The sequence below is a fragment of the Streptomyces radicis genome (assembly GCF_003626575.1).
Taxonomy (GTDB): domain Bacteria; phylum Actinomycetota; class Actinomycetes; order Streptomycetales; family Streptomycetaceae; genus Streptomyces; species Streptomyces radicis.
Genome location: NZ_RBDY01000018.1, coordinates 55,456 through 113,126 on the forward strand (window position 1 = coordinate 55,456; position 57,671 = coordinate 113,126).

Sequence of the window (57,671 nt, forward strand, 5' to 3'; positions counted from 1 at the left end):
AGCGCGAGGTAGCGGCGGCTCGACTCGGCGAGCCGGGTGGCGCCGAGCGCCTGCCCCACGATGGTGTAGCCGTCGAGCGGCGGCAGCGGGACGAGCATGGCGAGGGCCTGGAGGCTCCCGAGGAACAGCAGCCCGGCGAGTGCCTCCCTGGTGGCGCCGGGTGGCGCCGCCAACCACCAGACGGTGAACGGCAGAAGGAACAGCAGATTGGTCACCGCGCCCGCCGCCGCGACCACGATCCGGTGCCGACGGGTGGACAGCCAGGGGTAGTGGTCCACGGTGCAGTACATGATGACCACGGGCAGCCGCCAGCGCAGCCCGATCTCGCCCACCCGGCCGCCGTAGTGCCGCGCGGCCACGCCGTGCGCCAGCTCGTGCAGCGCCGTCGAGAACCACAGCAGCGTGGCCACGCCCGCGAGCAGCACCGGGTTGCCGAATACCCGTTCAACGCCGTTGAGCAGCTCGCCGAGCCGTGCGAGCTGCGCGGCCTCGGCGGCGACGACCAGCGCGAGCAGCAGCGCGGGCCAGGGGCCGCGCAGCAGGAAGCCCGTCGCCCGGTGCAGGCGGGTCGCGGTGGCGTGCGCGTCGGCGACCAGGCGGACGCTGCCCCGCGGGAGGCCGTTGCGCGGGCGCTCGGCCCGCGCCCGCCCCGGGTCGGCGCCGGGGCCCTGGTCCGATGCCGACAGGCCATGGCCGTCCGACGCCAACAGGCCACGGCCGCCCAGGAGTTGGAGGAGATGCCGCCAGTGGGCCTCGCCGAGGCGCTTGCCGAACGCGGCCGCGTAGGCGTCGCCGATCTCGGCCAGCGTGCGCGCGCCGTCGAGGCGTGCCATCAGGAAGCCCTCGCGCGGCCCGACCTCGAACGACCGCCCGCCGACCGGGTCCTTGACCAGGTGCACGGTCTTCGGGCCGCGCAGCAGCGGCTCGCTGAGCAGCACGTCGGGGCGCAGCCTCGGCCGCAGGCCCGCCAGGGTCTCCATCGCGCTCACCCCCGCGCCGCCGAGGACGACCTGAGGGCGCGCCCCCACACATGGGCGAGATACGCCTCGTCCTGGATGGTGGCGTGCAGCCGGTTGTTGGTCATGTGCATATAGGGCGAGAGCAGCCGGACCAGCGCCTCGTGCCTGTCGGTGACGCGCTCGTCGCGCTCGCCGTCCCACGAGCGGAGGACCAGGTCCCCCCGGTCGGCCAACGCGACGACGCGGTCGCGCAGTTGACCGCAGTGCTCCGCCCAGCGGGCCAGGAAGGCGGGCAGCCGCGCCCCGTTCGCCCCGCCGCCGGGCGCGGCCGCGTCGCGGACCAGGGCGTGCCAGCGGGCCAGGTCGCCCGCGACCTCGTCGGCCTTCCGCTCGTACTCGGTCGAGCCGATGAACCCGGTGCCGGGGAACGCCTTGTGCCAGAACGCGTAGTAGCTGTCGAAGTAGTCGGCGAGCGCCTCGTCGTCCGGGACGAAGGCGGCGGCCATCACCACCATCAACTGCGCGCACGTGCCGAGCAGTACGGTCCGCAGATGGAGATTCTTGGTGGCCAGCGCGTCGATGACCAGATCGCTCGAGTGCCGGAAGTGCCACTCGGCCAGCGCGATCCCGGCCGCGCCGCCGTACTTGCCGTACTCGGGCTCGTAACGCGTCCAGTGCCGCGAGTTGTTGGGCATGAGCCGCATGCGGCCCCCGGCGTCCAGATGGGCGGCGCGCTCGGCCCCGGGGAACTCGATGTCGAACAGCTGGTTGTAGAAGTCGTTGAGGAAGCCCGAGTCCACCTCGTAGAGCGCGGGCCGCGCGGCCAGGAAGGCGTCGATCGCGGCCTCGGCGCGGCGCCGCACCTCGGGCTCGGCCTCGGGCGTGGCCGCCTTGAGCCGCAGCCGCACATGGGGGCCTTCGAGCCAGTAGTTGATGAAGAAGTGGTTCGCCAGCAGGCCATCGGCCGACAGCTCGGCGATCAGCGGGCGCACGCAGTGCAGCAGCAGCGGACGGGGGTTGGCGGCGTAGTGGATGTGGACGGCCTGCCACCGGCCCGTGGGCGTCTCGGTCACGGGGTGTCTCCTTCGGCCTGGGGTCTCGCCGGGGTCGCCGTCTCCACGGCCAGCTCGGTCACATGCCCGCCATCGTCGGCCGCGGTGCCCGGGTCGTGCTCGTCGGGCAGCGCCTCGCGCAGCACCACGCGCGCCCCCGCGTCCTTGAGCAGCCCCTCGAACGCGGCCAGCGACAGCGGGCTGTCGAAGTCCACATGGTGCGGCTTGGCGCCGGTCGCCCCGCGCTGCCCGCTGTCCGCGACGGTCGCGAACACCCGGTCGGGCACGCCCTGTTCGCGCCGCCAGCGGTGCCAGCCGAGGAACCACTCGGCCTCGCCGACGCCCCGTCCGCGCAGCGGCAGCGCGGTCGCGGGGGCGCTCCACGAGCGCCGGGCGAGCACGAGCCTGCCGTGGGTGACCCGGGGGCGGCGGGTCACGCCGCGGTGCGGCTCGCCCTCGGGCACCCCGCCCCACACGTCGAGCGGCGCCATGGAGGTGGGGGAGAGCAGCAGCAGGGTGCGCGGCACCTCGGGCAGCGCGAGCGGCACCAGATAGCCCAGGTAGACGGGGATGACCTCCACGCCGAGCCGGGGCGCGCGCAGCGCGAGCCGGTCGGCGGCCTGGTCGTGCTCGATCACCAGCTCGTCAAGGCGGATCCGCCGCTCGGGGGGAGCGCCGCTGGTCTCGCCGGGGCAGACGATCTCCCAATCGGTCAGCCGCGCGTGCAGGTTGAGGTTGCTGGTCACCGGGCCACCGGTGACCTCGGCGAACACCGCGCCCTCGGGCCGCAGTCGGGCGGCCCGCTCCCGCAACGCGCCCGGCAGGCCGGGGTCGAGGCAGTGGGTGAAGCGGCTGAACGGGAACGACAGGCCGCCGTAGGAGCGGTTGAGGACGACCAGCGGCCCGCCGCCGCGCCGCTCGGCCAGCTGCACATGGTGGGCGTGCGGCCTCGGCCCCTGCTCGAGACCGGCGAGCTCGGCGGCGGTCTCCGCCAACAGTGCGTCGTCCAGGGCGAGTTCGCCCGGGTCCCCGCCGGTGGGGGCGGCGCGAGCGGCCCAGCGCGCCCGCATCCCCGCGATGAACGCCGAACGCGCCGCGTCAAGGGCCTTGAGCTGCGGCAGGCCGAGCCAGTTCTCCTCGGGCACGTACTCGCCCGCCGCGTCGAACGTCTTCCGGCGCGCGGCGAAGGACAGGTACTGGTCGAAGAAGTCCTCGTGGAAGTCGTCGATGAGCCGCAGCAGGTCGTCGCAGCGCCCGCCGATGCCGTGCCGGGCCAGGAAGAACCCCTTGAACGTGAGCCGTTGGGGCAGCGTCAGGTCGAACGCGGGCAGGACCCGCTCGATCGCGCGCAGCGGCCCGGCGAGCACCTCGTCCCAGCGCTCCCGGTCGGCGGTCACCGCGGGCGCGACCACGTCCTCGTAGAGCACGGTGCGCGGCACCCGTGGCCGTTCCTCGCCCAAGTCCCGCTGGATCGCGGCCAGTCGGTCGCGCAGCTCGGCCAGCAGCGCCCGCCGCTCCTCGGGCTCCGCGGCCGGGTAACGCGCCAGGCACGCCAGCGGTCCTTCGAGCGCGGCGGCCGTGCGGTCCGCCCAGTCCCGGCCGAGCGCGCGCAGCGAACGCCCCAGCGCGCGCAGCGGATCGGTGTCGTGGACCCCGACCGTCAGCGTGGGCACCCGAACCATCCCGACGTGCAGCAGCGCCGCCAGATACTCCTCGACCTCGGCCTCCGGCGCGTCCAGGGCCCGGGCCAGCCAGGCCGCCAACTCCCCGTAGCGCGCCTCGGGTCGGGTGTCGAAGAAGTCGAGCATCCGGTCGAGCGCGCCGCTGCGCCGCAGGAAGAACAGCCGGTCCCGCACGGCGTCGAACGTGACGGCCGTGTCGTCGTCGCCCGCCGTCACCCACCGCCGGACATAGCGCACCCGGTCCTCGTCCCTGCCCCACCCCGAGGCCGGGGCGACCGGCAGGTCGGCGCGGCGCGCCGGGTCGGCCACGATCGCCTCGGCGATCCGGCCCAGCGCCAGGACGTTGAGCCGGGGATGGCTCACCCAGGGCCCCGAGGAGCGCAGCTCGCCCGGCCCCTGGCCCGCGCCCCGCGCGAACGTGCCGGGCGCGACCCCGGTGAACGAGCTGAACGGGCTGGTCTTGCAGGCCGTCCGGTACACATACGCGAGCAGTGACCGCTCGATCTTGCGGGCGCGCTTGTCGCCCCCGCCGGGCGGCGCGGCCAGCCAGCCGTCGAGCTGGGCGTCGAGCGCGGGCGAGGCCAGCAGGAGCCCGTCCCGCAGCCGCCGCCCCGCGGCCAGCCTGCGCAGCTCGCCCCTGGCGCGTTCCCCCTGCGCGGCCAGCAACGCCTCGCCCGCCGCCTCGCGTTCGGCCAGCCGCCCGCGCCCTTCGAGCCAGGCGTCAAGCGCCTCGCCCGCCGCCCGGTCGAGGCGGTGGACCAGCGCGGACGCGGCGGCCGGGTCGGCGGGCAGCCGGTTGTTGAACACCGCACGGCGCAGCCGCAGCAGCGCGCGCCGGGCGCGTTCGTCGTCCAGGCCGCCGACCAGGCCGTGCAGCAGGTCCCCGACCCGCCCACCGGCGGCGGCGAGGCGCTCCCCCTCGTCGAGCACCTCGTCCGCCCAACGGCGCGCGCCCGGCGCGCGCAACCGGCGCACGGCATCCACCGGCAGCCCGGCGATCCGCGCGACAAAGCGCGGCCCCAGCTCCCAGCCCTCGGCCCCGCCGCCCCCGTTCACCGGACGATCTCGAAACGGAAGTCGGCGGGCGCGGGACGTTCGTTTCCGATCATCATGATCAGCAGCGGGGCCTCGTCGGTCTCCAGGAGCCCCAACTCCTCGCGGTAGGCGACGTTGTCGAACCCCAGCGCCACCCCGCAGCCGAGGCCCAGCGCCGCCGACGCGGTGTAGGTGGCCTGCGCGACCGCGCCGATCAGCGCGTTGACCAGCCGGTACCCGCGGTCGCCCACCGCGTCGAGCACGGCGTGCGTGCGGACCGTGGGCACCAGGACGGCGCCCGCCTGCTCCAGGTTGTAGTTGGCCAGGAAATAGCTCCTCTGGAGGAAAGGGCCCGGCGGCCCCTCGCCGATCCGCCGCAGCGCCCCCCGCTCCGGCACATGGGCGTAGGCGCCGGGCGCGACGCCCTCGACATGGTTGACGAAGGCGTAGAGCTTCACCAGCCCGTCGGCGCCCGCCCGTTCGCCGTCCCCGCCGAGACGCGACCCCGCGGCGGCCGAGGCCAGCGCGGCGGCCAGCTGCGCGCCGGTCACGGGGCGCCCCGCGGCGAACCTGCCGAAGCTGCTGCGCCTGCGCCGCAACGCGCCCCGCACCCCCGCGTCGAGCGGCGCGGGCGGCGGCAGCGCCACGGTCGCCCCCTCGGGCGGCGGCAGCGCGGCGGCCCGGGCCAGCGCGCCCCGGGCCGGGCGGCGCCCCGCGTGCGCCGACGTGGCCTCCTGCATCGCGCGCAACGCCTCGAACGACAGCACGCGCCGGGAGCGTTCGGCGTCCCTGCGGCGCACCGCGGCGCGTCGGGGCGCGGGACCCGGCTCGCGCGCCCCCGTCCAGGGCAGCGGCACCACCGCGAACACGCCCTCATCGGCGGCGTTCACGCCCAGCAGCCGCGCCAGCCGCTCCTCGTCGAACCAGAGCGCGGGCTCCACCTCCACGCCCCTGGCGCGCAACCACATGCGCCAGGTGCCGAGCAGCGCCCCCAGGTCCATCGAGACGGCGTGGAAGGAGAAGCTGTTGTACTTGAACGCGTTCTGCCAGTACTTGATCCCCAGCACCAGGTACTGGTCGGTCACCGGGCCGGGCGCGTCCTCGCCCAGCGCGGCCCGCACCTCGCCCGTGACATCGCCCGTCAGCAGCCGCCGCATCGCGTGGTGGCGCGGGGCGTAGTGGTGCACCCCCGGCGGCGCGGGGTCGCTCGGCCCCGACACCCAGTAGATCGCGACCGGGTAGAGCCCGCCGCCCGACGCGGTGCCCCGCGACCAGTTGGCGAGGGGGTAGAACGGCAGCGCGTCCAGGTCCGTGTTGGCCTGCACCCCCAGGCGGCGGCCGGTCAACCCGTAGGAGTCCCGCAGCAGTTCGCCCAGCAGCGCGCGGTCGAACGCCACGCGCTCCCCAGGGCCGCCACCCGGCCCGCCCGCAAGCCCCCGCGCCACCGTGGCGCCCCGCGGCCAAGGCCCGCCGTCGGGGAGCGGCAGCGCGTCCGCGCCCGGGTAGTGCTTGGTCTTGCGCGGCCCGTCGGCCCAGTCGGGCACGAAGTCCACCGGCTCCATCGGGGTCCGGCCGCGGTGCAGGATCGCGGTGGCGTAGTCATGGGCGTACCCCATGGGAACCTCCCTCGGTCGGTCTCGGTCGGCGGTCGTCATGAAACGGTCGGGCCATGAAACGGTCGGGCCATAAAACGGTCGGGCCATAAAACGGTCGGGCCATGAAACGGTCGGTCATGGGAACGGGTGGGGCGCGGCGTTGAAGTCGTCGGGGGTCAGGTCGCGGGTGGCGAGCCCCGCCTCGCGCAGCGCGGTGCGCAGTCGCGGCATGCCGAGCGCCCGCTGCCGCGCCCAGCCGAAGTCGATGGGCAGCAGCCCCGGCACGATCACGCTCACTGTGCGCAGCCCCAACTCCCGCTGTCCCGGCGCCGTCTGGTCCACCACGATCACCTCGAAGCCCGCCCCGGTCACCGCGGCCACGCACGCCGCCACGTCGTCGCGCAGGTCGTCGGAGACCGGCGGCACCGACCCGTCGCCGAACCGTTCCCGCAGCGCGTGCCTGGGCCGTTCGGGCTCGCCAGGCGCGCCGAGCAGGAACGCCGCGTGCTCGCCCATCTCCGGCACGCCGTACACGAGCGGGTGGTCGTGCAGGGCCGTGACCAGGTCGAAGTCGGCCGCCATCGCCCGCAGCCGCGCCTCGTCCGCCGCGGTGCGGCCCGGCAGGTTGACGGCGTCGGTCGCGATCTCGCACAGCGCGGCGGCCAGCGCCGCCTCGGGGTCGAGCCCCGCCCCCGCGCCGAAGCACATGCGGCCGAGACCGCCGTCCTCGCGCACCGCGACCCCGGTGACCACCGGCACGGGAAACGTGATCCTGGTGTCGAAGAAGCGGGCCCGGTACCCGTACATCGCCAGCCGGTCCACCATGTGCCGGGTCGCGGCCCGCTCGCTGCTCGCCGGGTCGAGCTCGGGCAGCGCCGCCCGCCCGTACCAGGCCAGCAGGAACGCGTCGCGCTCGATCACCTCCATCAGCCCGAAGTAGACGGCCTCCTCGAGACAGCCGCCCGACGCGCAGCCGTTGGAGCTCTCCTGCACGAAGCGGTCGGCGAGCCCCGGCGCGTGGTAGTACGTCAGCACCTCGGGCACCAGCACGGGCCGCCCCGCGCCCAGCGCGTACCCCCACACCCACGGCAGCGTCCGCCCCGGCGTGAACGGCGCGATGTCGGGGCGCGCGCGGTGGAACTCCTCCCCGTACAGGCCGCACTCGCGCGGGTCGAGGGCCGCGACGCCCCGGGCGCGCAGCCCGTCCAGGCTGTCGCGCACCGCGGACGCGCGCGCCCTGGGGCGCATGCCCACGTAGCGTTCGAGCCCTTCGAGGATCCCGACCCTGACGCTGTCGCGGAACGTGTCGGTGTGCCCGCCCCAGAACGTCTCCCGCAGATAGTCGCCCGAGCGCAGCGAGAAGCAGCCGATCGCGGCCGAGGTGGACGTCGACGACACGTCGTGGACCACGGAGGGGCCGAGCGCCCCGCACACGGGGTTGGCGTAGGCGTCGGTCGGCAGGTCGTAGGAGTCGAGGTGCCGCACCCTGAACGCCCCCCGGCCGTGCTTGGGCGCGGGGCGCAGCGTCAGCGTCGCCGCCTCGGCCGTGTCGGGCTCGGGCCGCCCGCACGAGGGGCACTCGGGGTCGGGGAGCAGCGGATAGCGGCGCACCGCGAGCGACTCCAGGTCCACCAGGTGCACCGAGGGCCGCCCCCCGGGCTCGGCGAGCGCGGCCGCGGTCACGGCGGCCAGCGCGTGCGCCGCGAACGGCGTGGCATACGGGGTGCGGCCCACCGCCGCGGTGTCCCCGCCCAGCTCGACGGCGTCGCGCAGCGCGGGGGAGCGCACCGACTGCCAGCGGCGTTCGAGGCAGCGGGCGCAGGGCGCGGCGCCCTGCGGCCCGGGCAGCGGCCCCACCACGGCGTGCCGCCCGTGGATCCGCACCGGCACGGCCTCGCCCGCGGCGCGCGACGTGTCGGCGAACGCGTCGGCCACGCCCAGCGGTTCGACGGACACCGAGGGGCGCTCGCCCGGCGCGGGGGAGAGCGCGGCGAGCGTCGCGTCGATCAGCTCGGCCAGCTCGTGGCACGCGTCGTCGAGCGGCTCAGTGGTCGCCATCGCCGCCCCGCGTCACCAGGATCCGCGCGGTGTGCAGCCCACCGGCCCGCAGGTCGGCCGGGGTGTCGGCGAGGCGCAGCACGTCGCGCCCCGCCACGCGCAGCCGTTCGAGCACCGAGGCGAACGCCACAGGCGCGCCCCACTCCCACGCCTCGTCGGCGGGCGCGCCCTTGGCCGTGACCGCGATCGCGCCGGGCGCCAGGTCGGCGAGCAGCGGGTCCCCCGGGTCGGGCTCCTCGCCCGTCGCGGCGGCCAGTTGCACCGCGCCGAGCAGGTCGCGCAGCGCGGCCACCGCCGCGGCCCGGCCATCGAGCTCGGCCCCGACCGCCCAGCGCCCGGCCGCGGCGCCCCCGGTCCCGCGCGCCAGCACGACGTGCACGCCCGTGCGTTCGGCCTCGCCCAGGTCGAGCAGCTCGACCGCGACGCCGAGCGTCCCGGCCGAGCGGTGCAGGAAGAGGAATTCGGCGGCGCCGCGTTCGGCGGGGGCGCGTTCGGCATCGGAACGTCGATCACCGGCGCGTTCAGGGGGCGCGGGCAGCAGGGACACGCGCCCGGCGCCCCGCACGGCGCGCAGCAGCGCCTCGTGCGCCAGCGCGGAGAGCAACGCGTGCCCCGCCGCCTCACCCGGCGTCGCCCCCGCCCCCACGCCCGCGGCGCCGCCGAGCACGAGCCGGTCCCGGTTGTGCGGGCCGAACGGGCGCAGCGCCGCCGTCGGCACGGCGACGCGCTCCTTGGTGAGCAGCGACGTGACCGCCGTCCAGGCCGCGATGTCATCGCCGGTGAACGCGCCCCCGCCCGTGGTCAGCCGCTCGGGCGTCACGGTCGGCAGCTCGCCCGGCCCTCCCGGCAGCGTTCCGGCGGGGACCGCGTGCTCGGTCCACACCCCGGCCGCCGCCCGCAGCCCCCGCTGCCTGGCCCCGGCCAGGTGGTGCACGTCGAACGCCGCGATCAGGCGCGGCCTTCCGGCCACCGGAACGGTCTCGAGCCGCGTCACCTTGAGCGGCGTCTGCGGCAGCGCCTCGTCGTCCCAGCGCGTGAACACGCCGGTGTGCGGGCGGACGAGGGCCGCGGAGACCCGGTTGAGGTCGGCCACCAGATCCTCGGCGTCCCTGGCCGACTCCACCGTCACCGCGCGCGCCACCGCCAGCTCGCCCGGCGCCTCGTCGGGCGCCCCCGGCGCGCCCGCGCACAACCGGCAGCGCGGATGCGGGTGCAGCGGCTCGGCCACCACGTCGAGCGAGTCGAGGTCCTGGATCAACACCTGCCCCGCGGTCTCGGGCGGCAGCGCACCGGTCGCGGTGCGGAAGATCTCGAAGCCGAGCAGGTTCCCGACCATCGCCGCCACGGGACCGGCCAGCGCCCCGCCCGGCGGGCCCGCCGCCGCGCTCGCGCCACCCGCCACCTCGCTCCACAGCTCGGCCGCCGCCGCGGCGTCCACGTTGCCGCCGAGCCGCAGCAGCGCGCACGACCAGCAGCCGCCGCCGTCCGCGTCCTCGTCACCCGAACGCGGGCCCACGACCGCGCGCTCCCCGAACGTCCAGGCGGGAATGACCAGTTGGCCCGGCGTCCGACCCGCGGCCAGCAGCCGGTGCGTCCGCGGGGCCGCGTCGCGGCCCGTCACCACGACCACGTCGTGCTCGGGGAACGCCGCACGCCCCGCGGGCAGCCGCGTCAGCTCGACCGGCGCCCCATCGGCGGCGAGCGCCGCGGCCTCCGCATCGGCCTCGGGCACGGAAGCCTCGGACGCGACCGCGCCGCAGCCGTTGCGGACCAGGCTCAGCACGCACCAGCGCGCCGTCTCCCCCGCGCCGAGCACCGCGACCCGGGTCCCCCTGAACCGCGCGAACCGCCCCTCGGCGCCGTCCACATAGTGGTCCACATAGGCGATCTGCGCGGCGAACCGCGCGCTGACCGCGTCGGGCAGCGCCGCGCCCCCGCTCCCCGGGTCGCGCACGTCGCGTGCGAAGCCCCGCTCCAACAGGGAGTCCACGAGCGTGGCCACCATCGCCTTCTGCGCGTCGCCGACCCCGGCGCACAGCTCGTCGAGCCGCGCGCTCCCGTCGAGGCGCGGCACCAGCACGGACGCGAACCGGTACGCGGTCTTCCCGGTGAGATGGAATCCCCCGTCCGCGTTGTGGAAGAGCACGCCCCCCGGGGTCCGCGTGAACAGCACGTCCCGGCGGATGCGGGGCCTGGTCCCGGCCAGGCGGTCGAACGCGTCGGCCATCCCTGTCACACCTTCTCTCTCGCTCTGACGCGGCCCCGATCGGCGTGGCCCGCGTACAGCCGCAGCAGCTCGTGGACGCGATAGGGCCCCGGCGGCCCGTCCTCCAACAGCCCTGCGTCGGCCAGCCGTTCGAGCACGGCCGCGGCCTCGGCGACCGGCTCGGCGAAGCCGGGCAGCCCCGCGCAGTCGGCGGCGCCGACCACGGGCGAGGGCAGCCGCCCCACCGTGAGGAACGCCTCGGCCAGCCCGGGGTCGAGGCGGTCGAGGGCCGCGGCGAGCACCCTGCCGACCGACATGCCCGGATCGTCGGTCAGCGCCAGATGGGCCAGTGGGTCATCGGCCAGCCAACGCGCCCCGTCGGCCAGCGGCAGCGCGGGCCGCGTCATCAGCCGCGCCGCGGCGATCAGCAGCGCCAGGGGATGGTGCCCGCACCGGTCGGCCAACTCCCGCGCGGCCACCGGCTCCCCGGCCACCCGGTCGCCGCCGAGCACCGCCGCGAGCAGCGCGTGCGACTCCTCGGCCGCGAACGTCTCGAGGCGATGCACCCGCCCGCCGTGCGTCGCGATCAGCCCGGCCAGCTTCCTGCGGCTGGTGATCAGCACCGCGCACCCGGCCGCCGCGGCCAGCGCGGGCCGCGCCTGCTCCGCGTCCGCCACGTCGTCGAGCAGCAGCAGCGCCCACCCCGCGCCCGGCGCGGGCAGCCCGGCCGCGAGCTCGGCGGTCACCTCGGCCGCCGGACGTGGCGCGCCCGCCGCGTCGGTCATGCGCACCAGCAGCCGCCCCCCGGGGAAGCGGTCCCGCGCCACGTGCGCCACATGCTGCACAAGGGCGGTCTTCCCGATCCCCGGTGCCCCGCAGACCAGTTCGAGCACGGGCGCCTCGGCGGGCGCGCCGAGCCGGTCCACGAGCACCGCGACCTCGCGCGCCCGCCCGGTGAACCACGGAACGGGCGGCAGCGCGGGCGGCGCCGACGCCGCCGCGGCCCCGGCCACCGGGCCGAGGGCTTCGCCGCGCAGGATCGCCAGCTCCAGATCCCGCAACGCGGCCGAAGGACCGATGCCCAGCTCCCGCGCCAGATGCTCCTTGAACCTCCGGCACTCCGCCAGCGCCTCCGTCTGCCGCCCCGACCGGTACAGCGCCTCGATCAGCTGCTCCCTGAAGCGGCCGTGGTCGGGATGCGCCCTGGTGTGCCCCCACAGCTCGACCAGCGCCGCGCCGTGGCGGCCGAGCGCGAGCAGCAGGTCGCACACCCGCGTCTGCGCCGCGAGCCGCTCCTCCACCAGGCGCGGCACCTCGTCCCTGTGCAGCGCCCCGGAGCGCACATTGGGCAGGGGAGCGCCCTGCCACAGGGACAACGCGGCGCGCAGCAGGGCGAGTTCGGTCTCGGGGTCCTCGGCGGCGCGGGCCCCCACGACGGTCTCGCGGAAGTCCACCAGGTCCAACGAGCCCGCGTTCGCCGTGATCCGGTAGCCGCCCGGCACCGCCTCGATGGCCGCGTCGAGCACGCCATGCCTGGTGAACAGGCGGCGCAGCCGCAGCACGCACGTCTGCAACGCCGCCCGCGCGGTGGCCGGTTGGGTGTCGCCCCACACCATCCGCTGGAGGTAGTCGGACGAGACCACGGTGTTGGAGTGCAGCAGGAGGGCGGCCAGGAGGTTGGCGGGCTTGGAGGGCTGGAGGACGACCGTTTCCTGACCCTCGCTCATCGCGAGTGGCCCGAGCACGTGGAACCGCATCGAGAGGCCCCCTGTGAAGTTCCGGTCTTCGGCGGGCCAGACGCTACTCGTGTAGCGGTGCACTCCGGGAGGGCCCCGGGCGTCAGCTTGCTGCACCCCCACGCGTCAGCTTGCTGCCGAATCGGACGCGCGGGCGTCATCGCTACCCCGGGACCCCGGGTCCCCGGCCCGTGCCGCGAGTACCTGACCCCGTCACAGGGGGTCAGCGGGGGTCAGAGGGGAAGGTCGTCGGGCAGGAGACGGAATGCCTTGTGGCGGCCCAGGGGGCGCACCGCGCGGAAATCGCGACGGTCCAGGGTGAGGATCGCGTCGGTGTCGTAGTCCGCGGCCAGGGCGACGTTGACGGCGTCGGCCAGGTCGAGGTCGAGAGCCGCGTAGCGGCCCCGGAGCGCCTGCGCGGCGGCCAGGTGCTGCTCGGACACTTCGGGTAGAGCGATGCGGCCCCGAGCCAGCCAGCGCCTGAGGTCGTCCACGGCGCTCACCGCCGCCGCCCGGCCCAGCTCCCTGGTGGCGACATGGTCCAACTCGGCGAGGAGCAGAGGCGACATCACGAGCAGACCGGCGGCCATGATCGCCTCGTTGGCCGCCTGGTGCTCCGGGTGTGTGGAGTCGAGCGCCGCGAGCAGGCCCGAGGTGTCGGCGATCACGATGATCACGCGTTGGTCCCGGGCTTCGTCTCCCGGTGGACGGCATCGGCGACGGCCTCTCGCACGTCACCCCGCTCCAGAGTCCGCCCGTGCCCCTCGAAGGTCCGGGAGAAGAGGGGCTCGTCCCAGACGCGATGCGCCATGGCGGCCAGATGAATGCCCTGGCGGATGATCTCGGCCTCGCTCACGCCCCGGCGGCGGGCCGCCTCCTTGATGATCGCCAGGTCTTCGGGATCGGCATAGACGTTGGTACGCTTCAGAGACATGTACCTATCGTAGTACATATCCGCCGCGGGGCCTCCCGCCTCCGTGGTGGTGGCCCGCCGTGACGAGCCGACGGCCCGCCGCTGGGTGCGGCGGGCCGTCGTGGGTGGGGGGCGCGTGGGTGCGCGGGTTCTGTCGTCCCCCCGGTCGGGGGAGCTCTACAGCTCCTTGATCCTGATGTCGCGGAACGTGATCACATCGGATGTCCCATGGGTCTGGAGCCCGATGTAGCCCGTCTCGTGCTGCCGCCCGTCGGTGCCCGGGTCGTCGGCGCGCGGCGGCGAGAACAGCTGCCCCGGCGTGTTGTCGAACTCGTTGATGAGCAGCCCGTTACGGGTGATGGTGTAGTGGCCGTCGACCACGCGGATCTCGTAGTCGTTCCAGACGCCCTTGGGGGTCGGCATGGACTCGCCGCGGTTGACCAGGTCGAATCCGTAGATGGAGCCGGTCTTGTACTGGTCGCCGCCGCGGTTGTCGGAGATCTGGACCTCGTGCCCGTACTTGATGGCCACCCACTCGGGCCGTGACTCCTCCGGGTGGTTGTGCACGCGGGGGAAGCCGACGAAGACGCCGCTGTTGGCGGTGCCGCCCGAGGTGTCGTCGCGCCACTTCAGCCGGAGCACGAAGTCGCCGTACTGGGCCTCGGGGAACCACAGCATCCCCATGCCCTCGACCTCGGTGCTGCTGGTGATCGAGCCGTCCTCGTTGAGGTTGAACGCCCCGCCTCCGACATGGCCCCAGCGGTCGAGGGACTGCGCGGTCCCGTCGAAGATCCGCTCGTAGCCCTCGCGGTTGCCCGGGGCGCCGACGCCCGAGACCTCGGCGGCCTCGAGGATCTCGGCCTTGTTCCCGCGGTCGATGACGCCCTGGAACACCAGGACGTCGGTCACCTCGTCCACATGGGACAGGAAGGAGCCGTTGGACGACCAGGCGCGTTCGTCCTCGATCACCTCGTTGACCGTGCAGCCTTCGGGGTCGGTGCGGTTGGGCACCTGGGTGACCGTGTCGCCGAGGACCACGAGCGGGCGGTCGTCGGACTCGGGGCAGTCGGCGGGCGGCGGGTCGCCCGGGTCCTCGCCGCCGTCCTCGACGACGGTGAAGCTGGTGCTGCCCGCCTCCGATGAGTTGCCCGCGTTGTCCGTGGCCCGGTAGCTCACCGTGTGGTCACCGACGCTGTGCACCATGACGGGCTCGGTATACGGCGTGAACTCCCCGCCGTTGACCGCGTATTCGATGCCCGCCACGCCCGACTCGGCGTCGGTGGCCTCCAGGGTGACGGTCGCCATGGTGACATAGTCGCCCTCGGCGTTCTGCTCGCCGTCCACGGTGGCCGTGACCTCGGGTGGCGTGGTGTCGTCGCCCGACGGCTCGACGACGTTGACCGTGGTCGACTGGTCGTCCGAGACATTGCCCGCCACATCGGTGGCCCGGTAGGCCACGGTGTGCTCGCCCACGGTGTTGAGCACCACGGGGGCCTCGTACGGGGCGAACTCCCCGCCGTCCAGGGCGTATTCGATGCTGTCGACGCCCGAGCCCTCGTCGGTCGCCGTCAGCTCGACGGTCGCGCTGCCGACGTAGTCGCCCGCCTCGTTCTGCTGGCCTTCGACCGTGGCGGTCACCTCGGGCGGGGTGGTGTCCTCGCCACCGCCGCCGTCCTCGGTGACCACCAGCTCGCCCTGCATCTGGCCATGTCCGGGGATGGCGCAGAAGAAGCGGTAGGTGCCGGGGGTGAGGTCCACAGTGACCTCCCAGCGACCGCCGTTGACGTCGTTGGGAGTGGCCATGAGATTGACATTGACGTCGTTGTTGTAGTCGGGGTTCGACGTGTCGAACGTCAGGGTGTGCGGCATCGACGTGGTGTTGCCGGTGGCCGCGCTGTTCTCGAACACGATCGTGGTCTCGCCCGCGACCGCCGTGGTGGGGGCGGTCTTGTAGCGGGTGATGTCGTTGTCCGCCGTCCAGGTCAACGTCTGGGCCTGGGCGACCTCAGCGCCGCCGCCGCCCTGGGGCTGCTTGGCCTGCGCGGCCGGGACGGCCGACATGGTGAGTGCCGCCAGGCACAGGGTCATCAGCAGGATCAGCAGCCGACGGGGGCCGCCCACGAGGGCGCCGCCGTGTCTGTTCGCCGATTTCACGCTCTTTCGACCTTTCTGCGTTACCGCGGTGGTGCCGCCGTGCCGGTCACCGCCGTGCCAGGTCCGCGGGTGCGGGGGTGGCGGGGCCGCCCTGGTAGGTGATCCGCCACAGGGCGGACTCGGAGTCGGCGTTGAAGAAGCCGCGGCCGTAGTCCAGGACATACAGGGAGCCATCGGGCGCGAACTTCCAGTCCATGAGGTTGCGGATGCCGCCGTCGCCGACCGGGATGATCGCGTCGAGGCTCTCCGCGTGCACCGGGAGGCCGCCGTTGCCCGCGTTGCTCGGGTCCATCACCACGGCGTGCCGCGGCTGGTCGGCGTCGTAGAAGTCGCCGACGAACCACTTGCCGTCCCAGTACGCGGGCCACGCGACGTCGCTCGCGGTGCCCTCGTCGTAGCGGTAGAGCGGGCCGCTCATCGTGGCCTGGCCGCCGCCGGTGAGCCAGGGCAGCAGCAACTCCTGCTCGTCCAGCTCATAGCTGGGGATGCCATCGGCGTTCCTCGGGTAGTCGGGGCCGCCGCCCTGCGGGGAGTACCAGATGTTGTTCCCCGTGATGGGCGGCAGCTCGACGAGGCCGTCGTTGTGGGGGGACTCGTTGCGCGGCGCGTCGCAGTCGTACCAGTCGAGCGGCTGCGTCGGGTCGGGCAGGTTGCGGTCGCGGTACGGCTGGCGGTTGCCCATGCAGTAGGGCCAACCCCGGTTCCCCGCCTCGGTGATGACGGCGAACGTGTCGTACTTCGCCGGGCCCCACGTGCTGCTCGGCTCGCCCGCGTCGGGGCCGACCCAGCCGGCGTACAGCCAGTCCGTCTCCGGATCGACCGCGATGCGCGCGGGGTTGCGCACGCCCATCACATAGATCTCGGGGCGGGTCTTGCCGCCGCCCTCCTCCTCGCCGGTGAAGAGGTTGCCCTCGGGGACGGTGTAGGTCCCGTCGTCCTCGGGGTGGATCCGCAGGATCTTGCCGTTGAGGTTGTTGGTGTTGCCCGCGGTCCGCCGTGCGTCGGCGAACGAGACGCCCTGGTGGTTCGGCTCGGGGTTGTTGCCCGAGTAACCGTCGCTGAACTGCGAGGAGTTGGTGTCACCCGTGGCGATGTACAGATTGCCTTCCGAGTCGAAGTCCATCCCGCCGCCCGCGTGGCAGCAGCTGTGGATCTGGACGGGCCACGCCAGCAGCACCGCCTCGGAGGCCAGGTCGAGTTGGCCCGACTCGGGGTCGAACGTGAAGCGGGAGACCCGGCGTTCGGCCATGTGGGCCTCGCGGTCGATCTCCGAGTGCGGGGTCCAGTGCAGATAGATCCAGTTGTTGTCCTCGAAGTCGGGGTCGAGGACGATGCCCACCAGGCCCTCCTCGATCTTCACCAGCTCGCCGCCGCCGCCCTTGTTCCCGAACACCTCGAGGGACGCCGCGAGGGTGACCTCTTCGGTGGCCGGGTCGTAGACATGGACGGTGCCGGGGCCGAGGCCGATGTCCGGGTCGTTCCAGTCGGTGACCACGGGGGCGTTGCTCCACTGCCCGCCGCGGCCGATGTAGAACACCCGGCCGTCGTCGGCGATGTCGAGCCCGTGCGGCTCGCCGATCTGGTCGAGCGCCTCGGGCTGGTTGGGCGGGGTCAGACGCTCCGCGGCGTAGTTGTCGGTGATGGTCGCCTGGCAGTCGGCGCGAGCCAGGCGACTTGTCCACAGCAACGCGCCGCGGAGGTGCTTGCGGAAGTTGGCCTCGCCGAAGCTGGCCTCGGTGCCTCCCATGCCGGTGTAGAACGACCGGCCTCCGTCGTAGTCCCGGCACCAGGAGATCGGGTGGTCCCAGCCCTCGGCGTCCTCGCCCGGCTCATAGGTGCGCTCCCGCACCCTGGCCACGGTGTGGACCTCGCCCGTGGGGTTGCTCTCCCAGTCGAACCAGACGTCGTTGCGGGCCCATTCGAGCGGCAGGCCCCTGGTGGCGGGGTTGACCCGGTCGCCGACCTCGACGACGGCCCGCTGCGGGTCGGCGGGGCTGCCCGCGTCGGGGCGCGAGCCGATCAGCCCGGTGAACCACTCGGACTCCGGCTGGGCGCGGGCCGCGTCGTGCACGCCGACGAAGCCGCCCCCCGAGCGCACATAGTTCTGGAGGGCCGACTCCTGGGCCGCGTCCAGCACGGCCCCTTCGGCGGACAGGAAGACGACGGCGTTGAACGCGGTGAGTTCGGTGGGGGTGAAGACCGAAGGGTCGTCGGTCGACTCGACGGCGAAGCGCTCGGCGGCGGGTCCCTCCGCGCCGAGGGCCTCGACGGCCTCGACTCCGGCCCGCGTCCGGTCCTCGGGTGCGTCGGCGCCGTGGAAGACGAGGACGCGTGGGTCCTGCGCGCCGGGCAGCCGGCTGGCCTGCCCGGCGGCGGCCCGGTCGTTCTCCGCGGCGGCCGGGGCGGTGCCCAGCAAGGTGATCAACATGGTCACAGCAAGCGCCCATACCTGTGGCTTGCGGCCCATAGCTCGCGCGCCCCTCTCAGGTGACAGCAGCAACGCCCTAGGAAGCTAGACCTCTTTTGCTGGGTCGCCAATGGCTATGACCGAAAACAGGGAAACTTTGTCCTGAGGGTGGGCAAACTCTTGTCGTGGTCATACCATGAGGCGCCGTCAGAGTCGTTGTGACCATGAGGAAGGCCAGCACATGCGACGACCAGCCTTCTCCCGACGAGCATTCGCCGGCGGCGCGGCCGCGGCGGCCCTCGCGCCCGCCGGCCTGACGGCCGCTCAGGCGCGGGCGGCGACCCAGGACCTGGCCCACCGACCGGCGGCCAGGGGCGAGGTCCGTCGTTTCATCCTCTACGCCGAGCAGCTGCCCGACGGGCAGCTGGGCTACGGCTTCGAGCCGGGCGAGGCCACCATCCCGGGGCCCCTGCTGGAGATGTACGAGGGCGACACGCTCCAGATCGACCTCGTCAACAACCTGGATGTCGACGTCAGCCTGCATGTCCACGGCGTGGACTACGCGATCGACAGCGACGGCACGCGCCTCACCAACAGCGTGGTGGCGCCCGGCGAGAGCCGCCTCTACACGTGGAACTCCCACGAGCTGGGCACCCGCGACGACGGCACCCTGATCCCGGGCAGCGCGGGCTACTGGAACTACCACGACCACGTGGTGGGCACCGACCACGGCACCGGCGGGCTCCAACGCGGCCTGTACGGCGGCCTGATCGTCCGGCGCAGGGGCGACATCCTGCCGGACAAGCAGTTCACGGTCGTCTTCAACGACATGACGACCAACAACCTTCAGCAGGGACCGAACTTCGCGGCGAAGATCGGTGAACGCGCCGAGTTCATCGTGATCACGCACGGCGAGTTCTACCACACGTTCCATCTGCACGGTCACCGCTGGGCGGACAACCGCACCGGCTTCCTCGCCGACGCGAACGACCCCACGCGCGTCATCGACAACAAGATCTGCGGCCCGGGCGACTCGTTCGGCTTCCAGGTCTACGCGGGCGAGCACGTGGGCCCGGGCCACTGGATGTACCACTGCCACGTCCAGAGCCACTCCGACCACGGCATGGTCGGCATCTTCACCGTCAGCAACGAGGACGGCTCCATACCCGGACCGCCCCCCGACCACCACTGAGACGCCACCCGGCCGGTCGGGGACGGCAACGGCGCCGCCCCCGCCCGGCCGTCAACCCGCCGCGACGCCTCGCGGTGACGGCTGGTTCACAGCTGGGCGGCGCGGTCGAGCAGGGGGCGGCCCCACCGCTCGGTCAGCGCCCGTTCGAGCACCGCGCCCACCCGGTACAGGCGGTCGTCGGCCATCGGCGGCGCGAAGATCTGCATCCCCACCGGCAGGTCGTCCTCGGGCGCGAGGCCGCACGGCAGCGACATCACGGCGTTCCCGGCGAGGTTGGCCGGGATGGTGCACAGATCCGCCAGATACATCGCCACCGGGTCGTCCACCCGCTCGCCCAGGGGGAACGCCGTGGTCGGCGTCGTCGGCGACACCAGCACGTCCACCCGCGCGAACGCGGCGTCGAAGTCCCGCGCGATCAGCGTCCGCACCTTCTGCGCCGAGCCGTAGTACGCGTCGTAGTACCCGGAGGACAGCGCATAGGTGCCCAGCATGATGCGGCGCTTGACCTCGGCGCCGAACCCCGCCTCCCGCGTCAGCGCCATCACCTCGTCCGCCGAGCGCGCCCCGTCGTCGCCCACCCGCAGCCCGTACCGCATGGCGTCGAAGCGCGCGAGGTTGGACGACGCCTCGCTCGGCGCGATCAGGTAGTACGCCGCGAGCGCGTCGTCGAACGACGGGCAGGACACCTCGACCACCTCGGCGCCGAGCGCGGTGAGCAGCTCGACGGCCTCGCCGAACCGCCGCTCCACGCCCGCCTGATACCCCTCGCCCGCCAGCTCCTTGACCACCCCGACCCGCACCCCGCGGATCTCCTCCGCCCCCGCCGCCGCCACCACGGGCGGCACGGGCGCGTCGATCGACGTCGAGTCCAGCGGGTCGTGCCCCGCGATCGCCTCGTGCAGCAGCGCCGCGTCGAGCACCGTGCGGGCACAAGGGCCGCCCTGGTCGAGCGACGACGAGTACGCCACGAGGCCGTAACGCGACACCGCGCCATACGTCGGCTTCACGCCCACCGTGCCGGTCAGCGCGGCGGGCAGCCTGATCGAGCCACCCGTGTCGGTGCCGATCGCCAGCGGCGCCTGGAACGCGGCGAGCGCCGCCGCCGATCCACCGCCCGAGCCGCCGGGGATCCTGGACAGGTCCCAGGGGTTGCCCGTGGGGCCGTACGCGCTGTTCTCGGTGGACGAGCCCATGGCGAACTCGTCCATGTTCGTCTTGCCGAGGATCACCACCCCGGCCTCCCGCAGCCGCCGCGTCAGCGTCGCGTCATACGGCGGGACCCAGCCGTCCAGGACCTTGGAGCCACACGTCGTGGGCATGTCCCGGGTCGCGAAGACGTCCTTGAGCGCCAACGGGACGCCCGCGAGCGGCCCGAGCCGCTCACCGCCCGCCCGGCGCGCGTCCACGGCGCGCGCCTGGGCGAGGGCGCCCTCGGCGTTCACGTGCAGAAACGCGTGGACCTTCCCGTCCACCGCCTCGATCCGCGCCAGATGAGCCCGCGTCACCTCGACGGCTGAGACATCCCCGGCCCGGACGGCGGCGGCGATCCGCGCCGCGCTCCACCGGACGATCTCGGCTGCGTTCCCGTTCATGACGCTCTCGGCCACCCCTCTGGTCGCACCGGCCCCAGCCGGTGCGACACATCCTAAGGGTGCTCGGGCGGCGGGAAGACGCCGTGGCCGCGGCGCTCGCCGGTGAACGGCGTCGGCTTCCGATCCAGGGTGAGGGGGCGTCCGTTTCCCGGGATTCCCCCTGACCTGCGGAAACGCCAGGACGTCCCTTGACGGGCCAGGGGCGCGGACCTACGGTCCCCTCACTTCCACCCTCCACCACCAGGGAAGTGACGCATGCGCAGAAGTCCCCGAACGCTCGCCGTGCTCGCCGCCGCGGGCGCCCTCTCCCTGCTCGCCGCGGGCCCGGCGTCCGCCGAGGTCGAGCCCGGCGGATGGACCTCCACCTCGCCGGGGTTCAACGTCCAGGAGCGCGGCTGCGGCCAGGTCGACGGGCTGACGTTCCGCCTCACGTGCTCCACCGCGAGCGGCGACCAGCGCGCCGAACGCCGCTACGACACCTACACCGGCGGCAGCCGCCAGTTCGAGGGCTCGTTCCGCGTCGACAGCATGAGCGGCACGCGGATCAGCCTCAAGCAGACGTTCCACGAGTCCGGCTCGGGGCCGTACTTCATGCTCGCCGTCGAGCGCGGCGGCAGGCTCTACGCGGTGCACGGCGGCCAGACGCTCTCGAACGCGGGCACCGTCGGCGCCACCGTGCGCGTCAACACCGTGCACGACGTGGGCAGCGAGCACCGCACGTATATCAACGGCTCCCGCGTCCACACCTACGCGAGCCCGGGCGGCAGCTTCTACGACAAGTTCGGCGCCTACCGCACGAACAGCGGCGCGGGACCTGCCACGGTCACCTGGAGCGGCGTCCACTTCTGGCGGAGGTGAGCGCCGCGACGCGCCGCGCCCTCCCGCTCGCGCTCCTCGCGCTCGCCCTGCTGGTGGCGGCCTGCTCGGGGCCGCCACCAGCGGGGGAGCGCGGTCCCACGCTCACGGCCACCCTCACCACGCCCACCGACATCGACCTCAGCTGGGAGGCAGGCGCCGAAGTGGCGGGCTGGGTCCTGGAGTTCGCCACGGAGGAGGGCGGCCCCTACACCCCGCTCCAGTACCTCCCGCCCGAGGTGACGACCTACCGCCACCCTGACCTGATGCCGGGGACGCCGTTCCACTACCGGCTGGTGACCTTCCGTGGACCGGCCTCGGAGTCGGTCGACGTGGCCTTGCCCGATGGCGAGTTGACGGAGGAGGACGAGAACGCCGACCACACGTGGCTCGAGCCCGTCACCCGGGAGGGCGCCACGGTCCACGGCGCGCCCCTGAGCAGCCCCGACGCCGCCCGCCCCACCGACCTGGCCGCCGAGATCAAGCACGCCAACGGCATCCACTTCACGTGGACCGACCGCGCGGTGGACGAGGAGGGCTTCCTGCTCGAGTCCCGCGTCGAGGGCGGCGCCCCGTTCTACGGCCCGATCGCCCTGATCGACCCCGACGTCAACTCCTATGGCCTGATCACCCTCCCCGAGGAGAAGACGGCCTCCTACCGCGTCCGCGCGTTCACCCACGGCCCGGCGTCCAACACGGTGCGGGTCACCACCGGCGGTGGCTGAACGAGCGGCGGCCACCGGCCGGACGCCCTACTCACGCAGCAGAGCGACAAGGCTCCGCCCATACGCCCGCCCCGTCGCCGCCTCGATCCGCGTGCCACCGGGCACGCCCCGCACTGTCACCCCCGCGTCAACATCTACGGGCCGCAGCCGCCGTCCCCGGAGGACGACGGCCACCCGGTCGCGTTCCGTCGTCGGGTCGGCCAGCGCCAGCGACACCGTGCCGTCGTCGGCCTCGCGCAGCAGGACGGACGCCGGGCCCTCGACGCTCAGGCGGCCCGCGCGGTGGGTGCCGGGGGCGAACGCGTTGGCGGCGAGCAGCCGCAGGCCCGTGTGCTCGACGGCCTGGAGGCGCGTCGTGTTGGACAGGACGGCCAGCGGGCCATGGGCGTACGCGCGCAGCCGCCGCTCGCTCGCGCCGGGGACCAGCGCCCAGGCCATCGCGCGGGGGCGGTCGCCCGGGGGCTGCTCGAAGGTCAGGGAGAACACCCGGCGGGTGACGGGGGTGTCGGGGTTGGCCGCGCGGAGGGCGCGCAGGCTGCGGGTGACCGTGTCGAGGGTGACGGCGGGCCGCCGTTCGCCGCCGATGAAGACATAGCCGACCGCCGTCGCGCGGGTGGCGTTCGCCCAGCGCAGCCAGGCGAGAGGCGCGGCGCGGTCGCCCGTGCCTGACCAGCGGTCGCCGTTCGCCAGGCGCCCGCTCAGCACGATCTCGTCGGCGGGCTCGGACACGCGGGCGTCGACCGTGGTGGTCACCGCGCGCCCCGCCGGGTCGCCCACCCCGGCGGCCATGACCACGATCTCGTCGTCGAACATGAACCACGACTTGGTGGCCTCCGCGTTGCGGTGCACCACGAAGTCCGGGGGGAGCAGGCCCTGTTGGGCGGCGGCGTACGCGGCGTCCTGCGACTGCGCGAGCCCGGCCACGCCATAGGCGCCGAGGCGGGCGCCGCCGGAGAACGGGTGGGTGCCGCGCGGGAAGTAGACATAGGTGTTCTGCGCCTCGGACGAGGACGTGAAGCCCGCCTCGGGGTTGTCGTACCAGAACCCCCCGTACAGCTCGGGCACCGTGCGCCGTTCCTCGACAGGAGCGGTCACCCCGGCGAGGCGCGTGGGGGAGACGGTCGCGTAGAACGCCGTGCCATGGCCCGACGTCTGGTCCTGGCCCGAGAGATAGAGGTGGTGCGCGCCCTCGCCCTGGAACCAGGGCATCAGGTTCTCGCCGTTCATGTACTCGTACTTGCTGATCCGTGACGAGCTGCGGGCCAGGGCGAACGCGTAGCCGGGGCGCCGGTGGACGGTCTTGTCCATGGCGTTGAACGCCGCGTGCCGCGCGGGCGGGTTGAGGTCGGCGGCGGGGATCGACGCGTCGGCGAGGATGTCGGCGTAGCGGCCGACGCTGACCGGGGAGAGGAACGCCGTGGGGTCGAGGGGCGCGCGCGAGGTCTCCCGCACATGCTTCACATAGCCCTTGAGCGCGTCCGCTTCGGCGCCCGTCGCGTGGGCGGAGAGGTCGACCACGGCCTCGACGACGGTCGCCACGGCCGCGTAGCCCGTCGTGGTCCGCGACACGGCGCGGCCCCTGACCAGCTCCATCATCCAGCCCTCGTGGATGACCGGCGCGAACCCGTCGGCGAGCCAGCCGGTGACGGTGGAAACGAGCCCGTTCAACCCGTCCTCAGGGCCATGGCCCGTGCCCTGGAGGATCTTGATCGTCTGAACGACCCGCGTCAGCAGGGACGTTCCATAGGAGCCGGTGTAGGCGACGGACGCGTGCTGGATGAACGAGCCGTCGGCGTAGAAGCCGTCGGTGACGCCATGCCTGAGGTCATAGGGGTCGATGGTGGCGTAGACGGTGAGGTGGTCGGCGACGGCCTTGGTGACGCGGGCCGCGTCGTCGAGGACGGCGCCCTGGAGGACGCGGTTGGTGGTGATGTCGGCGAGGTTGGCGCCGGTGTGGAAGCGCGAGTCCAGGTCGACGTCGCCGTCCTCGCCGTTGCGCAGGTAGGCGTCCATGGTGGCGACCAACGCCGGTGTCAGGTCGGGGCGTTGGGCGGCGAGGTCGTCGGCGAGCAGGACCAGGGCGCGGCTGAGGTGGGTGGAGATGCCGATCTCCCAGTTGTGCCAGTTGCCGTAGTAGCCGGTCGACTGGTCGCCGTAGTGGGTGGCGTGGAGCCAGGCGAGGGCGTCGATGACGCGGCTCCGCACGGCCGTGTTGCCCGGCAGGTCGGAGGCCGGGCCGCCGGGGACGCGGGTGGCGAGGGCGATCTCGGCGAGGTACCGGAACGACGTGGTGAGGTGCGCGTCGTTCTCGCCCAGGGGAACGCCGAGGAACAGCTCGCCTGGGCCCGCCGCGTCCAGGGCGGCGAGCCGGTCGCGCGCGGTGGTGTCGATCGCGGCGAGCTTGGCGGCGGTCTCGGGGCGGGCGTTGGACTCGGGCGTTCCGGCGAGCAGGGCCACGGTGTTGGCGAGGATCCGCTCGTGGTCCGCGCCTCTCGGGGCGGCCTGGGCGGGGGAGTTGAGCGCCCCCGCCAGGAGAGGCGCGGCGGGGACGGCCGACAGCAGGGCACGGCGTGAGAGGCGCAACGGGACGCTCCTGGGTTCGACCGGAAGGCGATGGCCGCATCCAACCAACCGCGCGTCGCCGTGTCACCACCCGTGCGGGGAAGGAGCGTTGCCTCTCTCATCGCACCTGGCGCGCCATGGCACGGGCAGTGCTCCGATGGCGGGCCCACTCACGGGACGCCCGCACCATCCGAGCCGTCCAGGGGTCCGGCTCATCTCCGCCGATCTCCTCCCAGAGATTCGCATGGGCCTGGGCGAAGGCATTGACTGCCACACCGGGGGCCGCGTGCCACGCGGGAATCCGACGGGCCCAGTGTTCGGCCGATGCGGCGGTGTGACCGCCCGCCGCCATGAGCCATATCACCCAGTAGGCCGCGTCCAGCCATGGCGCTCCGCGAGTGGCCCACGCCCAGTCGACAAGGGATGCCCGCCCGTCGATGAGCACGTTGGCATTGTTCATGTCGGTGTGCAGCAGTGAGTTTCCGGCGAACTGCTCGGCATCTCCGGTGTTGTTCACGTACTTCGCCAGACGCTGCTCGGCCCTTCGCAATTCGACGTCGGGACAGGGAATCCGACCCAATCGACACAGCGCGTCAGCAACGAGTGGCAGGTCCGGTGAGTCCGCCGAGTAGTCCGCGTGGTGTCCTTCCAACGCCTCAAAACTCAGTAGGTGCCATCCGTCTGTTTCGACTTCCCAGAGCAGCGCCGGGGCGACTTTCCGGATATGGGGGTTGACATCTGCCTCGCGGCGTTGCGTCCATGCCCATGTGTGATCCGAGCGGAGTCCCTTGATGAAGCAGACCCCCGATTCGGAATGGACACGCGCCCCGACCTGGCTGTTCCGTCCCTCGGTTGCGGACTCGGTCTTGAGAACGGGTCCGGTGCGTTCTTCAACGGCACTGATAACCACAGACGGAAGTTGTTCGAACGCCATACGAGTGGTCGACATGCCCCGCAGTCTCCCACACGGCACCGCGCGGACTTCGATGCACGCGAATGCGACGTCCAGGATGGTGCGGGGCTCGGCAGGCGCGTGCCATTACCCGCTGCGGCGGGCTCAAGTCCTCATAGCTCGGCGGGCGTGCCGTGTCCCTCGTCCACGGCTGTGCCTCCTCTTCTGCGGCGGAGTGGAATCCCATGCCCACCCGACAATGTCGACTTCCGTGACCCGTCGAAGAGTTATCTCTTCTCCCGTGCAGAAGATGATACGAACGCTTTTCGGGTGCGACTTCGTGCGCCATCGGACCCTGTATGACTTCTGTTTGATCTCGATCAGGTCCCCGGCGCGCACCAATTCGGCGGACGTGCGCATCAAGAAACCCTCTTCTGCGCCAGATAGATTTGGGCGTGGCATCCCTTGCAGTACGTTCCGCCGTCGCTGCGCGTCTCCAGCTCCCGATGCCTACAGCTCTCGGTCACGGTCGGTACCCCCTGCCGGGGGTCGACTGTGTCCGCTCGCACGAATCAAGCGCTTCGACCAGCCTGCGGGCATCGCCGAGTGTCAACGGACTGATGACGATGCTTCGTTGCACACTCACGGTGCCGACCTGGACGAGTGCGCCGATCCCCAGAAGCGCGAACAAGTCGCGCAGCGCGTTCCTGATCTCCGTCTCGTCCCCCTGCCGTCCCTGCCCCCGCTGCCCCCCGGCAGGCTGGGGCGGGGCGCTCACCGCACCAGTCCCTTCCCTGCGTTCGGGCCGTCGATGAGCACGTGGGCCACGTTGCCCCGAGTCGATGGAAGAGCCACGTACGAGTCTCCGGGGGGCGTCACGGGGGTACGAACCATGGGGAACCTCTTGCGTCTCGTCGCTCTTTCGAGCGGCAACTACTGTCTGTATGACAAGGGTTGCCCGGCGCGCGTACGCTGAACAGGCACAACGCCATGACTGCGCCGCTGTCATGACGGTGAGTCATGCCAGCGGCACAGTCATATCGGAGGGAGTTGACGTGACCGTTGAAGCGGAGGAGTTCCCCGATCCCGCGTCCTCGTTGCTGGCGTTCTTCGGATCAGAGCTACGCAGGGTTCGCCAGGATGCGGGGCTGTCCCAGGAGGAGGGAGCCAGGAAGGCGCACACCACGCAGTCGATGCTCAGCAAGGTGGAGGCGGCCAAGCGCGTGCCGTCCGAGGATCTTGCGCGTGACCTCGACGCGGCGTTCGGCACGGGCGGGCACTTCAGCCGCTTGTACCCGCTGGTGATCCGGTATGCCTACCCCTCGTGGTTCCTGCCGTACGTCGAGTTGGAGCAAGAGGCAACGTCGATGCGCGTGTTCGAGAGTCAGATCATTCCGGGGCTTCTCCAGACGGAGGACTACGCGCGGGCCATGCTCAGCGCGGTACGCCCTGACAACCTTGATGACCTGGTTGCCGCACGCATGACGCGTCAGGAGGTCTTCGAGAAGGAGACTCCGCCGCGTACATGGTTCGTCCTGGATGAGTTCGTCCTACTGCGTTCGATCGGCGGCCCTGACGTGTTCCGCACCCAACTCGAGCGCCTGTTGACAGCCGGGCAAGACCCTCGAACGGTGATCCAGGTGGTCCCCCGCACGGTCGTCGCCCATGCCGGGCTGGCCGGGCCGTTCACACTCCTGGGGTTCGACGAAGGAGCTGACGTGCTCTACGTGGACGGCTTCTCACAGGGCCGTATGGCTCTCGACACGACCGAAGTAGCCGCCGGTGGCCATGCCTATGATCTTCTTAGGGCTGCCGCCCTGTCGCACGACGCGACCGCCGAACTGATCGGCAGGCACCTGGAGGAACGAGACCGATGAACCGCGCCGAAACGCTGACCGTCACCGCGTGGCGGACGAGCAGCTACAGCACAAACGGCGGCAATTGTGTGGAGATCGGAGAAGGGATCACACATGCCGTTCCCGTGCGGGACTCCAAGAACCCCATGGGCCCGGCCCTGGTCTTCTCAGGCGATCAGTGGGACGGATTCATGATCGCGCTCAAGGGTGGGGCACTCTTCACCCAGGGCCGTGGCCCTCTCACCTAAAGCGTCGGCCGATCTGATCGGCGCCCACATGAAGGAGCTGGACCGTTGACCAACGCTGACGCGCTGCCGGTGACGTGGCGCAAGAGCAGTTACAGCACCAACGGCGGAGACTGCCTGGAGGTTGGGGAAGGAATCGCGCGCGTCGTTCCCGTGCGGGACAGCAAGGCGCCGAGCGGCCCCGCGGTGACGTTCTCGGCCGATAGCTGGGACGGCTTCGTCGAAACCCTCAAGCGTGGCGAACTACGCCGCTGACGCGGCCGAACCGCTGCCCCTGTTCACCACCGAGTCGAAGCCTCGTCGTCCCCACGGCGGGGCTTTCGTATGGCCCGTGTGCGGGTGGGGCGTTGACGGGCGGCCCGTTGAACCGACGACGAGTCGTTGGTTCAACGGGCCTCGGGTCAGGTGGTCGTGCGGCGGCCGCGCCGCGTGGCCCTGGCCGAACCGGCCTGCGTCGTCGCCCCGTTGACGGGCCGGTCGCCCGCCGCCGGATCGGAGGCGGCGGCCGGGGCGCCGTCGATCCGGAACTGCGACCCGGGCTGGATGACGATGTCACCGTCGGCGGAGTCGGTGATGGTGACATCGGTGAGAGTGGCGTTGCCTCGGGCGCCGCTCATGGCGAGGATGCCCGCGCCGTTGGTGGAGCGGTCGATGGTGACGTTCTCGATCGTGACATCGGGAACGTTGCCGCCGCCGGTCTTGAACTGGATGCCGTCGTAGGTGGAGTCGTGGATCGCGGTGTCGCGGATGGTGACGCCGGGGATGTCCTGGCCCGCGGCGAAGAGCGTGATCGCGCCGAACTCCTGGTCCTCGTTCCAGAACGCCCCGCCGGTGCGGTGGAGTTCGTTGCCCGCGATCAGGGTCTGTCCGGAGAAGGGCAGGGGGTCGTGGTCGGTGGCCAGCATGATGCCGGGGTAGTTGGCGGTGTCGGAGATGACGTTGTTCTCGATGGTGTTGCCATAACCCCCGTAGATCGCCACGCCGTTGGCCCGCCAGGGGAGTTGAATGGTGTTGTTGCGGAAGGTGTTGTCGTGGCCGATGTCGGTGGCCGGGTCACGCACATAGCGGTTGGCCCACACCGCCAGGGCGTCGTCCCCCGTGGTGCGGAAGGAGGAGTTGACCACCGTGGAGTCGCTGGTGCCGTTGGTGAGGTTGATGCCGTCGGCATAGGTGTTGCGGATCCGCATGCCGGAGAACTCCACCCCGTCGCCCGGGCCCCACAGCTCGGGGATGTTGCTGTGGTCACGGCCGACCCAGACCCCGACGTTGGCGTGCTCGATCCACACATTGCTGATCTTCGTGTCCTGCCCGAAGCGCCCGTTGAGGCCCACCCCGCCCTCGGCGCCGCCCTCGCCGCCGCGGATCGTGCCCGAGCCGAAGATCGCCAGGTCGGAGATCCGGGTGTTGTCGTCGATGTCGAACCCGAAGTTCCCCTCGTGCGGGTGGTTGATCCCGCCCGCCTCGTGCGGCGGGGTGAGGGTGTACAGCTGCGAGTGCCACATGCCCGCGCCGCGGATCGTGACATCCCTGATGCCCACCTGGTTGAACGGGCCCCGGTCCAACGGGTCGTCCGTGAGGATCTTCTGCTCCTGCCGCCACCGGCCAGGGCCGATCCACACGCAGTCGATGACGCCGTTCTGGTCGTCCGTCACCGCGGCCTGGATCGCCGCGGTGTCGTCGTTCCCGTCATCGGGCACCGCGCCGTACTCGGTGATCGAGACGCACTCCGCGGGCTTGGCGCTCGGCGGGGCGACCTGCTCCAGGTCCACCAGGTCGATGATGTGGAACGAGGCATTGTCACCGGCGTCGCGCTGGAGGCGGAACGTCGTCCCCGCCGGATAGGACTCGTCGAGCAGCGCGTGGGACTCGTCGAACAGCCGCCGCGCGTCCGCCTGCGGCGTGTTGGTCAGTCCTTCGGGATCGTCCGTGTTGCCGTAGAGCCAGCTGTGCTTGGACGACAGCTCCAGCTTGCGGACGAACTCACCGTCCGCGTACAGGCTGATCGTCGCCTCCTGCCCGCCCCCGCCGGGGGCGTCGGGGATCGAATTGCGCACCACGATCGCGTTCGCTTGAGCCGTCGAGGTGAACTGGACATATTCCCCCACCGCGTCGAGCCGTACCGACTCACGCCCCGAGGACTCCGACGCGAAGTTGGTGTGCCCGAACGTCCGTTCAGGGTCGGCCTGGAGCAACTCCCCGGTGTACTCGCCCGCCTCCGCCTCGTATTCCACATACGGAAGCGCGGCCCCGCGACCGACCACGATCGCCTCGGTGAGGACGTTGTTGGACTCGTCGGTCTCGTCGACCACATCGGTGGCGTCCGCCGTCGCGGTCAGGGTCGCTCCGCCGTCGGTGGCGGTCCAGGTGCCGCCGAGGGCGACGGCGACGGTCCCGCCCGCGTCGACGCGCGGTGTGGTGCCGTTGAGCGTGGTGCCGCCCACGGTCAGCCGCGTCACGGTGCCGGCGGCGACATCGGTGGTGCCGCGGTTGTGCACCTCGGCGGTGAACGAGACCGGTGAACCCGCCGCGGGATTGGCCGGGTTGGCGGCGATGCCGAGCACCGTCAGGTCGGGCCCCGGGCTCCGGCCGACCACCAGGTCCTCGTCGGCGGCGAGGGTGTTGTTCGTCTCGACCTGTTCGACGACGTCGTCGTCCGGGTCCACGGTGGCCGAGACGCCGTGGCTGCCCTCGGCGCGCTGCCCGACGGCGACCGGGACGGTCGCCGACTCGCCAGGGCCGAGCGGCCCGACGGGCGCGCTGCCCGCGACCGCGCCGCCGATCCTGACCTCCACCGTGGTGGCAGCGGCGGCGGCGCTCCCGGCGTTCTCCACCGTGGCGTGCACGATGATCTCGTCGCTCGCCAGCGGGGATTCCGGCGTCCACGACAGGTCGGTGACCGTCAGGTCCGGGTTGGGCGCCGGGGTGCCGAACACCTGGAGCTCGCCGACCTGGCCGCCGGGCGCGCCGGTGTTGCCGTGGAAGCGCAGCTGGACGTCGGCGACGCGCCCGGCGACCGGGATCGTGACGGAGTTCTGGTTGCCCGAGGGGCTGAAGGAGTAGTCGGCCCTGGCCTCGAGCGACGTGAACTGCGACGCGTCACGCGCGCGGCCCAGGATCTCGATGCTCTGGGTCCTCGGGCCCCAGATCGGGTCGGGGTCGAGCCCCACCACGACCGAGTCGAGGTCGGCGTCGGTGCCCAGCTCCACCGTGAGGGTCGACGGGTGGCCCGCCGACTCCCAATAGCTGGTGAGGCTGCCGTCGTTGGCGTGGGTGGCGACATAGCCCTGGGTCGTCGACGAGGCCGATATCGGCTTGCCGAGCGCCAGGTTGACGTCCTGGGCCGCCGAGGCGGCGGTGGGCAGCAGGCCGAAGGCCAGCATGGCGGTCATGACCATGCCACTGACCAGCCGTCGGCTGTGGTGTGTGCGTCTCATGGTGTCCTCTGTCCCGAACGCAGGTCGGATGGGGGCCACTGCCGCGAACTTGCAAGAGACATCAAGATTTTTGAGTTGTTTACGTCAATCTCTTGCGAGGCGCAGTAAGGGAACTTAAAGCATGTGACCCGCTTGTCAACGCCTCGTGCACACCCGTCACCCACCACGACGGCACCCCCGGGGCGCGCGCCCCGGGGATGGGAGCCGCGGGGTCAGTCGATGCGGGGGACGTAGGGGAACGTGGGGGAGGGGTGGGCGGAGGTGGATCCCTTGTCGAGGCCGATGCCGAGCGGCGTGTTGGCGGCGAGCGAGAACATCACGTCGGGCGCGTTGTCCGTGAGCGCGCGGCCGTTCCAGCACGCGAAGCCGTAGATCGCCGCGCTGCCGACGGCGTAGGGCAGCACGTTGGGGAAGATCCTGGCGGCGAACGCCTTGCCGTAGGCGGCCGGGTCGTCGGCCGTGCCATAGGCGGCGACGACCCCGGCGACCATGTTCGCCACTGTCTCCCCGTGGACCTTGATGTCGTCGGCGGGAAGTGTCGCGTTGAGCCGGTTGCCCAACTCCCCGTTCTCCTGGGCGAAGAGCGGGTGCACCATCGGGTGCCCATAGCGATTGACGATGCGCCAGCCGCCCGCGTCGGTGGCCAGGCTCGTCAGGCCCCACACGTCGATGCGCCGGTCCGCGCCAGCGACCGGCAGCAGCGCCTCGTCGGGGATCTCGAGCACGATCGTGTATACCTCGTTGTCCACGAAGAGATTGGTCGCCGACGAAGGGCTCCACCCCGACAGGTCGACGCGGGTGCCATGGGCGAACGCCGCCCCCACGGCCTTGAGCACCGTCGGCTCGATCCAGAACGGGTCGTGCGCGCGGCCCGTCCACATCCGCAGGCCGTCGTCCGCCGTCACGGAGTCCCCCGTGAAGCCCCCCGCGATCACCGTCCCCGACGCCCGCGCGTCCCGCGCCTGCGCCCCCGTCAGCATGCGCATCTCGAACTCCTGGCGCCCCCGCGCGTCACGGTCGCCGAAGGTGAAGCGGTAGGTCAGGTCCTCGGTCGCGTCGTGGTCGCAGTCGATCTTGATCTCGTACATCGCCTCGGGGTGGAAGCCCCGCGGCGCGTCCTGCCCCGCGGCCGAAGGGCAGACGTCGAGGACGAACGCCGTGCCCGTCTCGCCGCGGAAGACATACAGGTCGGTGATGTCCAGGCGGGCGTCGTCGAGGGCCTGGGGGGAGTCGAGGTGGTGGGACATGGGGGCGGCCTTTCCTTGCGGCTGCGTCGGACGGGGGTGCGGCGCGATCGCCGCGCCGCGAGTGTCGGTCCGCGCCACCGCCGCCGCCCCCGGGGCCACGCCGTTCGCGCCGCCCGTCACCCCGCCCGTCACCCCTACGGGCGCACCGCCGCGCGCCCGCCCTGGCCACCGCCCCACCCGCCCCGCCGACGCGGCGGCGGTATGGCTCGGGCCCCCACTGCTCGGGACGAAACAGTGGCGGTCCGCCCTATCGGGGCCGCCCGCCGTCGTTCCTACTGTGCGGCCATGCAGAGCAACCCGAACGGCACCGAGCCCGCCGCGTTCCTCACCGGGCGCACCGCCCTGGTCACCGGCGCGGCCAGCGGGATCGGCCGGTCCTGCGCGCGCGCCCTGGCCGCGGCCGGAGCCCATGTCCTGGTGGTCGACCTGGCAGGGGACGGCGCCCGCGCCACGGCCGACGAGATCGGCGGAACGGCCGTCGTCGCCGACCTCGCCGACCCCGCCGCGGTCGACGCGCTCCCCGCCGACGCGGACATCGTGGTCAACAACGCGGGCCTCCAACACGTCGCGCCTCTCCATGAGTTCCCGCCCGACCGCTTCACCCTCATCCAGCGCGTCATGGTCGAGGCGCCCTTCCGGATCCTGCGCCGCACCCTGCCCCATATGTACGCGCGCGGATGGGGACGCGTTGTCAACGTCTCCTCGGTCCACGGCCTGCGCGCCAGCTCGTTCAAGGTCGCCTATGTCACCGCCAAGCACGCCATCGAGGGCCTGAGCAAGGTCACCGCCCTCGAGGGCGCCCCGCACGGGGTGACGAGCAACTGCGTCAACCCCGGCTATGTCCGCACCCCCCTGGTCGAGAACCAGATCGCCGCCCAGGCCGCCGCCCATGGCATGCCTGAGGAGGACGTGGTGCGCCGCGTGATGCTCGAACGGGCCGCGATCAAGCGCCTGATCGAGCCCGAGGAGGTCGCCAGGACCGTCCTGTGGCTGTGCGGCCCCGACACGGCCTACCTCACCGGCGCCTCCCTCCCCCTGGACGGCGGCTGGACCGCCAACTGACGCCCGCGCCACCCCCGTTCGGGCACCGGACCACCGCCCGTGCCGCACCCATGGGCAGGGGCCGCGTCGCCTGCCAGGATGGCCGGACATGGGACCACAGGCGGCGTCGGCCGTTTCGCGGGTGCGCGTGCTCCTCGACCTCCTCGCCGGGGGCGCGCCCGCCGAGGAGTTCGGGGCGGTCGCCGCCGAGGCACGGCGGGCCGGGGTGGCGCCCGACGAGCTGGCCGAGATCGAACGGGCCACCGCCGTCGCCCTGCGGGTGCGCGGCGCCCTGCGGCAGCACCGGCGGCGGGAGGCCGAGCTGACCGCGCTGTTCGACACCGTCGGCGACCTGGCCGCGCTGCGGGACCTGGACGCGGTGCTCACCTCCATCGTCCGCAGGGCCCGCGTGCTGCTCGGCACCGACACCGCGTATCTCACGCTCCCCGACGAGGAGGCGGGCGACACCTACATGCGGGTCACCGACGGCTCGGTCTCCCCGCTCTTCCAGCACCTCCGCCTCGAACTCGGCGAAGGACTCGGGGGGTTGGTCGCCCAGACCGCGACGCCCTACGCCACCCCCTCGTATCCGACGGACGAGCGGTTCCGGCACACCTCCACGATCGACGCGGGCGTCCTCGACGAGGGCCTGGTGGCGATCCTGGGCGTGCCGCTGGTCCTCGGGTCGAGCGGCGACCCCGACCGCAAGGTGATCGGCGTGCTCTTCGCCGCCGACCGCTCCCCGCGGACGTTCGCGCCCGACGAGGTCGCGCTGCTGTGCTCGCTGGCCGCGCACGCCGCCATCGCCATCGACACCGCGCGGGCGCTGGCCGACACGCGCGCCACGCTGGCCGAGCTCGCCGAGGCGAACGCCGTGATCCGCGCCCACTCCGCCGCCATGCAGCGGGCCGCCGAGGCACACGACCAGCTGACCGACCTGGTGCTGCGCGGCGGGGAGCTCTCGCAGGTGGCGTCGGCCGTCGCCGGGCTGCTCGGCGGCGCCATCACCCTGCACGACGCGGGCGGCCGCCCGCTCGCCGCGGTGGGCCCTGGGGGCGGCGCGTTCACCGGGCGGCATGACCCGGACGAGCTGGCCGAGGCCGTCGCCGACTCCCACGCCACCGCCCGCGCGGTGCCACGCCGCGACCGCTGGGTGTGCGCCGCCAGGGCGGGCCAGGAGCTGCTCGGGGGCCTCGTGCTGCACGGCCGCCCCGAACTGGCCGACGCCGACCGCCGGTTGTTCGAACGCGCCGGGGTCGTCACCGCGCTGCTGCTGCTTCTGCGGCGCTCGGTTGCCGAGGCCGAGAACCGCATCCGGGGCGAGCTGATCACCGACCTGCTCACCGCCCCCGACCGCGACCCCAAGGGCCTGGTCGAACGCGGCAGGCGGCTCGGCGTCGACCTGTCCCGCCCTCATCTGCTGCTGGTCGCCGAGGCCTCGGCCGAGGCCCGCAAGCGCCTCGCCGCCGCGGCCAGGCAGCACCTGTTCGGCACCGAGAGCGTCAGCGCCGAACACGCGGGCGCCATCGTGATGTTGCTGCCCGCCGACGACGCGGGCGCCGCCGCGAGGGCCGCCGCGGCCCAGATGTCGCAGCTCGTCGGCGCCCCCGTCACCGTCGGCGCCGCGGGCCCGGCCGCCGAGCCCGCGGCGCTGGCCGCCGCCCACGCCGAGGCCGCCCGCTGCCTGCGCGCGCTGCGGGTGCTCGGCCGGGTGGGCGACGGCGCGTGCGCCGCCGAACTCGGCTTCCTCGGCGTGCTGTTGGGCGACGACCGCGATGTGCGCGGCTATGTGGCCGCCACCCTTGGCCCGCTGCTCGACTACGACGCCCGCCGCGGCACCGAGCTGATCCGCACCCTGCGCGCCTACTTCGGCCGGGGCCGCAGCCTCACTCGCGCCAAGGACGACCTGCACGTCCACGTCAACACCGTGGTGCAGCGCCTCGACCGCATCGAGGCGCTGCTCGGACCCGACTGGAACAGCCCCGAGCGCGAGCTGGAGCTGCAACTCGCCCTGCGGCTCCACCTGTTGACCGGCGAGCCGGGCCAGGACCGCGGCTGATCCCGGCCGTTCAGCCGGTCAGGCCCCAGTCCCGGGCGATCCAGTGGCTCGAACACAGGCTGTCCAGGAAGAACGCCCCCGCCGTGCCACACTGTTCGGGCCCGGTGCCAGGGGCGACCGGCGTGCCGTGGCCGTTGCCCGGCGTGAGGTAGCCGATCACCGGGGGCTGGCCCGCGCCCGACTCGTACACCGAACGCGTGGTGTCGGCGGGCAGTTGCGACGTGGAGTCCGCCGTCTGGTCGCCGCCCAGCACGTCGGTCCACTGCTTGACCGACTCGTTCAGGTTCGCCGTCGCGACCACATAGTCCGCGCCGCCGTGCCACAGCGACACCGAGGGCCGCTCGCCGGTGAAGCCCGGGTGGGCCGAGCGCACCCGGTCGCCCCAGCTCGCGGCCGTCGCCGTCCGCCCGGGGAACATGCAGGAGAACGCGTCGAGCATGCTGCTCGCGCAGCCGTGCGGCGCGCCCGCGATGATCGCGCCGCCCGCGAACACGTCGGGGTAGGCGGCAAGCAGCGAGCCCGTCATGATGCCGCCGGCCGAGAGGCCCGTGGCGTAGACGCGCCCCGGGTCCGCGCCCAGCGAGGACACCGTGTGGTCGACCATCTGCTTCACCGAGAGCGCCTCGCCCGCGCCGCGCGCGATGTCGCTCGGCTGGAACCAGTTGAAGCAGCGGCTGACGTTGTTGCCCGCCTGCTGCTCGGCGGCGACCAGCGTGAAGCCGCCCGCGTCGGCGAACTTCTGCCAGCCCGAGCCGTCGACGTAACTCTGCGCGCTCTGGCCACAGCCGTGCAGCAGCACCACGACAGGGCTGCCCGGCTCGAGCCCGGGCGGCGCGTAGCGGTACATCACGAGGTTGCCGGGGTTGGAGCCGAACGAGGACACCCGCTCCAGGGGTGTGGCCGCCGCGGCGGGGCCGCCGGACGACAGGACGGACATCAGGCCGAGCACCAGGGCGGCGAGCAGGGTCGCCGCCCGGCGCGGCGCGCGGAGAGCCGTACGTCTGACGCGGGCTCTCATGGGGACTTCTCTGGGGACTCTCATGGGGGTGGTCCCTTCCGGCACCGGCCCTTCCCGCTCCGGCGCCGATGGATTCGTGTGTGGGGGTCGTGGCGCACCGTAGGTCGCCGCGGACGGCGCCCCTACGGCTGCCGGGGCCATGGGAGGGGGCCCCGCTGTGTGTCCCGCGCACATTGCCGCGACACGCGGCGCGGCGGACGCTGCTGCGGATCGCCGCTGGGCACCGGCCCGGCGCCGAGCCGGGCAACGAGCACCGCACCGAGCCGAGTCAGGGAGCCGCCGCGCCATGAGACCCGTCACCGCAAGCATCGCCGCGACCGCCCTGCTGGCGGTCCTCGCCACCGCGTGTTCCAGCCCTGGCGGCTCGGACGGGGAGGGGGAGGGCGGCGGTGACGCGGTGACCGTCGCCCTGATCACCTCCACCTCGGGCCCGTTGGCCTCCTACGGCGAGCAGTACCTCCAGGGCTTCGAGGCCGGGCTCGACCACGCCACGGGCGGCACGGGCGAGGTGGAGGGCGTCGCCATCGACGTGGTGCGCTCCGACGACGCGGGCGAGCCGTCCTCCGGGGTGAGCCTGGCCCGCCAGCGCATCGACGAGGGCGCCACCATCATCGCGGGCACCGCCTCCTCAGGCGTCGCCGTGCAGGTCGCGCCGCTCGCCGAGCAGAACGAGGTCCTCTACATCACGGGCCCCGCCGCGACCGACAGCGTGACAGGGATCAACGACTTCACGTTCCGCTCGGGCCGCCAGACCTACCAGGACGTGGTCACCGCGAGCGAGATCCTGGCCGCGGGCGAGGGCGACCTGGACGGCGCCCGGGTCACGGTCCTCGCGCAGGACAACGCGTTCGGGCAGGCCAACGTCACCGCGGTGGAGAGCGTGCTCACCGGCCAAGGGCTCGACGTGGCCTCGGTGTTGGTGCCGCCGTCGGCCACCGACCTCACCCCGTCGGCCGCGCAGGTCCTCGGCCAGGACCCCGATTTGGTGTTCGTCGCATGGGCCGGGGACACCGCCCAGACGATGTGGACCACGCTCGACCAGCAGGGCGTGCTCGACGCCGCCACCGTGGTGACCGGGCTCGACATCCGCGCGACCTACCCGGTGTTCGGCGCGGCGCGCGACAAGGTCACCCTGCTCGCCCACTACGTCCCCGGCGCCACCGACACCCCCGAGGCGCGGGCGATGGAGGAGTACTTCGCCGAAGAGGGCTGGGAGCCCGACCTGTTCAGCCCCGACGGCTTCACCGCGGCCCAGATGGTCGTCGAGGCGGTCCGCGCGGGCGGCGCCGAAGGGGACACCGCGGCGATGGTGGACGCGCTCGAGGGCTGGTCGTTCTCCGGCGTCAAGGGCGAGCAGACCGTGCGCGAGGGCGACCACGCGCTGCTCCAGCCGATGTTCGAGGCCAGGTTCGAGGGCGAAGTGCCGTCCGTGGTCCGCACGTTGGACCCCGCGACGGTGGCCCCCGCCGAGGCCGCGGGGGAATGACATGAGCGAGCCGACCTCCACCGCGGTGGCCGCGCCGCCCGTGCTCACCCTGACGTCCCTCGCGTGGTCCATCGGCGGCGCCACCATCGTCGGAGGCGTCGATCTGACCGTCGCCGAGGGCGAGTTGCTCGCGCTCATCGGGCCCAACGGCGCGGGCAAGACCTCGCTCTTCAACCTCGTCTCCGGCGTCACCCGCCCGACCGGCGGAACGATCACCCTCGCGGGCGTCTACGTGCACCGGCTGCCCCCGCACCGCCGCGCCCGCCTGGGCCTCGGCCGCACGTTCCAGTCCTCGTCCGTCTTCCCCACCATGACCGTCGCCGAGCACGTCGAGCTGGCCGCGCGCGCCGCGGGCGCCCGCCGCGTCACCGGCACGGACACCGCGGGGGTGCTCGAACGCGTGCGGCTGTCGCACCGGGCCGCCGAGCTCGCGGGCGGCCTGTCCCACGGCGACAAGCGCAAGCTCGAACTCGCCATGCTGCTCGCCCCCACCATCCACGGCGACGGCCCCCGGCTGATGCTGCTCGACGAGCCCATGGCCGGGGTCGCCGCCGAGGAGGTGGGCGAGCTGACCGAGGTCATCCGCTGGCTGCACCGCGAGGAGGGCCGCACGCTGCTGATGGTCGAGCACCACATGGACGTCGTCATCGACCTCGCCGACCGGATCGCCGTGCTGCACCACGGCGTTCTGCTCGCCCAGGGCGACCCCGCCGCCGTCATGGCCGACCCCGAGGTGCAACGGGCCTACCTGGGGGAGGAGTTGTGAGCCGCTCCCCGGCCGGGCCGCTGGTCACCGTCGACGGCCTCCAGGTGGAGATCGCGGGGTCGCGCATCCTCCAAGGCGTCGCCTTCGACGTCCCCGCCACCGGCGTCACCGCCCTGATGGGCCGCAACGGCGTCGGCAAGACCACCACCGTGCGCGCCATCCTCGGCGTGCTCCCCGAAGGCGGCCTGATCACCGGCGGGCGGATCGCGTTCGACGGCGACGACATCACGCGCGAGGCGCCGCACGCCACCGTGCGGCGCGGCATCGGCTACGCCCCCGAGGACCGGGGCGTGTTCGGCTCGCTCACCGTCGCCGAGAACCTCACCCTGGCCGAACGGCGCGGCGCGGGCCGCCCCGCCTACGACCTCGTCCACGACCTCTTCCCCGACCTGCGGGAACGCGCGAGGCAGCGCGCCGGGACCCTCTCCGGCGGCCAGCAGCAGATGCTCGCCCTGGCCCGCACCCTGCTCAACGACAACCGCCTGATCGTCGCGGACGAGCCCACCAAGGGCCTGGCCCCCCGCGTGGTGCGGCAGGTCGCCGAGGCGCTGCGCCGCGCCGCGCGCGCGGTGCCGATGCTGCTCGTCGAGCAGAACCTCGCCGTCATCCGCGAACTCGCCCAGCACGCCGTGGTGTTGGACAACGGCCGTGTGGTGCACGCCGGTTCGGCGGCCGAGCTGCTCGCCGACCGCGAGCTGACCACCACGCTGCTCGGCGTGGGGCGCGCCGCCGGGACCCCGCGCCACGGCCTGGCAGCCGAGGAGGACACCCCCGCATGAACACCCTGGTACTGCTCACCCTCACCGGACTCGGCCTGGCCGCCCTGTACTTCCTCATCGCCTCGGGGCTCGCCCTGATCTTCGGGCTCATGGACGTCCTCAACTTCGCCCATGGCGCCTTCCTGACCGTCGCCTCCTACGCCGCCTGGCGCACCGCGGAGGCCGTCGGCGGCGGCCCCGGGCTGCTCGCCGCCCTGCTGATCGGCACCCTCACCGGGCTCGCGCTCGCCGCGGTCACCGAACTCCTGCTGATCCGGCGGCTGTACGGCAGGCCGAAGGAGCAGATCCTGGTCACCGTCGGCCTGTCGCTCGCCATCCCCGCCCTCGTCCAGTCCTACGCGGGCGCCGACTCCCGCACGTTCCCCGTCCCCGACGCGCTCTCCGGCACCGTCGGCGTCCTCGGCGCCCAGGTGCCCGTGAACCGCTTCCTGCTCATCGGAGCCGCGCTCGCCGTCCTGGTCGGGGTCCACCTGCTGCTGACCCGCACCCGCTACGGGCTCGTCGTGCGGGCCGGAGTGGAGGACCGGGCGATGGTCAGCGCGCTCGGCGTCGACGTGACGCGCGCGTTCACGCTCGTCTTCGCGCTCGGCGGCGCCCTCGCCGGGCTCGCCGGGGTGCTCGGCGGCGTCTACTTCGGCTCGGTCTCCCCGCACCGCGGCACGGGCCTGCTGATCTTCGGGTTCGTCGTCGTCATCATCGGCGGCCTGCACTCCATCACCGGCGTCGCCTGGGCCGCCCTCGCCGTGGGCCTGGTCCAGCAGTACGCCAACTACTACATCTCAGGCGGCTTCGGCGACATCGCCGTGGTCATCCTGCTCGCGCTGGTCATCCTGGCCCGGCCCACGCCGGGTCGCGAGGGACCCCTGGCCGCCCTGCGCCGCGTGACCCGCCCCCCGGCCCCGCGCCGGGCGATCCCCCCGGGAGGCACCGCATGACGACGACCGCACCGACCGCCAAGGGCCCACGGGCCCGAACGGCCGGGCCCGCGGGGCGTGTTGGCCGCCTCGGGGGCCGACGCTCCTGGCTGGTCACGGGCGGCGTGGCGCTCGCGCTGCTCACCCTCCCCTACTCGGCCCTCGACGTGCCGCTGCTCCTCGACGGCCCGGTCAACTCCGCCGGGTCGCTCCAACTCTTCGCGCTCTGCCTGGTGTTCGCGGGCCTCGCGCTCAGCTACGACGTGCTGTTCGGGCGCACGGGGCTGCTGTCGTTCGGCCATGCCCTGTGGATCGCGGGCGGCGCCTACGGCACCCAACTCGCCATGGAACGCCTCGACATGACCCTGCTGCCCGCCGCCGCGCTCACGCTGGCCGCGGGCACCGCGGCCGCGTGCCTGCTGGGCGCGATCTCGCTGCTGCCGCTCGCGCTCGGCGGCATCGGATTCGCCATGGTCACCCTCGCGTTCGCCCAGGCGGGCTCCATCTGGGTCGAGCGCAACCCCGGCGGCCTCACCGGCGGCGAGGAGGGCCTGCCGCTCGACGCGGACGCCGTTCCCTCGCTGTTCGTGGGCATCGGCAACACCGTCAACGTCTACTGGCTCGCCCTCGGCTACCTGGCCCTCGTCGCCGCGCTGGTGTGGGCGGTCACCGCGTCGCCCGTCGGCAAGGTGTGGCAGGCGATCCGCGACAACGAGCAGCGCGTGTCCGTGCTCGGCCGCGACCCGTTCCTGCACAAGCTGGGCGCGTTCGTGCTGGCCTCCGCGCTCGCCCTGCTCGGCGGCGTTGTCCACCTGCTTGTCACCTCGGGCGCCACGCCCGAGACCACGACCGCCGAGTTCACGCTCACCCTGCTGGTGATGGTCGTGCTCGGCGGCGCGGGGACGCGGTGGGGGCCGATCATCGGGGGCGCGCTGTTCATCTGGCTCGACCACCGGCTCACCGCCCTCGGCGTCTCCGACGCGGTCGCCGGGCTGCCCGAGCCGCTGGCCGCTCCGCTGTCCGAGCCGCTCGTGGTGCTCGGCGCGCTGTTCGTCGTCGCCGTCTACGCCGCCCCCGGCGGACTCGCGGCGCTCGGGCGCGGGAGGCGGCGGTGAACGCCGTGGAGCACGTCGTGCCCGTGCGCGGCGGCGACCTCGCGGTGACCCACTGGCCCGCGCGCGGCGCCGCGGGACCGCCCGTGATCGCCCTGCACGGCATCACGTCCAACGGCCGCTTCCTCGCCCCCCTGGCCCGCGCCCTGGCCGCGAACGGCACCCCGGTCCACGCCCCCGACCTGCGAGGGCGGGGCGCCAGCCGCCAACTCCCGGGCCCCTACGGCCTGTCGGCCCATGTCGCCGACGTGCTCGCCCTGGCCGACGCGCTGGGTGACGCCGCGGGGGGCACGGGGGGTGACACGGCGGTTGACGCCCGGGGCCCCCGCCCGATCCTGCTGGGGCACTCGATGGGCGCGTTCGTCGCGGCCCTGGCCGCGGCGACGCACCCGGGCCGCTTCGCCCGCCTGGTCCTGGTGGACGGCGGCCTCGGCTTCCCCGCCCCCGCGGGCCACGACATCGACGCCCTGCTCGACGCGGTCATAGGCCCCGCGATGCGACGGCTCTCCCTGACGTTCCCCGACCGCGCGAGCTACCACGCGTACTTCCGCGAACACCCCGCGCTGGCCGACCACTTCGGCGACGACCTGCGCCACCACCTCGACCGCGACCTGGTCGGCGAGCCGCCGATGATGCGCAGCGCGTGCGTGCTGGACGCCGTGCGCGCCGACGGCGCCGACGTCCTGTCCGACCCCGCCACCCTGGCCGCCGTCCACCGGCTGCGCGACCCCGCCACCCTGCTGCTGGCCGAACGCGGCCTGCTGAACGAGCCCCGCGCCCTCTACGACCCCGAGCGCGTCGCCGCCGCGGGCCTCGACCCCGCCACGGTCACCGTCCACCAGGTGCCCGACACCAACCACTACACGATCCTGCTCGCCGAGCACGCGGTGGCGGCGGTGGCCGCCGCCGTGACCTGGTAAAACGTTATACGAGGTTACGGAGTGACAACATCCGTAACAGAGGGGATACATTGCCGCCCTTGGGCTCGCCCGCACGCGGGAGAGACGGCAGGCTGCGTTCTCACCTTGCCGACAGGGGGCCCTCCATATGCGTCAACGCGCCATCGCGCCGGTCGTTTCCGTGCTGCTTCTCGTCTCGCTGACCGGCTGTGGCGGGGATGACTCCGATCCCTTCGGAGAGCCCAGGTCGCCCAGCTCCTCCACGGACCTGGCGGTGGGCGAGGTCTACACATGGCGGGACGGCGTCATGGCGAGCGTCGACGAGCTCGAGGAGCGCACCGAGCGCGGCGAGACCGACTCCTACCCCGAGGGTCACACGGCGTTCACGGCCAAGGTCGTCTTCGACAACGAGAGCGAACAGGTCCTGAGCCTCTCGGACTTCGTCTTCGACGCGATGTCGGTCGCCGACGGCGCCGAGGCGCTGGTGATCCATGTCGAGGGCCTGACGGACAGCCTCCAGGGCTCGCTGGAGCCGGGCGCGAGCGAGAAGGTCACCCTCAGCTGGAGCATGGACACGGGCGAACACGGCCGCGAGGTCACCTTCGTCGGCACCCGCGCCCCCTCGGGTGACACGACGGCCCACCCCCAGTGGACGGGAACGCTGCCCTGACCGCGTCCCTCCCGGCTCCGGGTCGGGGTCGGGATCGGGGCGGGGGCGGGGTCGGGGGCCGCTCGTCGGGCGTTGTCAGTGGCCTGTCCTAGCCTCGCCCCATGGACATCATTCTGATCCCGGGACTCTGGCTCGACGGCTCGTCGTGGGGCGAGGTCGCCCCCGTTCTCGAGGAGGCCGGGCACCGCGCCCACGCCCTCACGCTGCCCGGCATGGAGTCGAGGGACGCCGCCCGCTCGGGCATCACCCTGCGCGACCACGTCGACGCCGTCGTCGGGGTGATCGACTCCCTCGACCCGGCTCCGGGCACGGGCGGGATCGTGCTCGTGGGGCACTCGGGCGGCGGCGCGATCGCCTTCGGCGCGGCCGACGCGCGCCCCGACCGGCTCGCCCGCGTGGTGTATGTCGACAGCGTGCCGCTCGGCGAGGGAGCCGTCATCAACGACGAGCTGCCCGCGGCGAACGGCGAAGTGCCGCTGCCCGACTGGTCGTTGTTCGAGCCCGAGGACCTGGTCGACCTGGACGACGCGCTGCGCGCGGCGTTCCGCGAGCGCGCCGTCCCCTCGCCCCAGGGAGTCGCGGCCGGTCGGCAGCGGCTGTCGGACGAGCGGCGCCTCGACGTGCCCGCCACGGTCATCGCGTGCGAGTTCACGGGCGAGGCGCTGCGGGAGTGGCTGGCGGGCGACGCTCCCTTCACGCGCGAGCTGGCGCGGATCCGCGACGTCGAGATCGTCGACCTGCCCACGGGCCACTGGCCGCAGTTCACCCGCCCCAAGGACCTGGCCGGGGCGATCCTGGCCGCGGTGGACCGGGCCTGACCGCGCCCGACCCCGCCGACGCGCCCCGACGCGATCCGACCCGTCAGGGCGCCGTCGCCGCGGCGGCCTTTCCGGCCTCCCCGGTGTCCCCGGCCTCCGCCGCCCGACGGGCCTCCCCGCCCTCCTCCCGGATCCGGCGGCGCAGCAGCACGGCGTAGAGCACGTCGAGGGCCAGGACGCACGCGCCCGTGGTCAGGACCAGGGCGCTGCCCACGTCGTCGAAGACCATCACGGTCACCGCGGCCGTGCCCACGGCCTTGCTGACGGCGATCGTCATCGACTGGCCCGCCGAGCTGCCCCGGCGCAGCAGCATGCCGATGAAGCACATCGACATCACCAGGTTGGAGAACAGCGCGGAGTACGCGTCCACCGGGTGGTCGGGGTCGCCCGCGAACTCCCGTGCGGTCAGGTACATCACCGCGAGCGAGCCCGCGAGCACGGCCACGCTCCACGGCACGAACCACCGCGCGTCGGCCAGCCGCGCGAACTCCTCGCGCCCATACCGGAAGTATGTGACCAGGATGACGACGTCGAAGCAGAACCACACGATGTTCACCACGACCTGGAGCGCCCACGGGCTGGGCTCGAGGAAGCCGAAGGTGAACTCCCAGGTGGCGTTGAGCGCCAGCGGCACGAACGGCATCCCATAGGTCCGGTCGGCGAACCCCCGCCTGATGATGCCGAGATAGGCGATGGTCCACGCGATCCCGCCCGCGGCGGACAGCACATCGGCCAGCACGAGAATCCCCCCTCAGACCAGCGCGGCGGCCGGCAGCGAGAACTGGAAAAGGAACAGCAGGCCCAGCTCGGCGAACCAGCAGAAGCGCTGGCCTTCGAGCAGCGCCGGGCGCCGCACCACGAGCCACGCCAGCACCGCGCCGCCCGCGCCGAGCAGCGCGGCGAGCGCCGAGAGCGGCGTCGCCAGGTCACCGCCGATCCACCTGGCACCCGCGAACAGCACGGCCCAGGGCGCCAGATAGCCGGTCACGCCCAGGGCGAGGATCCCGGCGCGCGGCAGGCGCATGGCGAGCGAGCTGCCGCCGTCCGCCGCGTCGCCCGAGACGTCCCTCAGGTCCTTGAGCGGGCTGACCAGCAGGTGGTGCAGGAAGCAGACGACCCCCACCAGCAGCACCGCGTCCCGGCCCGCGCCGGGCTCTGCGTACAGGGCCGTGCAGCTGAGCACGGCGAGGATCCCGCACACGGTCGAGGCGACGAGGGTCAACGGGCCCCGCAGCCAGTGCCGCCCCCAGCGCACGCCGGGCGCGGAGTAGAGGACCGAGAGCGCGAGGTGCGCGGCGAAGGCGGCGGCGCCGAACGGCGTGGTGGCCAGGAGCGCGGCACACAGCACCGCCCCGGCCAGGCAGCCGCCGACGACGTACCAGCCGTGCCGGATCGGGACCCGGCCCGAGGGGAAGGGGCGCTCGGGGTGGTTGACGCGGTCGGCGGCGACATCGGTGATGTCGTTGAGGACGCTGCAAAGCCCCTGCGCGAACAGCCCGAACAGGCCGCAGCCCACGGCCTCGGGCACCGTCACCGCGCCGCCGCCCGCCCGTTCGCCGAAGACGTAGAGGGCGAGCGACTGGACCACGATGACGATCGTGATCTCCCAGCGGCAGGTGATCGTGGTGAGCGCGGTCGCGAACGCGCGGACTTCCGTCGGCGCCGTCGACCGTTCCTGGACGGCCATGCTCGGCCCTCAGGCGGTGGCGGGCTTGGGCAGCACGAGCATGCCCGCCATGCCGAGGTCGTGATAGACCGCCCCCGGGTAGGCGTCGCGCACCGCCCGCCACGCCGCGCGCGGGAACGCGTAGGCGTCGGTCGACGACCGCAGCTCCCTGAACGCCTCCTCGTCCGACAGCTTGTACAGCGGCATGGAGCGCAGGACGCCGCGCAGCGGCGGCAGCTTCCCGAGCCTGAGGTGAACGCCGCAGAGCCGGAAGAAGCTCGCGGCGACGACCCCGGGCGTGACGGTGCCCAACGGGGCGCGCTCGCTGGTCTGCACCTCGACGGCGATGACGCGGCCGCCCGGCTCGGCGAGGTCGTGGAGCCGGGCGAGATACGCCGCGGGATCGCCCATGTGGTCGGCGACGAAGCTGCTCACGACGGTCCCCGCGGGCCTGAGCCGGTCCGCCGCCCGCAGGAAGTCGTCCTGGACGACCTCGAGGCGCCCCGCGGGCCGGTCGGCGAGCAGCGGAGCCAGGCGCGCCCTGCACCGCTCGGCCGCGTCCGACAGCTCGACGACGGTGACGTCGCGCAGCGCGGGCCTGGCGCGCAGCACCTGCCGCATCCACAGCCCGGTCGCGCCCCCGACCTCGAGGACGCTCATGGCGTCCTTGGGCACGTAGTGCCTCATCAGCCCGCCGAGATAGCCCTCGTTGCCGCCGATCTCGTCGGCGAAGTACCCCTTCTCGTTGAGCGCGTTGTACGCGGTGGCGACGCGTTCCGCGTGCGCGTCCCTGCCGTTCCGTGATGCCATGTGTGTCCCCCGTGGTGTCGTGACGACGGACCCTAGCCGAGAAGGCTTAAGTGGCCTACCGGAAAAGGGAGATGACACCTCGGCGCCGGAAAACGGGTGCGCGGGCGGGGGCGCGTTCACTACACTCGCCCCGAATCGCGCGCCCCCTTGAGGCGGGGCGCGTTCCGACCGGTGGGGGGAGTCAGGCCATGCGTCACCATGTCGCGCTCGCCGCTCCCCGGTCACGGTACGAGGTGATCCTGGTGTCTCGGGACGCCCGGCGCCGGCTGCGCGGCCGGTCCGGACGTCCGTGACGAACGCCTGATCATCCGCCCCGATGGGCATCGCCCAACAGGGCCGTCTCGTCCGGGAATCGCGCTGTCCGTTCCCGAACACCCGAAAGGCCGAGGGCCGTGCGTACCGCCCCCACCAACCCCCTGAACGCCGTCCGCAACCTGGGCATCCTGGCCCATGTCGACGCGGGCAAGACCACCGTCACCGAACGGATCCTGTATGCCACCGGCACCACCCACAAGCGGGGCGAGGTCCACGACGGCACGACCGTCACCGACTTCGACTCCCAGGAGCGCGACCGCGGCATCACCATCTTCGCCGCGGCCGTCAGCTGCGCGTGGGACGGGCACCGCGTCAACCTGATCGACACCCCAGGCCACGTCGACTTCTCCGACGAGGTGGAGCGCTCGCTGCGCGTGCTCGACGGCGCGATCGCGGTGTTCGACGGCGTCGCGGGCGTCGAGCCGCAGAGCGAGTCGGTGTGGCGGCGGGCCGATCGGCACGGCGTGCCGCGGATCGCGTTCGTCAACAAGCTCGACCGCGCCGGTGCCGACCTCGACGCCGCCGTGGCGTCGATCCGCGCGCGCCTGCACCCGGCCCCGCTCGTGGTCCAGGTGCCGATCGGCGCGGAGGACGCGTTCACCGGCGTGGTCGACCTGGTCCGCATGCGGGCGCTGGTGTGGCCCGACGGCGGCGGCGCGTGCGAGGAGGGCCCGGTGCCCGAGGCGCTGACCGGCGAGGTGCTGCGGCGTCGTCGGCTGCTGGACGAGGCGGTGGCGGAGCTGCACCAGGGCGCGTTCGACGAGTTCTGCGCGGAGTCCGCGCTGTCCGCCGCGACGCTGTCCGCCGCGCTGCGCGACCTGACCCGCACGGGCGAGGGCGTCGTGGTGCTGTGCGGCTCGGCCTACCGCAACCGCGGCGTCGAGCCGCTGCTCGACGCCGTCGTGGCCTACCTGCCGTCGCCGCTCGACGTGCCCGCGGTGCGCGGCACCTGGGAGGGCGGCGTGCGGGAGCGGGCCGCGGACCCCCAAGGGCCGCTCGCCGCACTGGCGTTCAAGGTCAACGCGACCGCCACGGGACGCCTCACCTCGGTACGCGTCTACTCGGGAACGCTGCGGAAGGGTGACACGCTGCTCGACGCGGGCACGGGGCGCACCGAGCGCGTCGGCCGGATCCTGCGGGTGCGGGCCGACCGGCACGCCGAGGTGGACCGCGCGGTGGCCGGTGACATCGTCGCGCTGGTCGGGCCCAAGGCGGTCCGCGCGGGGGCGACCCTGTGCGGCCCCGGGGACCCGCTGCTGCTCGAACCGCCCGCCGCGGCCGATCCCGTGGTGTCCGTGGCGGTCGAGGCGCGCGGCGGCACCGACCAGGGGCGGCTGGCGACCGCGCTGGCGCGACTGGTCGAGGAGGACCCGTCGCTGCTGGTCAGGACCGATTCCGAGACCGGGCAGACCGTGCTCTCGGGGATGGGGGAGCTGCATCTCGAGGTGGCGGTGGAGAAGATCCGCCGGGCCCAGGGGCTCGACGTCAACGTGGGGCGGCCGAGGGTGACCTACCGCGAGACGGTCGCCCGCGGCGTGTCGGGGCTTGTCTACCGGCACGTCAAACAGGACGGCGGAGCAGGGCAGTTCGCCCATGTCGTCCTGGACGTCGAGCCCCTCGACGCCGGGGCGGGCGGCGGCGACGAGGGCTTCGCGTTCCGGTCCACGGTCGTGGGCGGGCGCGTGCCGCGCGAGTATGTGAAGGCCGTGGAGGCCGGATGCCGCGACGCGCTGGCCGAGGGCCCCCTCGGCGGCCACCCGGTGACCGGGCTGCGGGTGACACTGACCGACGGGGCGACGCATCCGCAGGACTCCTCGGAGATGGCGTTCCGCACGGCCGGGAGGTTCGCGCTGCGCGAGGCCCTGCGCGCCAGCGCCATGGTGCTGCTCGAGCCGGTGGTCGAGGTCACGGTCACCGTGCCCGAGGACGCCGTGGGCGGCGTGCTCGGCGACCTCGCGGCCCGCCGCGGCCGGGTCTCAGGGTCGGCGGCGCGGGCGGGCACGGCCCTGGTCACCGCGACCGTGCCGTTGGCCGAACTCTTCGGCTACGCCACCCGGTTGCGCAGCCGGACCCAGGGGCGGGGAACGTTCACCACCCGCCCCACCGGCTACGCGCCCGCGCCCGCATAGGGGGTGAGCGGGCCGCCGGACCCCTTCGGGGGTCGGGCGGCCCGCCTTCGGCGGTCGGTGGAGACGCGGTCAGTGGAGATAGGGGCCCGCGGCGCCGATCACGCCGGGGGCCGGGGTGAGCTCGGTGTCGAGGACATAGGCGCGGAGGTTGCCCTGTCCCGGGGCGTCGACCGCGAGGGTGCCGTTCGTGACCTGGACGGTGTCGCCGGTGACGGCGTCGGTCCATGTGCCGTTGGGGACGCCGGTGAACGTCGCCGCGTGTGTCACCGTGACCAGGGCCATGCTGTCCACGCCCGCGGCGGTGTCGGTGTAGCGGCGCTTGAACGCCATGTGCCCGTCGACGCCCTCGGTCGAGTACTGGCCCTTCTGGAGCGCGGGGATGGCGTGGCGGATCTGGTTGAGGCGCTGCACGTGTCGCACCAGCGGCTGCTCGAGCGTCTCGGCCACCGCCCCGCTCGCGCTCTCCACCTCGCCGAAGTCGCCCGCGGTGACCTCGCCCTCGACATGGTCGCCGTAGTAGGCGCGGCCCGTGGTGGCCAGGGGGCACGTCGGCCCGCAGTCGATCCGCTGCCCGGCCTGGAACTCGATCTCCGATCCGTAGTAGAGGGTGGGAATGCCGCGGAACGTCCACATGAGCGCCATGTTCTCGGCCCACGCGTCGGTGCCGCCCGCGTAGCGCGTGCTGCTCTTGTTCGGCCCGTAGTCGTGGCTGTCGACGTAGACGACGTTGTAGGTCGCGTCGTTGACCGAGTCGTCGGAGTCCCTGCCGTTGTGGAAGGCGTTCGCCGCGTCGCCGAAGTTCATGTGCATGCGCATGTCGATGATGTTCATGCCCGAGAACCGGCCGCGGTCGGGGGCGTGGTAGGCGTTGCCGTCGAGGAACGCGTTGTCCGAGGTCGGCTGGCCGCCGGTGCCCAGGCCGTTCTCGTGCTCGTACTCCTCGAGGACGGCCTCGGCGTCGTCCGCGCTGTACTCCTGGCGCGGCTGCCACGTGAAGAACTGCGCGGAGTGGTTGACCGAGCCCCGGTTCCACTTGTCGTTCACGAACGCCGCGACCTCGCCGAAGACGAAGAAGTTCTCGGCCTTCTCGGCGCCGAAACGCTCCTCGACGCGCTCGTGGATGGCGGGCAGGAAATGCCGCGTCCACATGATCCGGGGGATGTGAACCGCCGTGTCGACCCTGAAGCCGTCCACGCCCATGTCGATGAAGCGGTTGTAGGCGTTGATCAGGTGGTCCTGCACCTCCGCGTTCTCGGTGTTGAGATCGGCCAGGTCGTCGTGCAGCCAGCAGCTCCGCGAGTCCTCGCCCTCCCAGTTGCCGATCCAGCACTGGTGGTAGTACTCCTCCGGGAACATCCCCGAGGTGGGGCTCGGCCACTGGCAGTGGTAGATGCGGTAGCCCTCGGGGCTTGTCGACCCGGTCGGCTGCCCCCAGTTGACGCAGGTGTTGCCGGTCGGCTCATCGGTCGACCACAGGTCGCCGTTGTACGGGCGCCCTTCCGCGTCCTCCTCCAGCGGGTCGTACTCCCGGCCCGCCTCCGGGGTGTCGTAGTACCAGTCCCACTGCTCGTCCTGGACGCCGTAAACGGTCGGCGTATACAGGCCGTTGGCGCCCCATCGGGAGCTGTGGTTGTAGACCACGTCCTGGTAGATCTTCATGTCCATGGCATGGGCGGCGTTGATCAGGTCCTGGTATGTGGCGCCCGTGGACTCCAGGCGGGGGTCGACCCGGTAGAAGTCCCAGCCGTGGTACCCGTGGTAGTCGTAGTCGGACCGGTTGAGGACCACCGGGGTGATCCAGACGGCCGAGAAGCCGAGCGCCTTGATGTAGTCGAGCTTCTCGACCAGCCCCTTGAAGTCCCCGCGGAACATGGGGTCGTCATAGCTCGCGTTCCCCGACCGCTCGTGCTGGGAGCCGCCCCGGTTGTTGGAGCTGTCGCCGTCGAAGAAGCGCGCCGTGAGCACGAAGTAGATCGGGTCCTCGCGGGGATCGGTCCCGATCGGCTCCCCCGCGGCGGGGGCCGGGGGCGCCTCGCCCGTGGTGACCTCCACCGGGGCGGTCGGCGCCGAGAGGTTCCCGGCCGCGTCCCTGGCCCGCACGCTGAACGCGTAGTCGGTGCGCGGCTCGAGCCCTGACCTGGACCACACCGTCGACGTGGTGTCCGCGACGGCCGTGCCACCGGGGCCGCCCGCGAGGGTGACCTGGTATCCCGTCACGCCCACGTTGTCCGTCGAAGCGTCCCACTTCACCACGACGCCCACGCCGTTGACCTCGGCGGTGAGGCCTGTGGGGGTCGTCGGGGCCTCGGTGTCCGGCTCGTGGCCCGCGCACGGGTCGGTCGCGTCGGGCACCACCCGCCGGTCCGCGACCGTGGTCAGCCCCGTGCCGATGCGGTAGTCGGCGCCGTTGTTGTTGTCCCAGGTGCCCGACCCGTTGTTGAACGCCGCCGTCAACTCCGTCGCCGCGCCCAGGTCCACGGTGCGGGTGACCCAGCCGGGGCACGCCTCGGTCATGCCCACGCCGGGCACCGCGGTCCAGGAGCCGCCGTCGGGGCGGTAGTGCAGGTTGACGGTGCGCCAGCCGAGGGTGGCGGTGGAGAAGTAGATCCGCGCCTGGTTCTGGTCGGGGTCGGGGTTGGGGTCGGGGTCCGGGGCGGCGCCGCAGGGGTCGGACACGGAGACCTGACCGTCCCGCACCGCGATCGGCCCGGCGCCCAGCTGGTAGTTGGCGCCGTCGTTGTTGTCCCAGGTGCCCGAGCCATCGGTGAACGTCGCCTGGAAACCCGTCGCGTCACCCAGGTCGACGGCGCGCTTGACCCAGCCGTCGCAGGCCGCCTCCATCGCGACGCCTGGCACGGTCGTCCACGCGCCGCCGGTCGGCGCGTAGTGCAGGTAGTAGGCGGACCAGTCCCTGGTCCCGGTGTGGTAGAAGACGGTGGCGTTGTTGGCCACCTCGGCCGTCGGCTCGTCCGCCGGGGCCCCGGACGCGGGGGCGCTGGACGCGAGCAGGGCGGCGATCAGGCCCAGGGCGGGCCAGAACCGCCCCAGGAGGGGATGTTTTCTCAGCCAGGATCTCATCGGTGGTACGGCTCTCCTCAGGTGTCACCGCGAGGGGCGGTGGGGGATGGCAAGCCGTGCTGCGCGCCTCAACTCCGGCGAAGGGGCTGCAAGTTCTTGTGGAAGAAGTTGCGGCGAGGGGAGGGTACCGCCGATCGTGGGTGGCGTGAAGCCCTTGCGCTGCGCGGGCTGTGCGCTGTGCGCGCTGTGCGCGTCTCGCGTGGGGGGGTGAGGCGGGGCGGCGGTGGGGCTTTGCGTGCGTGGCCAGGGAGAACATCACTGGCGTGGGTGGCGCGTCTGCTGCGCGGGGGCGTGCGTGGGCGCGCGGAACCTCCCCGGTCGGCCGGGCGCGTAGGTCGGGGTTCGACCCTCGGTCGACCGGGGAGCGGGCTACAAGCTAGCAGCTCGCAAGTTCTTGCGACAGGGTTTGCGATGGCTTTGGTGCGGGCGTCTTTGGGGTGGTCGGTTGGTGGGTGGGCTTGCGGCTACGGGCTGGACGTCCTCCCGTTCCCCGTCCGCCGAGTGCTGCTTTCGTGGTGGGTGCGGGTAAGAGCTGGCACCTACGGGGGAGGGGGCCTCGGGTGACCGGCCGTCTCGGTCACCGGGCTGTTTCGTCGCTGGCTGGGACCGTTCGCCAAACGGGCGCAGCGGATACCGCCTTGAAAGTGGCCGACCTCTGCGTGGTCGGCTGGGGTAGCGCGCACCCTTCGGGCCTGCCCTGGCCGCCCGAAGCGTTTTCATTCCTGGCGTCCGTTGAGCTGAGGTAGCGGGCCGGTGCTTATCCGCGGCTTATGCCGGGGCGGGTGCTCTTTTGAAACGGCGCACGTTCTGTTCAACACAAAGTGTGCCCTGTTTCAGAAGAGACCCGGTCCTCGCGTAAGCGGGACATAAAGCCCGGTGGGCCCGCTGAACGACGCGCGCCCGGCCCCGGACCGGCCCGCTCCATAAGCTCAACGTGCGCGCGGTGAACGACGAGAGCGGCGGCCAGGGCAGGCCCGAAGGGTGCGCGCTACCGCAACTGACCACCGGGAGAACGGCCGCCAACTACGGGCGCGGCCGCGCCCGTTCGGCGAACGGCCCCGGCCAACGGCGAGACCTGCCGGTGACCGGGACGGCCGGTCACCCGACGCCCCCCCTCCCGTAGGTGCCAAGCTCTGACCCGCACCCACCACGAAAGCAGTGGTCGGCCGACGGCGAGCGGGAGGAAGGCCAGCCAGTAGCCGCCCCACCCAGAACGCCCGCCGCCGACCACCCACCCCGAAAGCAGTGGTCGGCCGACGGCGAGCGGGAGGAAGGCCAGCCAGTAGCCGCCGCCCGCCGTCGACCGCCCGTCAACTACCCCACGTGGAACGCGACAGCGGACTTCGCGGGCAGCTCGATCGCCACCCGGCCACCCGCGACGGTCACCTCGGTGGCGCACTCGTCGAGGACGTTGCAGTACGTCCCGTCGGGCACGGCCGTGGTGAACTCCGCGCTCACCGCCTCGGCGCCGTTGTTGATGGCGACGAATCCGCTCGCCCCACGGCCGAAGCCGAGGACGTTGCCCTGGGGCGACTGCACGTCGGACACCTCGGCCCCGCCGACCGCGTTGTGCCAGGCGACCATGCCGGTGACGCGGGGGTCGCGGTTGAGGCAGTACCAGCCGTTGGAGCAGTCCGTGTCGGTGACAAAGCCGCTTCCGTCGGCGGGCGGCGAGTCGTCGCGGCCCTCGAACTCGAATCCGGCGTAGACGGTGGGGGCGGAGTGGTTCCAGCCGAGCTGGAAGACGTTGGCGAGGACGGCCGTGTCGCCGTCGCGGTAGGTGAGGTGGCGGCCGTCGCGTTCGGTGTCGTGGTTGGTGACGAACGAGACGGAGTTCTCCGCGGGCAGCAGCCCGGGCCCGAAGTCGGCCAGGCTGGCGATGTCGCCCTGGAACGCGGCCTTGAGCTGGTCCGCGTAGGTGAAGTCCAGGACGCGCCCGCTGCCGTAGTACTCGTCGGGCTGCAGGGTCGCGCCGGGGAAGACCTCGTGGAAGACGAACGGGGCCGAGCCGTCGGCGGTGGCGTCGAGTTGGCCCACGATCGCCTCGAGGTCGCCCGCGGGGATGTGCTTGGCCGCGTCCACCCGGAAGCCCGAGACGCCGAGCGCTATCTGGGAGTTGAGGTATCCGGCGATGGACGCCTGAACGTCGGCGTTGCCCGTCTTGAGGTCGGGCAGGCCGAGCAACTCGCAGTTCTGGACCTCCCAGGTGTCGTTCCAGTTGCTGATGGTCCGGTTGCAGATGTCGACGTTGTAGTCCGCCCGTTCGTACATCGGCGGGGCGTACTTGTCGGTGAGCTGGGTGCCGCCGTAGCTGGTGCCGGGCTGGGCGGCGGTGTGGTTGATCACGGCGTCGGTGTAGACCTTCACCCCGGCGGCGTTGCACGCGTCGGCCATGGCGGCGAAGTCGTCCTGGGTGCCGAAGCGCCCGCTCAACTCGTAGCTGTACGGCTGGTAGATGTCCCACCAGGCGCCGTCGGGGTGGGCGAAGGACTCGGCCGGTGGGGCGACCCAGACCGCGCCATAGCCCGCGGGGCCGAGCACGTCGGTGCACTCGGCGGCCACCGAACGCCAGTTCCACGCCCAGAGGTTGGCGATGACGTCTCCCTCGGCCGCCGCCGACGTGGAGGGCTCGGCGGATGCGGGGACGGCCACCATGGTGGTGGTCAGGGCGGCCGCGACGGCCGTGGCGATTCCGAGTCGTTTGCTGATGTGGGGCACGGAGCTTGCTCCTCTTCCGAGTTCTGGCGTGGGGGGATCACGTGGCCAGGGGGCCGCACGGCAGACAGGCCCGGCTCGGCGGTCTCCTGGATCACGCTGGGGGAGAGATCCGACGCGCCACGGCTCTCCAGGAGTTTCCGCAAGGTGATCGCAAGTTCTTGCGGCTCGTCCTGAAAGTTACAGAGGACTTGCAGCATGGGCCAGGGGTGGAACGGTGACGTTCCCGTGAAGAGGGTGTGCGCGCGGCGTCAGGGGAGACGGGTGTCCCGCAGGGTGGCGGTGGAGCCCCTGACGACCAGCTCGGGCTGGAAGACGAACTCCGTGTGCTGGACGAGGTTCCCGCTGATCTCCTCGAGCAGGGAGTTCACGGCCGCGCTCGTCATCGCGCGGACGGGCTGGCGCAGGGTGGTGAGCGGCGGGTCGGTGAACGCGAACAGGTGCGAGTCGTCGTACCCGACCACCGAGATGTCGTCCGGCACCTCAAGTCCCCGCTGCCGCACGGCCCTTACCGCACCGAGGGCCATCATGTCGCTGCCGCAGACGATGCCCGTGCAGCCCGCGTCCAGCAGGGCGGCGGCCGCCGCCTGGCCGCCCTCGACGCTGAACAGCGTGTGCTGAACGGCCCCTTGGCCGCCCGTCTCATCGAGGAACCCCGCGACCTTGCGCTGCGTCGGCACGAACCGGTGCGGCCCGACGGCGAGTCCGATGTCCCGGTGGCCCAACGCCCTGAGGTGCTGCACCGCCCTGCGCGTCGCGGCGGCGTCGTCGGGGGAGACGAAGGGCGCCTTGATCGCGGGGTTGAAGCCGTTGATGAGGACGAACGGCACGCCGCGCCCGGTGAGTCGGGCATAGCGCTCGGGGTCGGCCGTGGTGTCGGCGTGCAGCCCCGAGAGAAAGATGATGCCCGTGACGCCCCGGTCGACCAGCTGCTCCACCAGCTCGTCCTCGGTCGCGCCGCCCGGGCTCTGGGTGCACAGCACGGGCGTGTAGCCGCTGCGGACGAGCACCTGCTCGATGACCTGGGCGAACGCGGGGAATATCGGGTTGGTCAGCTCGGGGATCACCAACCCGATGAGGCCGGAGCTGCGTTGCCGCAGCCGCGTGGGGCGCTCGTAGCCGAGGACGTCGAGGGCGGCGAGCACCTTCTGTCGGGTGGCCGCGGCGACGCCCGCCTTGCCGTTGAGCACGCGGCTCACCGTCGCCTCGCTGACTCCGGCGTGCTGCGCGATGTCGGCCAGCCGGGCGGGCGGCGGCAGCACCCCACCAGCGTCTCTCACGCCTGCCACCATACCGTGCTGTCCGGCGGCACCTCGGTGCCGTCGGCGCCTGGACCGCTGGCCAGGAGCTTGTAGGCGGTCTCGGGCAGCAGGTCGCCGACGTCCACGGCGGCGCCACCGGTGTTGGCGACACAGATCACCGCCTCGCCGGTCGGGGCGTCGCGGCGGAAGGCGAGGACGCCATCGGGCGCGTCGAGCCAGCGGACCGAATCGCCCGCGCCCAGCGCGGGGTTGATCGCGCGGGCGGCGAGGGCCGCGCGGTAGAGCTCGAGGGTGGAGGCGGGGTCGCCGGTCTGGCGGGCGACCGAGAGCGTTGCCCAGGTGGGGGGTTGGGGCAGCCAGCTGCCGCCGTCGCCGAAGCCGTAGGACGGGCCGTGCGGGGTCCAGGGGATGGGGACGCGGCAGCCGTCGCGCAGGCCCTCGTCGCCGTCGGCGCCGCGGCGGGAGAACGCCGGGTCCTGGCGGGCCTCGTCGGGGAGGTCGGTGACCTCGGGCAGGCCGAGCTCCTCGCCCTGGTAGAGGTAGGCGGAGCCGGGGAGGGCGAGCATCAACAGCGTTGCGGCGCGGGCGCGTTCGAGGCCGCCGCCGAGGCGGGTGCGGTGGCGCACGACATCGTGGTTGGACAGCACCCAGGTGGAGGGCGCGCCCACCGGGCGCATCGAGTCGAGCGAGGAGTCGATGGCGCGGCGCAGCGCGGCGGCGTCCCAAGGCGCGCGGAGATAGTGGAAGTTGAACGCCTGGTGCAGCTCGTCGGGGCGCACATAGCGCGCGGTGCGCCGCTCGTCGGCCGTCCAGGCTTCGGCGACGCCGATGCGGGGCCCCGGATACTCGTCGAGGACGGTGCGCCACGAGCGGTAGATCTCGTGGACGCCGTCCTGGTCGAAGAACGGCTGGATATCGGTGCCCAGCAGGTGGAGTTGGCCGGGGTCGCCCATGTCGGGGAGTCCTGGGGCCTTGACGAGGCCGTGGGCGACGTCGATGCGGAAGCCGTCGACGCCCATGTCGAGCCAGAAGCGCAGGACGGAGCGGAACTCGTCGTGGACGGCGCGGTTGTCCCAGTTGAGGTCGGGCTGTTCGGGGGCGAAGAGGTGGAGGTACCACTCGCCCGGGGTGCCTTCGGGGTCGTCGACGCGGGTCCAGGCGGGGCCGCCGAAGATGGACTCCCAGTCGTTGGGCGGGAGTTCGCCGTCCACGCCGCGTCCGGGGCGGAAGTGGTAGCGCTCGCGCAGGGGCGAGCCCGGGCCCTCGCGCAGGGCGCGCCGGAACCACTCGTGGCGGTCGGACGAGTGGTTGGGGACGAGGTCGGTGATGACCTTCAGGCCCAGGTGGTGGGCGTCGCGGATGAGGGCGTCGGCGTCGTGGAGGTCGCCGAACATCGGGTCGATGGCGCGGTAGTCGGCGACGTCGTAGCCCGCGTCGGCCTGGGGTGAGGCGTAGAAGGGGCTCAGCCACACGGCGTCCACACCGAGTTCGGCCAGGTAGGGCAGCCGGGCGCGGATGCCCGCGAGGTCGCCCATCCCGTCGCCGTTCCCATCGGCGAACGAGCGTGGGTAGACCTGGTAGATGACCGCGTCACGCCACCACTCCGACGGGCGGTGGGCCTTCTGTGGGGTGCCGTTGACCGGGTGGGAACGGTCGGCGAGGTGCTGGCTCATGTCATCCCTGGGGTGTGAGGGGGGTTGGCCACCGCGGCGCCGGGCTCATGGGAACGTAACAGCG

The 57,671-nt window shown here is 72.9% G+C and carries 41 protein-coding genes (1 of these 41 running past the window's edge); 17 read left to right on the forward strand and 24 right to left on the reverse strand.

The genetic code is table 11. The features are described 5' to 3' along the window. The 11 genes from D7318_RS21480 to D7318_RS21530 form a co-directional block, all read right to left on the reverse strand. Nucleotides 1–980: the 5' portion of a metalloprotease gene (locus D7318_RS21480; protein ID WP_230423951.1), read on the reverse strand. Its footprint begins 145 nt before the window's first position; only the first 980 of its 1,125 coding nucleotides appear in the window; it begins with the start codon at nucleotides 978–980; its stop codon lies off the left edge, out of view. Between the two features lie 5 nt (nucleotides 981–985). Then, a complete protein-coding gene (locus tag D7318_RS21485) occupies nucleotides 986–2,032 on the reverse strand; it encodes a lantibiotic dehydratase C-terminal domain-containing protein (RefSeq protein WP_120698766.1) in 1,047 nt (348 codons plus the stop codon). Continuing rightward, entirely contained in the window at nucleotides 2,029–4,749 is a 2,721-nt protein-coding gene (locus D7318_RS21490; RefSeq protein WP_120698767.1) for a lantibiotic dehydratase, read from the reverse strand. Before D7318_RS21490 ends, D7318_RS21485 begins: the two co-directional genes overlap by 4 nt. Beyond that, entirely contained in the window at nucleotides 4,746–6,344 is a 1,599-nt protein-coding gene (locus D7318_RS21495) for a nitroreductase family protein (protein WP_120698768.1), read from the reverse strand. The genes D7318_RS21490 and D7318_RS21495 overlap by 4 nt, the downstream gene beginning before the upstream one ends. Before the next feature lie 114 nt (nucleotides 6,345–6,458). Further along, a complete protein-coding gene (locus tag D7318_RS21500; protein ID WP_120698769.1) occupies nucleotides 6,459–8,381 on the reverse strand; it encodes a TOMM precursor leader peptide-binding protein in 1,923 nt (640 codons plus the stop codon). Beyond that, a complete protein-coding gene (locus D7318_RS21505; RefSeq protein WP_120698770.1) occupies nucleotides 8,368–10,608 on the reverse strand; it encodes a TOMM precursor leader peptide-binding protein in 2,241 nt (746 codons plus the stop codon). The genes D7318_RS21500 and D7318_RS21505 overlap by 14 nt, the downstream gene beginning before the upstream one ends. A 5-nt stretch (nucleotides 10,609–10,613) precedes the next feature. After that, entirely contained in the window at nucleotides 10,614–12,344 is a 1,731-nt protein-coding gene (locus D7318_RS21510) for an AfsR/SARP family transcriptional regulator (RefSeq protein WP_120698771.1), read from the reverse strand. Between the two features lie 212 nt (nucleotides 12,345–12,556). Further along, on the reverse strand, nucleotides 12,557–13,000 hold the full coding sequence (locus D7318_RS21515; protein ID WP_120698772.1) for a PIN domain-containing protein: 444 nt from the start codon (nucleotides 12,998–13,000) through the stop codon (nucleotides 12,557–12,559). Next, nucleotides 12,997–13,257 carry a ribbon-helix-helix domain-containing protein gene (locus D7318_RS21520; RefSeq protein WP_120698837.1) on the reverse strand — a complete coding sequence of 87 codons (261 nt, stop codon included), beginning with the start codon at nucleotides 13,255–13,257 and terminating at the stop codon, nucleotides 12,997–12,999. Before D7318_RS21520 ends, D7318_RS21515 begins: the two co-directional genes overlap by 4 nt. A gap of 156 nt (nucleotides 13,258–13,413) precedes the next feature. Continuing rightward, nucleotides 13,414–15,297 carry an OmpL47-type beta-barrel domain-containing protein gene (locus D7318_RS21525; protein ID WP_230423952.1) on the reverse strand — a complete coding sequence of 628 codons (1,884 nt, stop codon included), beginning with the start codon at nucleotides 15,295–15,297 and terminating at the stop codon, nucleotides 13,414–13,416. A 139-nt stretch (nucleotides 15,298–15,436) separates the two neighbouring features. Continuing rightward, a complete protein-coding gene (locus tag D7318_RS21530; protein WP_120698840.1) occupies nucleotides 15,437–17,818 on the reverse strand; it encodes a ThuA domain-containing protein in 2,382 nt (793 codons plus the stop codon). Nucleotides 17,819–18,038: 220 nt separating this feature from the next. Here D7318_RS21530 and D7318_RS21535 point away from each other — a divergent pair, with 220 nt between their 5' ends. Then, the gene (locus D7318_RS21535) at nucleotides 18,039–18,989 is read left to right on the forward strand and encodes a multicopper oxidase domain-containing protein (RefSeq protein ID WP_120698773.1); all 951 of its coding nucleotides are present in this window, start codon (nucleotides 18,039–18,041) and stop codon (nucleotides 18,987–18,989) included. 86 nt (nucleotides 18,990–19,075) lie between these two features. Here the strand turns inward: D7318_RS21535 and gatA are convergent, their stop codons facing one another. Continuing rightward, nucleotides 19,076–20,581 carry an Asp-tRNA(Asn)/Glu-tRNA(Gln) amidotransferase subunit GatA gene (gene gatA, locus D7318_RS21540; protein ID WP_120698841.1) on the reverse strand — a complete coding sequence of 502 codons (1,506 nt, stop codon included), beginning with the start codon at nucleotides 20,579–20,581 and terminating at the stop codon, nucleotides 19,076–19,078. A 255-nt stretch (nucleotides 20,582–20,836) separates the two neighbouring features. Between gatA and D7318_RS21545 the strand changes: the two genes are divergently transcribed. Together D7318_RS21545 and D7318_RS21550 are read left to right on the forward strand one after the other, a co-directional pair. Continuing rightward, nucleotides 20,837–21,439 (forward strand): hypothetical protein, encoded by a 603-nt coding sequence (locus tag D7318_RS21545; protein ID WP_120698774.1) that lies wholly within the window; start codon nucleotides 20,837–20,839, stop codon nucleotides 21,437–21,439. After that, nucleotides 21,436–22,161, forward strand: coding sequence for a fibronectin type III domain-containing protein (locus tag D7318_RS21550; protein ID WP_120698775.1), 726 nt, complete (start codon nucleotides 21,436–21,438; stop codon nucleotides 22,159–22,161). The genes D7318_RS21545 and D7318_RS21550 overlap by 4 nt, the downstream gene beginning before the upstream one ends. Before the next feature lie 27 nt (nucleotides 22,162–22,188). On the opposite strand, the gene D7318_RS21555 is transcribed toward D7318_RS21550, so the two are convergent. Together D7318_RS21555 and D7318_RS21560 are read right to left on the reverse strand one after the other, a co-directional pair. After that, nucleotides 22,189–24,744 carry a polysaccharide lyase family 8 super-sandwich domain-containing protein gene (locus D7318_RS21555; protein WP_120698777.1) on the reverse strand — a complete coding sequence of 852 codons (2,556 nt, stop codon included), beginning with the start codon at nucleotides 24,742–24,744 and terminating at the stop codon, nucleotides 22,189–22,191. Nucleotides 24,745–24,841: 97 nt separating this feature from the next. Further along, complete coding sequence (locus tag D7318_RS21560; protein ID WP_120698778.1) at nucleotides 24,842–25,672, reverse strand: aminoglycoside phosphotransferase; 831 nt, start codon at nucleotides 25,670–25,672, stop codon at nucleotides 24,842–24,844. 998 nt (nucleotides 25,673–26,670) lie between these two features. On the opposite strand from D7318_RS21560, the gene D7318_RS21570 reads away from it, so the two are divergent. From D7318_RS21570 to D7318_RS21580, 3 genes are read left to right on the forward strand one after another with little or no spacing between them, the layout of a single operon-like run. Then, nucleotides 26,671–27,492, forward strand: coding sequence for a helix-turn-helix domain-containing protein (locus tag D7318_RS21570; protein WP_120698781.1), 822 nt, complete (start codon nucleotides 26,671–26,673; stop codon nucleotides 27,490–27,492). After that, complete coding sequence (locus D7318_RS21575; RefSeq protein ID WP_120698783.1) at nucleotides 27,489–27,719, forward strand: DUF397 domain-containing protein; 231 nt, start codon at nucleotides 27,489–27,491, stop codon at nucleotides 27,717–27,719. Before D7318_RS21570 ends, D7318_RS21575 begins: the two co-directional genes overlap by 4 nt. Before the next feature lie 45 nt (nucleotides 27,720–27,764). After that, nucleotides 27,765–27,971 carry a DUF397 domain-containing protein gene (locus D7318_RS21580; protein ID WP_120698785.1) on the forward strand — a complete coding sequence of 69 codons (207 nt, stop codon included), beginning with the start codon at nucleotides 27,765–27,767 and terminating at the stop codon, nucleotides 27,969–27,971. Between the two features lie 146 nt (nucleotides 27,972–28,117). On the opposite strand, the gene D7318_RS21585 is transcribed toward D7318_RS21580, so the two are convergent. Continuing rightward, a complete protein-coding gene (locus D7318_RS21585) occupies nucleotides 28,118–31,105 on the reverse strand; it encodes a CARDB domain-containing protein (RefSeq protein ID WP_413470605.1) in 2,988 nt (995 codons plus the stop codon). 257 nt (nucleotides 31,106–31,362) lie between these two features. Beyond that, nucleotides 31,363–32,397: a DUF4331 family protein gene (locus tag D7318_RS21590; RefSeq protein WP_120698788.1), complete on the reverse strand. Its 1,035-nt coding sequence runs from the start codon at nucleotides 32,395–32,397 to the stop codon at nucleotides 31,363–31,365. Nucleotides 32,398–32,682: 285 nt separating this feature from the next. Here D7318_RS21590 and D7318_RS21595 point away from each other — a divergent pair, with 285 nt between their 5' ends. Further along, nucleotides 32,683–33,459, forward strand: coding sequence for a 3-hydroxybutyrate dehydrogenase (locus tag D7318_RS21595; RefSeq protein ID WP_120698789.1), 777 nt, complete (start codon nucleotides 32,683–32,685; stop codon nucleotides 33,457–33,459). Between the two features lie 88 nt (nucleotides 33,460–33,547). Continuing rightward, on the forward strand, nucleotides 33,548–35,497 hold the full coding sequence (locus D7318_RS21600) for a helix-turn-helix domain-containing protein (RefSeq protein ID WP_120698790.1): 1,950 nt from the start codon (nucleotides 33,548–33,550) through the stop codon (nucleotides 35,495–35,497). Nucleotides 35,498–35,507: 10 nt separating this feature from the next. Here D7318_RS21600 and D7318_RS21605 read toward each other — a convergent pair whose 3' ends face one another. Further along, nucleotides 35,508–36,515 (reverse strand): extracellular catalytic domain type 1 short-chain-length polyhydroxyalkanoate depolymerase, encoded by a 1,008-nt coding sequence (locus D7318_RS21605; protein WP_183091557.1) that lies wholly within the window; start codon nucleotides 36,513–36,515, stop codon nucleotides 35,508–35,510. A gap of 286 nt (nucleotides 36,516–36,801) precedes the next feature. Here D7318_RS21605 and D7318_RS21610 point away from each other — a divergent pair, with 286 nt between their 5' ends. From D7318_RS21610 to D7318_RS21645, 8 genes are all read left to right on the forward strand, one after another. Beyond that, nucleotides 36,802–38,001 (forward strand): substrate-binding domain-containing protein, encoded by a 1,200-nt coding sequence (locus D7318_RS21610; protein WP_120698791.1) that lies wholly within the window; start codon nucleotides 36,802–36,804, stop codon nucleotides 37,999–38,001. A gap of 1 nt (nucleotide 38,002) precedes the next feature. After that, nucleotides 38,003–38,767, forward strand: a complete 765-nt coding sequence (locus D7318_RS21615; protein WP_120698793.1) for an ABC transporter ATP-binding protein — start codon at nucleotides 38,003–38,005, stop codon at nucleotides 38,765–38,767. Continuing rightward, on the forward strand, nucleotides 38,764–39,546 hold the full coding sequence (locus D7318_RS21620; RefSeq protein WP_120698795.1) for an ABC transporter ATP-binding protein: 783 nt from the start codon (nucleotides 38,764–38,766) through the stop codon (nucleotides 39,544–39,546). The genes D7318_RS21615 and D7318_RS21620 overlap by 4 nt, the downstream gene beginning before the upstream one ends. Beyond that, complete coding sequence (locus D7318_RS21625) at nucleotides 39,543–40,481, forward strand: branched-chain amino acid ABC transporter permease (RefSeq protein WP_120698796.1); 939 nt, start codon at nucleotides 39,543–39,545, stop codon at nucleotides 40,479–40,481. Before D7318_RS21620 ends, D7318_RS21625 begins: the two co-directional genes overlap by 4 nt. Further along, nucleotides 40,478–41,575, forward strand: a complete 1,098-nt coding sequence (locus tag D7318_RS21630; RefSeq protein WP_120698798.1) for a branched-chain amino acid ABC transporter permease — start codon at nucleotides 40,478–40,480, stop codon at nucleotides 41,573–41,575. Before D7318_RS21625 ends, D7318_RS21630 begins: the two co-directional genes overlap by 4 nt. Then, entirely contained in the window at nucleotides 41,572–42,492 is a 921-nt protein-coding gene (locus D7318_RS21635; RefSeq protein ID WP_120698799.1) for an alpha/beta hydrolase, read from the forward strand. The genes D7318_RS21630 and D7318_RS21635 overlap by 4 nt, the downstream gene beginning before the upstream one ends. 127 nt (nucleotides 42,493–42,619) lie before the next feature. Continuing rightward, nucleotides 42,620–43,141 carry a hypothetical protein gene (locus tag D7318_RS21640; RefSeq protein WP_120698801.1) on the forward strand — a complete coding sequence of 174 codons (522 nt, stop codon included), beginning with the start codon at nucleotides 42,620–42,622 and terminating at the stop codon, nucleotides 43,139–43,141. A 101-nt stretch (nucleotides 43,142–43,242) separates the two neighbouring features. Continuing rightward, nucleotides 43,243–43,959, forward strand: coding sequence for an alpha/beta fold hydrolase (locus D7318_RS21645; protein WP_120698802.1), 717 nt, complete (start codon nucleotides 43,243–43,245; stop codon nucleotides 43,957–43,959). A gap of 43 nt (nucleotides 43,960–44,002) precedes the next feature. Here the strand turns inward: D7318_RS21645 and D7318_RS21650 are convergent, their stop codons facing one another. The 3 genes from D7318_RS21650 to D7318_RS21660 are packed head-to-tail and all read right to left on the reverse strand — an operon-like array spanning nucleotide 44,003 to nucleotide 46,435. Continuing rightward, entirely contained in the window at nucleotides 44,003–44,698 is a 696-nt protein-coding gene (locus tag D7318_RS21650) for a transmembrane-type terpene cyclase (protein WP_120698804.1), read from the reverse strand. Nucleotides 44,699–44,710: 12 nt separating this feature from the next. Beyond that, nucleotides 44,711–45,646: a UbiA family prenyltransferase gene (locus tag D7318_RS21655; protein ID WP_120698805.1), complete on the reverse strand. Its 936-nt coding sequence runs from the start codon at nucleotides 45,644–45,646 to the stop codon at nucleotides 44,711–44,713. Nucleotides 45,647–45,655: 9 nt separating this feature from the next. After that, complete coding sequence (locus D7318_RS21660) at nucleotides 45,656–46,435, reverse strand: class I SAM-dependent methyltransferase (protein WP_120698806.1); 780 nt, start codon at nucleotides 46,433–46,435, stop codon at nucleotides 45,656–45,658. Nucleotides 46,436–46,827: 392 nt separating this feature from the next. Between D7318_RS21660 and fusA the strand changes: the two genes are divergently transcribed. After that, a complete protein-coding gene (gene fusA, locus D7318_RS21665; protein ID WP_120698808.1) occupies nucleotides 46,828–48,879 on the forward strand; it encodes an elongation factor G in 2,052 nt (683 codons plus the stop codon). A 69-nt stretch (nucleotides 48,880–48,948) separates the two neighbouring features. On the opposite strand, the gene D7318_RS21670 is transcribed toward fusA, so the two are convergent. The 4 genes from D7318_RS21670 to D7318_RS21685 form a co-directional block, all read right to left on the reverse strand. Then, nucleotides 48,949–51,957, reverse strand: a complete 3,009-nt coding sequence (locus tag D7318_RS21670) for a carbohydrate binding domain-containing protein (RefSeq protein ID WP_120698810.1) — start codon at nucleotides 51,955–51,957, stop codon at nucleotides 48,949–48,951. Nucleotides 51,958–53,271: 1,314 nt separating this feature from the next. Further along, nucleotides 53,272–54,675, reverse strand: coding sequence for an alpha-amylase (locus D7318_RS21675; RefSeq protein WP_230423947.1), 1,404 nt, complete (start codon nucleotides 54,673–54,675; stop codon nucleotides 53,272–53,274). A 248-nt stretch (nucleotides 54,676–54,923) separates the two neighbouring features. Next, on the reverse strand, nucleotides 54,924–55,964 hold the full coding sequence (locus tag D7318_RS21680) for a LacI family DNA-binding transcriptional regulator (RefSeq protein WP_120698811.1): 1,041 nt from the start codon (nucleotides 55,962–55,964) through the stop codon (nucleotides 54,924–54,926). Further along, nucleotides 55,949–57,607: a glycoside hydrolase family 13 protein gene (locus tag D7318_RS21685; RefSeq protein ID WP_120698813.1), complete on the reverse strand. Its 1,659-nt coding sequence runs from the start codon at nucleotides 57,605–57,607 to the stop codon at nucleotides 55,949–55,951. Before D7318_RS21685 ends, D7318_RS21680 begins: the two co-directional genes overlap by 16 nt. Nucleotides 57,608–57,671 lie beyond the last annotated feature (64 nt).

Excerpts from the sequence above, each read along its gene's own strand:
- D7318_RS21495 (WP_120698768.1), bottom strand. The coding sequence starts at position 6,344 with ATGGGGTACGCCCATGACTACGCCACCGCGATCCTGCACCGCGGCCGG.
- D7318_RS21500 (WP_120698769.1), bottom strand. The coding sequence starts at position 8,381 with ATGGCGACCACTGAGCCGCTCGACGACGCGTGCCACGAGCTGGCCGAG.
- D7318_RS21505 (WP_120698770.1), bottom strand. The coding sequence starts at position 10,608 with ATGGCCGACGCGTTCGACCGCCTGGCCGGGACCAGGCCCCGCATCCGC.
- D7318_RS21510 (WP_120698771.1), bottom strand. The coding sequence starts at position 12,344 with ATGCGGTTCCACGTGCTCGGGCCACTCGCGATGAGCGAGGGTCAGGAA.
- D7318_RS21520 (WP_120698837.1), bottom strand. The coding sequence starts at position 13,257 with ATGTCTCTGAAGCGTACCAACGTCTATGCCGATCCCGAAGACCTGGCG.
- D7318_RS21525 (WP_230423952.1), bottom strand. The coding sequence starts at position 15,297 with ATGTCGGCCGTCCCGGCCGCGCAGGCCAAGCAGCCCCAGGGCGGCGGC.
- D7318_RS21530 (WP_120698840.1), bottom strand. The coding sequence starts at position 17,818 with ATGTTGATCACCTTGCTGGGCACCGCCCCGGCCGCCGCGGAGAACGAC.
- D7318_RS21535 (WP_120698773.1), top strand. The coding sequence starts at position 18,039 with ATGCGACGACCAGCCTTCTCCCGACGAGCATTCGCCGGCGGCGCGGCC.
- gatA (WP_120698841.1), bottom strand. The coding sequence starts at position 20,581 with ATGAACGGGAACGCAGCCGAGATCGTCCGGTGGAGCGCGGCGCGGATC.
- D7318_RS21545 (WP_120698774.1), top strand. The coding sequence starts at position 20,837 with ATGCGCAGAAGTCCCCGAACGCTCGCCGTGCTCGCCGCCGCGGGCGCC.
- D7318_RS21560 (WP_120698778.1), bottom strand. The coding sequence starts at position 25,672 with ATGTCGACCACTCGTATGGCGTTCGAACAACTTCCGTCTGTGGTTATC.
- D7318_RS21575 (WP_120698783.1), top strand. The coding sequence starts at position 27,489 with ATGAACCGCGCCGAAACGCTGACCGTCACCGCGTGGCGGACGAGCAGC.
- D7318_RS21585 (WP_413470605.1), bottom strand. The coding sequence starts at position 31,105 with ATGACCGCCATGCTGGCCTTCGGCCTGCTGCCCACCGCCGCCTCGGCG.
- D7318_RS21590 (WP_120698788.1), bottom strand. The coding sequence starts at position 32,397 with ATGTCCCACCACCTCGACTCCCCCCAGGCCCTCGACGACGCCCGCCTG.
- D7318_RS21595 (WP_120698789.1), top strand. The coding sequence starts at position 32,683 with ATGCAGAGCAACCCGAACGGCACCGAGCCCGCCGCGTTCCTCACCGGG.
- D7318_RS21600 (WP_120698790.1), top strand. The coding sequence starts at position 33,548 with ATGGGACCACAGGCGGCGTCGGCCGTTTCGCGGGTGCGCGTGCTCCTC.
- D7318_RS21605 (WP_183091557.1), bottom strand. The coding sequence starts at position 36,515 with ATGAGAGCCCGCGTCAGACGTACGGCTCTCCGCGCGCCGCGCCGGGCG.
- D7318_RS21610 (WP_120698791.1), top strand. The coding sequence starts at position 36,802 with ATGAGACCCGTCACCGCAAGCATCGCCGCGACCGCCCTGCTGGCGGTC.
- D7318_RS21615 (WP_120698793.1), top strand. The coding sequence starts at position 38,003 with ATGAGCGAGCCGACCTCCACCGCGGTGGCCGCGCCGCCCGTGCTCACC.
- D7318_RS21625 (WP_120698796.1), top strand. The coding sequence starts at position 39,543 with ATGAACACCCTGGTACTGCTCACCCTCACCGGACTCGGCCTGGCCGCC.
- D7318_RS21630 (WP_120698798.1), top strand. The coding sequence starts at position 40,478 with ATGACGACGACCGCACCGACCGCCAAGGGCCCACGGGCCCGAACGGCC.
- D7318_RS21640 (WP_120698801.1), top strand. The coding sequence starts at position 42,620 with ATGCGTCAACGCGCCATCGCGCCGGTCGTTTCCGTGCTGCTTCTCGTC.
- D7318_RS21645 (WP_120698802.1), top strand. The coding sequence starts at position 43,243 with ATGGACATCATTCTGATCCCGGGACTCTGGCTCGACGGCTCGTCGTGG.
- D7318_RS21655 (WP_120698805.1), bottom strand. The coding sequence starts at position 45,646 with ATGGCCGTCCAGGAACGGTCGACGGCGCCGACGGAAGTCCGCGCGTTC.
- D7318_RS21660 (WP_120698806.1), bottom strand. The coding sequence starts at position 46,435 with ATGGCATCACGGAACGGCAGGGACGCGCACGCGGAACGCGTCGCCACC.
- D7318_RS21670 (WP_120698810.1), bottom strand. The coding sequence starts at position 51,957 with ATGAGATCCTGGCTGAGAAAACATCCCCTCCTGGGGCGGTTCTGGCCC.
- D7318_RS21680 (WP_120698811.1), bottom strand. The coding sequence starts at position 55,964 with ATGGTGGCAGGCGTGAGAGACGCTGGTGGGGTGCTGCCGCCGCCCGCC.
- D7318_RS21685 (WP_120698813.1), bottom strand. The coding sequence starts at position 57,607 with ATGAGCCAGCACCTCGCCGACCGTTCCCACCCGGTCAACGGCACCCCA.